The sequence below is a fragment of the Streptomyces hokutonensis genome (assembly GCF_042751305.1).
Lineage (GTDB): Bacteria > Actinomycetota > Actinomycetes > Streptomycetales > Streptomycetaceae > Streptomyces > Streptomyces hokutonensis_A.
In genome coordinates this window covers 383908-440809 of sequence record NZ_JBHYWD010000004.1, presented here as the reverse complement: position 1 = coordinate 440809, position 56902 = coordinate 383908, and the positions used below count along the sequence as shown (strand labels likewise).

At 69.5% G+C, this 56902-nt stretch carries 54 protein-coding genes (2 of these 54 running past the window's edge); 22 read left to right on the top strand and 32 right to left on the bottom strand.

Going from position 1 to position 56902, the window contains the following annotated elements; genetic code table 11:
• The 5 genes from ACFXC1_RS14405 to thpD form a co-directional block, all read left to right on the top strand.
• Positions 1-421, top strand: partial view of a pyridoxal-phosphate-dependent aminotransferase family protein gene (locus ACFXC1_RS14405; protein WP_381242554.1) — the final stretch only. The gene continues 680 nt to the left of window position 1, outside the view; 421 of the gene's 1101 nt are visible here — the last part of the coding sequence; its start codon lies beyond the left edge, outside the window; the stop codon is at positions 419-421.
• A gap of 460 nt (positions 422-881) precedes the next feature.
• Complete coding sequence (ectA, locus tag ACFXC1_RS14400; protein WP_381242552.1) at positions 882-1388, top strand: diaminobutyrate acetyltransferase; 507 nt, start codon at positions 882-884, stop codon at positions 1386-1388.
• A 47-nt stretch (positions 1389-1435) separates the two neighbouring features.
• Positions 1436-2707: a diaminobutyrate--2-oxoglutarate transaminase gene (gene ectB / locus ACFXC1_RS14395; RefSeq protein ID WP_381242550.1), complete on the top strand. Its 1272-nt coding sequence runs from the start codon at positions 1436-1438 to the stop codon at positions 2705-2707.
• A 47-nt stretch (positions 2708-2754) separates the two neighbouring features.
• Complete coding sequence (locus ACFXC1_RS14390) at positions 2755-3159, top strand: ectoine synthase (RefSeq protein ID WP_381242548.1); 405 nt, start codon at positions 2755-2757, stop codon at positions 3157-3159.
• A gap of 5 nt (positions 3160-3164) precedes the next feature.
• The gene (gene thpD, locus ACFXC1_RS14385; RefSeq protein ID WP_381242546.1) at positions 3165-4055 is read left to right on the top strand and encodes an ectoine hydroxylase; all 891 of its coding nucleotides are present in this window, start codon (positions 3165-3167) and stop codon (positions 4053-4055) included.
• On the opposite strand, the gene ACFXC1_RS14380 is transcribed toward thpD, so the two are convergent.
• The 5 genes from ACFXC1_RS14380 to ACFXC1_RS14360 form a co-directional block, all read right to left on the bottom strand.
• Positions 4039-4314: an RNA polymerase sigma factor gene (locus ACFXC1_RS14380; RefSeq protein ID WP_381242544.1), complete on the bottom strand. Its 276-nt coding sequence runs from the start codon at positions 4312-4314 to the stop codon at positions 4039-4041. The genes thpD and ACFXC1_RS14380 overlap by 17 nt on opposite strands.
• Before the next feature lie 30 nt (positions 4315-4344).
• Positions 4345-5394 (bottom strand): aminotransferase class V-fold PLP-dependent enzyme, encoded by a 1050-nt coding sequence (locus ACFXC1_RS14375; protein WP_381242542.1) that lies wholly within the window; start codon positions 5392-5394, stop codon positions 4345-4347.
• Between the two features lie 96 nt (positions 5395-5490).
• Complete coding sequence (locus tag ACFXC1_RS14370) at positions 5491-6204, bottom strand: DsbA family oxidoreductase (RefSeq protein WP_381242540.1); 714 nt, start codon at positions 6202-6204, stop codon at positions 5491-5493.
• A 79-nt stretch (positions 6205-6283) separates the two neighbouring features.
• Entirely contained in the window at positions 6284-6775 is a 492-nt protein-coding gene (locus tag ACFXC1_RS14365; protein WP_381242538.1) for a GNAT family N-acetyltransferase, read from the bottom strand.
• Positions 6772-7710: a GlxA family transcriptional regulator gene (locus tag ACFXC1_RS14360; RefSeq protein WP_381242710.1), complete on the bottom strand. Its 939-nt coding sequence runs from the start codon at positions 7708-7710 to the stop codon at positions 6772-6774. The genes ACFXC1_RS14365 and ACFXC1_RS14360 overlap by 4 nt, the downstream gene beginning before the upstream one ends.
• 151 nt (positions 7711-7861) lie before the next feature.
• Here ACFXC1_RS14360 and ACFXC1_RS14355 point away from each other — a divergent pair, with 151 nt between their 5' ends.
• Positions 7862-9232 (top strand): MFS transporter, encoded by a 1371-nt coding sequence (locus ACFXC1_RS14355; RefSeq protein WP_381242536.1) that lies wholly within the window; start codon positions 7862-7864, stop codon positions 9230-9232.
• On the opposite strand, the gene ACFXC1_RS14350 is transcribed toward ACFXC1_RS14355, so the two are convergent.
• Positions 9192-9800: a DUF1349 domain-containing protein gene (locus ACFXC1_RS14350; RefSeq protein ID WP_381242535.1), complete on the bottom strand. Its 609-nt coding sequence runs from the start codon at positions 9798-9800 to the stop codon at positions 9192-9194. The genes ACFXC1_RS14355 and ACFXC1_RS14350 overlap by 41 nt on opposite strands.
• Before the next feature lie 107 nt (positions 9801-9907).
• Positions 9908-11437 (bottom strand): aldehyde dehydrogenase (NADP(+)), encoded by a 1530-nt coding sequence (locus ACFXC1_RS14345; RefSeq protein ID WP_381242533.1) that lies wholly within the window; start codon positions 11435-11437, stop codon positions 9908-9910.
• A gap of 140 nt (positions 11438-11577) precedes the next feature.
• Between ACFXC1_RS14345 and ACFXC1_RS14340 the strand changes: the two genes are divergently transcribed.
• The 3 genes from ACFXC1_RS14340 (at position 11578) to ACFXC1_RS14330 (ending at position 14416) form a co-directional block, all read left to right on the top strand.
• Positions 11578-12351 carry an IclR family transcriptional regulator gene (locus tag ACFXC1_RS14340; protein WP_019060609.1) on the top strand — a complete coding sequence of 258 codons (774 nt, stop codon included), beginning with the start codon at positions 11578-11580 and terminating at the stop codon, positions 12349-12351.
• Between the two features lie 56 nt (positions 12352-12407).
• Positions 12408-12878 carry a GNAT family N-acetyltransferase gene (locus ACFXC1_RS14335; RefSeq protein ID WP_381242708.1) on the top strand — a complete coding sequence of 157 codons (471 nt, stop codon included), beginning with the start codon at positions 12408-12410 and terminating at the stop codon, positions 12876-12878.
• 80 nt (positions 12879-12958) lie between these two features.
• Positions 12959-14416, top strand: a complete 1458-nt coding sequence (locus ACFXC1_RS14330) for a peptidoglycan D,D-transpeptidase FtsI family protein (protein ID WP_381242531.1) — start codon at positions 12959-12961, stop codon at positions 14414-14416.
• Between the two features lie 81 nt (positions 14417-14497).
• Here the strand turns inward: ACFXC1_RS14330 and ACFXC1_RS14325 are convergent, their stop codons facing one another.
• Positions 14498-15949 carry an NCS2 family permease gene (locus ACFXC1_RS14325; protein ID WP_381242529.1) on the bottom strand — a complete coding sequence of 484 codons (1452 nt, stop codon included), beginning with the start codon at positions 15947-15949 and terminating at the stop codon, positions 14498-14500.
• A gap of 244 nt (positions 15950-16193) precedes the next feature.
• On the opposite strand from ACFXC1_RS14325, the gene ACFXC1_RS14320 reads away from it, so the two are divergent.
• The 3 genes from ACFXC1_RS14320 (at position 16194) to ACFXC1_RS14310 (ending at position 19402) form a co-directional block, all read left to right on the top strand.
• Positions 16194-16760: a SigE family RNA polymerase sigma factor gene (locus tag ACFXC1_RS14320; protein WP_381242527.1), complete on the top strand. Its 567-nt coding sequence runs from the start codon at positions 16194-16196 to the stop codon at positions 16758-16760.
• Entirely contained in the window at positions 16757-17611 is an 855-nt protein-coding gene (locus ACFXC1_RS14315) for a hypothetical protein (RefSeq protein ID WP_381242525.1), read from the top strand. Before ACFXC1_RS14320 ends, ACFXC1_RS14315 begins: the two co-directional genes overlap by 4 nt.
• A gap of 108 nt (positions 17612-17719) precedes the next feature.
• Entirely contained in the window at positions 17720-19402 is a 1683-nt protein-coding gene (locus ACFXC1_RS14310; RefSeq protein ID WP_381242523.1) for a rhamnogalacturonan lyase B N-terminal domain-containing protein, read from the top strand.
• Positions 19403-19479: 77 nt separating this feature from the next.
• Here the strand turns inward: ACFXC1_RS14310 and ACFXC1_RS14305 are convergent, their stop codons facing one another.
• Complete coding sequence (locus ACFXC1_RS14305) at positions 19480-20046, bottom strand: GNAT family N-acetyltransferase (protein WP_381242521.1); 567 nt, start codon at positions 20044-20046, stop codon at positions 19480-19482.
• A gap of 54 nt (positions 20047-20100) precedes the next feature.
• Entirely contained in the window at positions 20101-21042 is a 942-nt protein-coding gene (locus tag ACFXC1_RS14300; RefSeq protein WP_381242519.1) for a MerR family transcriptional regulator, read from the bottom strand.
• 160 nt (positions 21043-21202) lie between these two features.
• Here ACFXC1_RS14300 and ACFXC1_RS14295 point away from each other — a divergent pair, with 160 nt between their 5' ends.
• Positions 21203-21565, top strand: coding sequence for a hypothetical protein (locus tag ACFXC1_RS14295; protein ID WP_381242517.1), 363 nt, complete (start codon positions 21203-21205; stop codon positions 21563-21565).
• 60 nt (positions 21566-21625) lie between these two features.
• Here ACFXC1_RS14295 and ACFXC1_RS14290 read toward each other — a convergent pair whose 3' ends face one another.
• Positions 21626-22780, bottom strand: coding sequence for a right-handed parallel beta-helix repeat-containing protein (locus ACFXC1_RS14290; RefSeq protein ID WP_381242515.1), 1155 nt, complete (start codon positions 22778-22780; stop codon positions 21626-21628).
• Positions 22781-23016: 236 nt separating this feature from the next.
• Here ACFXC1_RS14290 and ACFXC1_RS14285 point away from each other — a divergent pair, with 236 nt between their 5' ends.
• Entirely contained in the window at positions 23017-25233 is a 2217-nt protein-coding gene (locus ACFXC1_RS14285; protein ID WP_381242513.1) for a glycoside hydrolase family 43 protein, read from the top strand.
• Here the strand turns inward: ACFXC1_RS14285 and ACFXC1_RS14280 are convergent.
• Complete coding sequence (locus ACFXC1_RS14280) at positions 25230-26021, bottom strand: HAD family acid phosphatase (RefSeq protein ID WP_381242511.1); 792 nt, start codon at positions 26019-26021, stop codon at positions 25230-25232. The two genes, ACFXC1_RS14285 and ACFXC1_RS14280, sit on opposite strands and share 4 nt — an antisense overlap.
• Positions 26022-26222: 201 nt before the next feature.
• Here ACFXC1_RS14280 and ACFXC1_RS14275 point away from each other — a divergent pair, with 201 nt between their 5' ends.
• Genes ACFXC1_RS14275 through ACFXC1_RS14265 form a run of 3 tightly spaced genes read left to right on the top strand, consistent with a single transcriptional unit; the run spans position 26223 to position 31095 of the window.
• Positions 26223-26585, top strand: coding sequence for a hypothetical protein (locus ACFXC1_RS14275; protein ID WP_381242509.1), 363 nt, complete (start codon positions 26223-26225; stop codon positions 26583-26585).
• Positions 26569-30849 (top strand): polymorphic toxin type 17 domain-containing protein, encoded by a 4281-nt coding sequence (locus ACFXC1_RS14270; protein ID WP_381242508.1) that lies wholly within the window; start codon positions 26569-26571, stop codon positions 30847-30849. Before ACFXC1_RS14275 ends, ACFXC1_RS14270 begins: the two co-directional genes overlap by 17 nt.
• A gap of 18 nt (positions 30850-30867) precedes the next feature.
• Entirely contained in the window at positions 30868-31095 is a 228-nt protein-coding gene (locus ACFXC1_RS14265) for a hypothetical protein (protein WP_381242506.1), read from the top strand.
• 93 nt (positions 31096-31188) lie between these two features.
• Here ACFXC1_RS14265 and ACFXC1_RS14260 read toward each other — a convergent pair whose 3' ends face one another.
• The 17 genes from ACFXC1_RS14260 to ACFXC1_RS14180 form a co-directional block, all read right to left on the bottom strand.
• Positions 31189-32301: a right-handed parallel beta-helix repeat-containing protein gene (locus ACFXC1_RS14260; protein ID WP_381242504.1), complete on the bottom strand. Its 1113-nt coding sequence runs from the start codon at positions 32299-32301 to the stop codon at positions 31189-31191.
• 43 nt (positions 32302-32344) lie between these two features.
• Positions 32345-33367 (bottom strand): pectinesterase family protein, encoded by a 1023-nt coding sequence (locus tag ACFXC1_RS14255; RefSeq protein ID WP_381242706.1) that lies wholly within the window; start codon positions 33365-33367, stop codon positions 32345-32347.
• Between the two features lie 2 nt (positions 33368-33369).
• Positions 33370-34524, bottom strand: a complete 1155-nt coding sequence (locus ACFXC1_RS14250; RefSeq protein WP_381242502.1) for a pectinesterase family protein — start codon at positions 34522-34524, stop codon at positions 33370-33372.
• Between the two features lie 32 nt (positions 34525-34556).
• A complete protein-coding gene (locus ACFXC1_RS14245; protein ID WP_463293498.1) occupies positions 34557-35867 on the bottom strand; it encodes a pectate lyase family protein in 1311 nt (436 codons plus the stop codon).
• A gap of 17 nt (positions 35868-35884) precedes the next feature.
• A complete protein-coding gene (locus ACFXC1_RS14240; RefSeq protein ID WP_381242498.1) occupies positions 35885-36673 on the bottom strand; it encodes a rhamnogalacturonan acetylesterase in 789 nt (262 codons plus the stop codon).
• Between the two features lie 127 nt (positions 36674-36800).
• Positions 36801-38138: an ABC transporter substrate-binding protein gene (locus tag ACFXC1_RS14235; protein WP_381242496.1), complete on the bottom strand. Its 1338-nt coding sequence runs from the start codon at positions 38136-38138 to the stop codon at positions 36801-36803.
• Between the two features lie 129 nt (positions 38139-38267).
• Complete coding sequence (locus tag ACFXC1_RS14230; protein WP_381242494.1) at positions 38268-39812, bottom strand: glycoside hydrolase family 43 protein; 1545 nt, start codon at positions 39810-39812, stop codon at positions 38268-38270.
• A complete protein-coding gene (locus tag ACFXC1_RS14225) occupies positions 39809-40654 on the bottom strand; it encodes a DUF6807 domain-containing protein (protein ID WP_381242492.1) in 846 nt (281 codons plus the stop codon). The genes ACFXC1_RS14230 and ACFXC1_RS14225 overlap by 4 nt, the downstream gene beginning before the upstream one ends.
• The gene (locus ACFXC1_RS14220; RefSeq protein ID WP_381242490.1) at positions 40654-41823 is read right to left on the bottom strand and encodes a Gfo/Idh/MocA family protein; all 1170 of its coding nucleotides are present in this window, start codon (positions 41821-41823) and stop codon (positions 40654-40656) included. The genes ACFXC1_RS14225 and ACFXC1_RS14220 overlap by 1 nt, the downstream gene beginning before the upstream one ends.
• A 49-nt stretch (positions 41824-41872) precedes the next feature.
• Complete coding sequence (locus ACFXC1_RS14215) at positions 41873-42757, bottom strand: carbohydrate ABC transporter permease (RefSeq protein WP_381242488.1); 885 nt, start codon at positions 42755-42757, stop codon at positions 41873-41875.
• Positions 42754-43689, bottom strand: coding sequence for a carbohydrate ABC transporter permease (locus ACFXC1_RS14210; protein WP_381242486.1), 936 nt, complete (start codon positions 43687-43689; stop codon positions 42754-42756). Before ACFXC1_RS14210 ends, ACFXC1_RS14215 begins: the two co-directional genes overlap by 4 nt.
• Positions 43690-43757: 68 nt before the next feature.
• Positions 43758-45488 carry an L-arabinonate dehydratase gene (gene araD / locus ACFXC1_RS14205; RefSeq protein ID WP_381242484.1) on the bottom strand — a complete coding sequence of 577 codons (1731 nt, stop codon included), beginning with the start codon at positions 45486-45488 and terminating at the stop codon, positions 43758-43760.
• Positions 45476-46384, bottom strand: a complete 909-nt coding sequence (locus ACFXC1_RS14200; protein WP_381242482.1) for a dihydrodipicolinate synthase family protein — start codon at positions 46382-46384, stop codon at positions 45476-45478. The genes araD and ACFXC1_RS14200 overlap by 13 nt, the downstream gene beginning before the upstream one ends.
• Positions 46381-47049, bottom strand: coding sequence for a GntR family transcriptional regulator (locus ACFXC1_RS14195; protein ID WP_381242480.1), 669 nt, complete (start codon positions 47047-47049; stop codon positions 46381-46383). The genes ACFXC1_RS14200 and ACFXC1_RS14195 overlap by 4 nt, the downstream gene beginning before the upstream one ends.
• A 134-nt stretch (positions 47050-47183) precedes the next feature.
• Entirely contained in the window at positions 47184-47933 is a 750-nt protein-coding gene (locus tag ACFXC1_RS14190; protein WP_381242478.1) for an MBL fold metallo-hydrolase, read from the bottom strand.
• A gap of 248 nt (positions 47934-48181) precedes the next feature.
• The gene (locus ACFXC1_RS14185) at positions 48182-48502 is read right to left on the bottom strand and encodes a Rossmann-fold NAD(P)-binding domain-containing protein (RefSeq protein WP_381242476.1); all 321 of its coding nucleotides are present in this window, start codon (positions 48500-48502) and stop codon (positions 48182-48184) included.
• 260 nt (positions 48503-48762) lie between these two features.
• On the bottom strand, positions 48763-49389 hold the full coding sequence (locus tag ACFXC1_RS14180; protein WP_381242474.1) for a TetR/AcrR family transcriptional regulator: 627 nt from the start codon (positions 49387-49389) through the stop codon (positions 48763-48765).
• A 144-nt stretch (positions 49390-49533) separates the two neighbouring features.
• Between ACFXC1_RS14180 and ACFXC1_RS14175 the strand changes: the two genes are divergently transcribed.
• On the top strand, positions 49534-50268 hold the full coding sequence (locus tag ACFXC1_RS14175; RefSeq protein WP_381242472.1) for an SDR family NAD(P)-dependent oxidoreductase: 735 nt from the start codon (positions 49534-49536) through the stop codon (positions 50266-50268).
• 33 nt (positions 50269-50301) lie between these two features.
• Entirely contained in the window at positions 50302-50925 is a 624-nt protein-coding gene (locus ACFXC1_RS14170; RefSeq protein ID WP_381242470.1) for an NADPH-dependent F420 reductase, read from the top strand.
• Positions 50926-51020: 95 nt separating this feature from the next.
• Here the strand turns inward: ACFXC1_RS14170 and ACFXC1_RS14165 are convergent, their stop codons facing one another.
• The gene (locus ACFXC1_RS14165) at positions 51021-51608 is read right to left on the bottom strand and encodes a TIGR03086 family metal-binding protein (RefSeq protein WP_381242469.1); all 588 of its coding nucleotides are present in this window, start codon (positions 51606-51608) and stop codon (positions 51021-51023) included.
• Positions 51609-51762: 154 nt separating this feature from the next.
• Here ACFXC1_RS14165 and ACFXC1_RS14160 point away from each other — a divergent pair, with 154 nt between their 5' ends.
• Complete coding sequence (locus ACFXC1_RS14160) at positions 51763-53052, top strand: MFS transporter (protein ID WP_381242467.1); 1290 nt, start codon at positions 51763-51765, stop codon at positions 53050-53052.
• On the opposite strand, the gene ACFXC1_RS14155 is transcribed toward ACFXC1_RS14160, so the two are convergent.
• Both ACFXC1_RS14155 and ACFXC1_RS14150 read right to left on the bottom strand, forming a co-directional pair.
• Entirely contained in the window at positions 52989-54152 is a 1164-nt protein-coding gene (locus ACFXC1_RS14155; RefSeq protein WP_381242465.1) for a hypothetical protein, read from the bottom strand. The genes ACFXC1_RS14160 and ACFXC1_RS14155 overlap by 64 nt on opposite strands.
• Positions 54149-55114, bottom strand: coding sequence for a 5-dehydro-4-deoxyglucarate dehydratase (locus ACFXC1_RS14150; RefSeq protein WP_381242463.1), 966 nt, complete (start codon positions 55112-55114; stop codon positions 54149-54151). Before ACFXC1_RS14150 ends, ACFXC1_RS14155 begins: the two co-directional genes overlap by 4 nt.
• A gap of 229 nt (positions 55115-55343) precedes the next feature.
• Here ACFXC1_RS14150 and ACFXC1_RS14145 point away from each other — a divergent pair, with 229 nt between their 5' ends.
• Both ACFXC1_RS14145 and ACFXC1_RS14140 read left to right on the top strand, forming a co-directional pair.
• On the top strand, positions 55344-56153 hold the full coding sequence (locus ACFXC1_RS14145) for an NAD-dependent epimerase/dehydratase family protein (protein ID WP_381242461.1): 810 nt from the start codon (positions 55344-55346) through the stop codon (positions 56151-56153).
• Positions 56154-56422: 269 nt separating this feature from the next.
• Positions 56423-56902, top strand: the 5' portion of a protein-coding gene (locus ACFXC1_RS14140; RefSeq protein WP_381242459.1) for a DeoR/GlpR family DNA-binding transcription regulator. It continues 291 nt past the right edge of the window; 480 of the gene's 771 nt are visible here — the first part of the coding sequence; it begins with the start codon at positions 56423-56425; its stop codon lies off the right edge, out of view.

The window sequence follows — 56902 nt, the reverse complement described above, 5'->3', positions numbered from 1 at the left end:
GCTGGCGCTGGAGGCATGCGTCGAGCGGATCGAGGCGGCGGGCCTCGACACGGTGATGCGCCGCCACGCCGTCGCGGCCGCGGCGACACGGGCGGGCGCCCTGGCCCTGGGCGGCGGCCTGGAGCCGTACGTCCACGACGCGACCGAGGCCGCACCGGTCGCCACGACGCTCAGGACACCGCCGGGCGTCATCGCGTCGGACCTGGTGGCAAGCGCCCTGGCGACGAACCCGGCCCTGCCCCTGGCAGCGGGCGGCGGCGCCCTGTCGAAGGAGATGATCCGGGTCAACCACTACGGAATCGACGCGACGGCGGACGCGGTACAGAACTCTCTGGCAGCACTGGGCGCTGCGCTGGCCGAGCAGGGGGTGCAGGTGGACCTGGAGGGGGCTCGGGCCGCCGTGGACGGGGCGTGGCGGTAACCCTCGGCCGAGGTATCCCGGGGGCGCCGCCCCCGGACCCCCGATCGGTCTGAACGGCCTCGTCCTCAAACGCCGGACGGGCTGGAAGTGGCGGAGGTCCGCAGCCACAGGCGCCGAGGCCGAACGGAACTGATTCCAGCGGGGTGTTCGTGCTCAACGTGCCACAGGGCACGCCGATATCTTGCGGGAAAGCATCGGCGGTATGACCGGCGCCTAATTCCGATGTAATTCCAGAATTCTCCTGCCCGATTTCCGCGCACCTAAACGCAAATAATTCGCGCAGATCTCGTGAGGGTTACACCCCTGTGACCCGTTACACAAGCGGACCGTTTCGCCCCTTATCTGTGGGTCAAAACGCCACAAACCCCCGGCGCTTGCACGCGTGATAACACAGCACAGCCCCATACGTAACCCCATCCCTCCATGCAATTTCGAATTTCCCTCGGTAAATTCAATTTGCATGACCGCCACCCGAGCAGACCTGCAAATAGACCGCCCCACGGTGGCCGACGGCGCCGTGCTCTGGCGTATTGCCAAGGAGTCGAACGCCCTCGACCTGAACTCGTCGTACAGCTATCTGCTGTGGTGCCGGGACTTCGCCGGCACCTCCGCCGTCGTGCGGGACGAGCGCGGGGAACCGGTCGGTTTCGTCACCGGCTACATCCCGCCGGAGCGGCCCGGCACCCTGCTCGTGTGGCAGGTCGCCGTCGAGGCCGCGCAGCGTGGCCGCGGGCTGGCCGCGCGGATGCTCGACGGGCTCACCGAGCGGGTCGCCGCCGAGTACGGCGTGACCGGCATCGAGACCACGATCTCGCCCGGCAACACCGCGTCCGAGCGCCTCTTCACCTCGTACGCCGAACGCCACGGCGCGACCGTCGAGCGCACGGTCCTCTTCGAGGCCGGTGACTTCCCGGACGGACCGCACGACCCCGAAGTGCTGTACCAGATCGGCCCGTTGAGCCTCTGAGACCCCGGCCTCCGAGAACCCCCCACACCCCTTCAGGAGCGATTCGCGTGACCATCACCCAGCCCGATCTCAGCGTCTTCGAGACCTTGGAGTCCGAGGTCCGCAGCTACTGCCGCGGCTGGCCCACCGTCTTCGACCGGGCCCGGGGCAGCCGTATGTACGACGAGGACGGCCACGCCTACCTCGACTTCTTCGCGGGCGCCGGCTCGCTCAACTACGGGCACAACAACCCTGTCCTGAAAAGGGCGTTGATCGACTACCTGGAGCGCGACGGCGTCACCCACGGGCTCGACATGTCGACCAGTGCCAAGCGTGCCTTCCTCCAGACCTTCCAGGACCTGGTGCTGCGGCCCCGCGACCTGCCGTACAAGGTGATGTTCCCGGGCCCGACCGGCACCAACGCCGTCGAGTCCGCGCTGAAGCTGGCGCGGAAGGTGAAGGGGCGGGAAGCGATCGTCTCCTTCACCAACGCCTTCCACGGGATGTCACTCGGCTCGCTCGCCGTGACCGGCAACGCCTTCAAGCGGGCCGGTGCCGGTATCCCGCTGGTGCACGGCACGCCGATGCCGTTCGACAACTACTTCGACGGGCAGGTCCCCGACTTCCTGTGGTTCGAGCGGCTGTTGGAGGACCAGGGCTCCGGCCTCAACAAGCCCGCCGCCGTGATCGTCGAGTCCGTGCAGGGCGAGGGCGGCATCAACGTCGCCCGCCCCGAATGGCTGCGCGCGCTCGCCGAGTTGTGCGAGCGCCAGGACATGCTGCTGATCGTCGACGACATCCAGATGGGCTGCGGCCGCACCGGCGCGTTCTTCTCCTTCGAGGAGTCGGGGATCGTCCCCGACATCGTCACCGTCTCCAAGTCCATCAGCGGCTACGGCCTTCCGATGTCGCTGTGCCTGTTCAAGCCCGAGCTGGACATCTGGGAGCCCGGCGAGCACAACGGCACGTTCCGCGGCAACAACCCGGCGTTCGTCACCGCCACCGCCGCCCTGGAGACGTACTGGGCGGACGGCTCCGCGATGGAGAAGCAGACCAGGACCCGCGGCGAACAGGTCGAGCAGGGGCTGATCTCCATCACCGAGGAGAACCTCGCCGACATCAAGGAGTACCGGGGCCGCGGACTGGTCTGGGGCATCGAGTTCAAGGACCCCGAGCGCGCCGGCCGGATCTGCGCCCGCGCCTTCGAACTCGGCCTGCTCGTCGAGACGTCGGGCCCGCAGGGCGAGGTCGTGAAACTCCTCCCCGCGCTGACCATCACCCCGGAAGAGCTGGACGAGGGCCTCAGCATCCTCGCCCGCGCGGTACGCGAAACCGCATAAGAACAGCCCGACCATCTGACACCACGTCAAGGAGGCGTCACAGCACCGTGATTGTCCGTTCGTTCAAGGAACTCGAAGGCACCGACCGGCACATCAAGGCCGCGTCCGGCACCTGGGAGAGCAAGCGCATCGTCCTCGCCAAGGAGCGGGTCGGCTTCTCGCTCCACGAGACCGTCCTCTACGCGGGGACCGAGACGTCGATGTGGTACGCGAACCACGTCGAGGCCGTCGTCTGTGTCGAGGGCGAGGCCGAACTCACCGACAACGAGACCGGGCAGACGTACACGATCACGCCCGGGACCATGTACCTCCTCGACGGACACGAGCGGCACACGATGCGGATCAAGGAGGACTTCCGCTGCGTCTGTGTCTTCAACCCGCCCGTCACCGGACGGGAGGACCACGACGAGAACGGCGTCTACCCGGTGCTGACCGAACCCGAGGAGGTCTGACGAGCATGACGACCACAGTCACCGACCTGTACCCCAGCCGCGGCACCACCGAGGTGTCCGTCCCGCGCAAGGACCCCGTCGTCTGGGGCTCACCCGACACCCCGGGACCGATCCCGACGGCCGACCTCCAGTCCTTCGAGCGCGACGGCTTCCTCGCCATGCCGGAACTCCTCCGCGACGACGAAGTCGACGTCTACCGGCGGGAGTTGGAGCGACTGGTCGTCGACCCTGCGATCAGGGCCGACGAACGGTCGATCGTCGAGCCGAAGTCGAAGGAGATCCGGTCGGTCTTCGAGGTGCACCGGATCAGCGAGGTGTTCGCGCGGCTCGTGCGGGACGAGCGGGTCGTCGGGCGGGCGCGGCAGATCCTCGGTTCGGACGTGTACGTCCACCAGTCCCGGATCAATGTGAAGCCGGGCTTCGGTGCGAGCGGCTTCTACTGGCACTCGGACTTCGAGACCTGGCACGCCGAGGACGGCCTGCCGAACATGCGCACCGTGTCCGTGTCGATCGCGCTCACCGAGAACCACGACACCAACGGCGGCCTCATGATCATGCCGGGCTCGCACCGCACGTTCCTGGGCTGCGCGGGCGCGACCCCCGAGGACAACTACCGCCAGTCGCTCCAGATGCAGGACGCGGGCACGCCGTCCGACGAGGCGCTGACCGGCATGGCCTCCCAGTACGGCATCAAGTTGTTCACGGGCAGGGCGGGTTCGGCGACCTGGTTCGACTGCAACTGCATGCACGGCTCCGGCGACAACATCACCCCGTTCCCGCGCAGCAACGTCTTCATCGTCTTCAACAGCGTGGAGAACAAGGCAGTTGAGCCGTTCGCGGCACCGGTGCGCCGACCGGAGTTCATCGGGGCGCGGGACTTCACGCCGGTCGGATGAGGAACGGCGTCAGAGCCAGGCCAGGGCCGCGGCCCGCGTCGAAGGCATAGGGCCTGCTCCACAGTTGGGCGAAGACCTCCTGTGCCACGCCCTCGGCGGCGACCGGGCTGCGGGTGACCCGTGCGGCGACTCCCCGCACCAGGCCGCCGTGGATCCGGTACGCCTCGGTCAGCGCGGACTCGTCGCCGTACACGAGCCGTCGGTGCAGCTCGGGATCGGCGGCGAATGGTACGGACGTGCTGCTGCCCGTCGGCCGCACCGGCACCACCCCCTGGTGCCCTTCCTGGCGTCAGCCGGACAGGACGTCCAGCAGGCGGTCGACGTCCTCGGGGGTGTTGTAGAGGTGGAGGGCGGCGCGCAAATTCCCGGCGCGGTCGGAGACTTCGACTCCGGCCGCGCTCAACTCGCCCTGCCTGCGCCCGAGTCCGGGCACCGACACGATCGGGGATCCCGGGGACGGGATCGGTTCGTGGCCGAGGGTGGCCAGGCCCGCGCGGAAGCGGTCGGCCAGGGCGAGGTCGTGGGTGCGTACGGCGGCCACGCCCAACTCCTCCAGCAGGGCGAGGGAGTGGCGGGCGCCGGCGTAGGAGAAGAGGGCCGGGCTCTCGTCGAACCGGCGGGCGGAGTGGGCGAGTTCGGCGACCGGGCCGTAGCAGCTGTCCCACGGGGCCTCCCCCGCGACCCAGCCCGCGAAGACCGGGTTGAGGTCGCCGAGGTCCTCCGGGGTGACCAGGAAGGCGACCCCGCGCGGGCAGAAGAGCCACTTGAAGCCGACGGCGGCGACATAGTCGTGGGCGTCCGCGTCGAGGTCCAGCCAGCCGGCGGCCTGCGAGGCGTCGACGTACGTACGCGCCCCGTGTTCGCGTGCCGCCGCCCGGAGCGCGGGCAGGTCGGCGATCCGGCCGTCGGCGGACTGGGCGGCGCTGACCGCGACGAGCGCGGTGCCTGGGCGTACCGACTCGGCGATCCGCTCCAGCGGCACGGCGCGCACCTTGAGGTCGGCGCGCATGTGGAAGGGGTTCACCACCGAGCTGAAGTCGGCCTCGGCGGTGAGGACTTCGGCCCCGGACGGGAGCGAGGAGGCGATCAGTCCGCTGTAGACCGCCACCGAGGCGCCCGCCGCCACCCGGCCGACAGGCACCCGCGACAGGCGGGCGAAGGCGGCGCGGGACGCCTCGACGTCGTCGAACATGTCGGTCGGTGTGCCGACCGAGGCCGCCTCGACGGCGGTGTGCATGGCGGTGACGGTGCGCCTCGGGAGGAGGCCGGTGCTCGCCGTGTTGAGGTAGGTGTTCTTCGGGGCGAACTCGGCGCGGACGAGGCTCTCGAAGGTCTCCATGGCTCCACTCTGCGGTGCCGTGCGCCCCTCGTCCATTGCGCGTTTTTGCGTGAATCCTCTAAGCGATGCTTATGCGTCGCCCCTGACCTGCGGCTTTCAGGCCTGCGGCACCGCACAGCCGTCGGGGCCGCAGGCCTCCGCGTCACCGTTGTCGATCAGCTTGAGGGGTGAGTGCTCGCCCCACGCCTGGGTCAGTGCCTGGGCGAAGACCTCGGCGGGCTGGGCGCCGGAGACGCCGTACTTGCGGTCGAGGACGAAGAAGGGCACGCCGTTCGCGCCCAGTTCGGCGGCCTCGCGCTCGTCGGCGCGGACGTCGTCGGCGTAGGCGCTCGGGTCGGCCAGCACCTTGCGGGCGGCGTCCGCGTCGAGGCCTGCGCCGACGGCCAGTTCGACGAGGCGCTCGTCGTCGCCGAAGACGGACCGCTCCTCGGCGAAGTTCGCCTTGTACAGCGCCTGGATCAGCTCGTCCTGGCGGCCCTGCTCCTTGGCGAAGTGGAGGAGGCGGTGCATGTCGAAGGTGTTGCCGTGGTCGCGGTCGTGGGTGCGGTAGTCGAGACCCTCGGCCGCGGCCTGCGCGCCGAGGTTGTTCTCGCCGGCCTGCGCCTGCGCCTCGCTCATGCCGTACTTCTTGGTGAGCATCTTCAGCACGGGCTGGATGTCGCCCTTGGCGCGGCCCGGGTCGAGTTCGAAGGACCGGTGGACGACCTCGACGCCGTCGCGGTGCGGGAAGGCGTCGAGGGCCTTCTCGAAGCGGGCCTTTCCGACATAACACCAGGGGCACGCTATGTCGGACCAGATTTCGACGCGCATCTTCTTCGGCTCTTTCCAGGACGTGTGCGGTTCACGGAGACTCCCTCCGTTTCCCCCGTGAACGTTCCGCCCGTCCGCTTCATTCCCCGCTGAGGGCCAGCCGCATCCCCAGGTGGTGACCGCCGTCGGACGGATCGGCGACCCAGCCCTGACGGACGTAGAAGGCCTGCGCCCGTTCGTTGTCGACATGCACGTCGAGTACGGCGGTCCGCCGGGCGTCGGCCCGCCACTGCTCGACGCAGGCCGTGTGCAGGGCCGTGCCGAGGCCGGAGCGCCAGCGGTCGGGGTCGACGTGGAACTGGAACAGCTTGACCGTTTCCGCCGGGCCGCCGTCCGGGGTGCGGAAGGAGGCGACGGCGACGACACGGCCGTCCTCGACCGCGCACAGCACATGGGCGTCGGGGCGTTCGATGGAGCCCAGCCAGGCGGCGCGCCAGTCGAAGTCGGACGGCGGGAGGCCGTCGGGGTAGTAGGTCGAGCGGGCACGGAAGTGCAGATCGGCGACGGCCCCGGCCTCGGCGGGCAGGGCCGTGCGGATCATCGGGGTGTCGGTGGCGCGATCACTCGTCATGCGGCCGATGACGTGACCTCCGCCGCTCCGGTTCCCAGGCGGCTGAACTGCGTCCGGTAGGCGCTCGGGGTCAGCCCGGTGCGGCGGGCCAGGTGGCCGCGCAGGGAGTCCGCCGTACCCAGGCCGCAGGCGCGGGCCACCTGGTCCATGGGGAGGGTGGTGGTCTCCAGGAGTTCCTTGGCGCGCTCGACGCGCTGGTGGAGCAGCCACTGCAGGGGGCTCACCCCGCTCTCCGCGTGGAAGCGGCGGGTGAGGGTGCGGACGCTCACGCCCGCGTGCCGGGCCAGGTCGGTGAGGGTGAGCGGCTTGTCGAGGTTGCGCATGGCCCAGCCCCGGGTGTCGGCGCAGGCGGTGCCGCGTTCGGGCGGCAGCGGGGTCTGGGTGAACTGCGTCTGCCCGCCCGGCCGTACGGGTGCGACGAGGGCGAGGCGGGCGACCTCGTTGGCGACGGCGGCGCCGTAGTCGGTGCGGATGATGTGCAGACAGAGGTCGATGCCGGCGGCGTAACCGGAGGCGGTCAGGATCTGGCCGTCCTGGACGTAGAGGACGTCGCCCCTGAGGTCGAGGGCCGGATAGCGCTCGCGCAGCTCGTCCGCCATTCCCCAGTATGTGGTGGCGCTGCGGCCGTCGAGCAGCCCGGCCTCGGCGAGCAGGAAGGCGCCGCTGCAGATGGAGGCGACGCGCTTGCCCGCGGCGGCGGCCTCGCGGACGGCGGCGACCGCGACCGGATCAGGTTCGTAGCGCTCGCCGGTACCCGCGAGCACCACGGTGTCGGCGGTGCGCAGGACGTCGAGGCCCCGGCCCACCTGGAGGGGCAGCCCTCCGGTCGTCATCACCGGCCCGCCGTCCGAGCTGCAGATGGTCACCTCGTAGCCGGGGGCGCCGTCGACCTCGACCTTGGCGAAGAGCAGCTCCGGGATGGCCAGGTTGAACATGGAGACGGGGGACGGCGCGACGATCGCGACGCGGTGCGGGGGCCGTTCCCTCGGCACGTTCGTCGGCATGTTCCTGGGCATGGCCAGAACCTCCGGTTGTATGGCGTTCCGGCCACTACTCTATGCCGTCGCGGTTCCGCAGCATGGGTGCATGCCGACGACCACCACCCAACTCACGCCCCGCACCCGCGACTTGACCCCACCCTCCCCCGCTCTCACGCTCACCGCCGCCCTCCTCGGCTTCGCGCTCATCACCCTCGACGCGTCCGTGGTGAACGTGGCGCTGCCGTCGATCGGCCAGGCGCTCGGCGGCGGGATGGCGGGCCTGCAGTGGGTGGTGGACGCCTACACCCTCTCCTTCGCCGCCCTGATGCTGTCCACCGGCGCCTTCGCGGACCGGGCCGGGGCGAGCCGGGCGTACGCGATCGGCATCGCCGTGTTCACCCTCGCCTCGGCGGCCTGCGGCCTGGCCCCGAACCTGCCCACGCTGATCGCCGCGCGCGTGGCGCAGGGCGTGGCGGCGGCAGTCGTCCTGCCGGCCTCGCTGTCCCTCGTACGACAGGCCTACCCCGAGCCGGCCAAGAGGGCGCGGGCGGTGGCCACTTGGGCGGCCGGGGGTGCGATCGCGATGGCCCTCGGCCCGGTGGCCGGGGGTGCGCTGACCACGGTCTGGGACTGGCGCGGCAGCTTCTTCATCAACCTGCCCCTGGGCACGGTGGCACTGGTCCTGCTGATCCGCTCACCACGCTCGGAACGCCGGCCCGCACCGCTCGACCTCCCGGGCCAGCTGACGGCGGTGGTGGCGCTCACCGCCGTGACCTTCGCGGTGATCGAGGGCGGGACAACGGGAGTTGTGGCCTCGCTGGTCGCCCTCGTCGCGGGCGCGGTCTTCGTCCGGGTCGAACTCCGACAGGCACATCCAGCGGTGCCGCTCGGCCTGTTCCGCAGCCGTACGGTGTCCGTCGCGGTCGCGGCAGGTGCGGTGTGCAGCATCGCCTTCTACGGCGTGGTCTTCCTCTTCTCCCTCTTCTTCCAGCAGGTGCAGGGCCGTTCGGCGCTGTACACCGGCCTGATGTTCCTGCCAATGGCCGCCCTCATCGCGGTGACCAACATCGTGTCGGGCAAACTGGCGGGCCGCTACGGTGCCCGACTGCCCATGCTGGTCGGCCAGTTGCTGGCCACGGCGGGCACCCTGGGCCTGCTCTGCGTCGACGAGCGCACACCCCCGCTTCTGGTGGCCGTACTGCTCGTACCGATGGCCGTCGGCTGCGCCCTGACGGTCCCGCCGCTGACCATCGTGATGATGGACGCGGTACCGGCAGAGCGGGCAGGCCTGGCGGCCGGGGTCCTCAACTCGGCGCGTCAGGTGGCCGGTGGGCTGGGCATCGCCGTGTTCGGAGCACTGGTCTCCGACGGGTTCACGACGGGCCTGCGGGAGAGCCTCGCGATCAGCGCGGCCCTCTTCGCGGTGACGGCCTTCCTCAGCTTCCGTCTCTCAGGTCGTCCGGCCAACTCGGCCTGAACTCAAGGTGGTCGTACGTCACGACACACCCCTCCCCCATCGGCGACTGCGCCATGAAGCCGACCAGGGCGGCGTCCGTCTCCTTCTCGTCACCGAGGGTGAAGAGTCGGACAAAGGTCCAGCGCTCGCCGTCGCGGGAGGCGTGGAAGGCGAAGGCCCGCCCGGTACGACTGACCCGCAGCCACACCGAACTCCCGTCCACGGTAAATGAGTTGGCGTCGTCGGAATGCCCCCGGGTTACGACCGTGCAGACGGTGGGCACGTCCGGCGAGTACTCCAGACACAACTTCGCCCAGGCCCGCTCCCCGACGTGGACATAGAGCACCCCGGCATCGAACGACCCCGCGAACCCGACGGTGACGCGAGCGATCAGCTGAAAGTCACCGTGCGGCGCCCCGAGCAACCGGGGCGCGTCGGAGGCGGGGTCGAGCCCTTCCCCGGTGGGCGGCACAAACCGGTCCTGCCGGGGCCCGGCCCATCCTGTGAGCACACCGTCCTCGTAGGACCAATGCCCGTCGGGACCATAAGTACGGAGGAGGAAAGGTAGTTGGGGAAGTTCCAAGTCCATCCACTAACTATCTCAGGCCCAGACGATCGTTTCTTTGGGGGCGCGGGGAACTGCGCGACCAGCCACAACGGAACGCCAGTCCGAAGACCACCGCACCCCCAACGGCGCTACCGCTCCAACCGCCCGTCATACCGCCGAGGCAGCCCCAGCGGATTGTCGTCCCGCAACTCCAACGGCAGCAAAGCCTCAGGAGTGTTCTGGTAGGCAACAGGCCGCAGCCACCGCTCAATAGCCGTACCACCAACAGACGTTGACGTAGAAGTCGTAGCCGGGTACGGACCGCCGTGGTGCTGGGCAGGCGCGACAGCGACCCCGGTGGGCCACGCGTTCACCAACACCCGCCCGGCCAACGGTGTGAGTTCGGCCAGGATCTCCGCCCCCCGCCCCTCCCCCGCCGCTTCCTCCGCCGACAGATGAACAGTCGCCGTAAGATTCCCCGGCAGCCTCGACAGCACGGCATTGGCCTGCACGTCGTCGTCATAGCGGGCCACCACAGTGACCGGCCCGAAGCACTCTTCGAGCAGCAGGTCGTACGCCCCTTCAGCCGCGAGCTTCTCCGCCGGAACCGTCAGGAACCCCGGGCTCACGGTGTGCTCGCTGCCCGCGCCGGGCGTCACCGGCGAGTCCACATCGGGGAGCCCGGCCCGCTCGGCGACACCGGCGAGGAAGTTGTCCCGCATCCGGTGGTCCAGGAGAACACCGGAGTCCGTGTCGCTGACGGCGTCGGTGAGGGACTTGACCAGCCCGTCCCCGGCGGAGCCGGCCGGCACCAGGACAAGGCCCGGCTTCACACAGAACTGGCCGACGCCCAGGGTCATGGACCCGGCGAGCCCCGCGCCGATCGCCTCGGCCCGTTCGGCCGCGGCGGCCTCGGTGATCACGACGGGGTTGAGGGAGCCCAGTTCGCCGTGGAAGGGGATCGGGACGGGACGGGAGGCCGCCGCGTCGAAGAGGGCACGGCCGCCGCGTACGGAACCGGTGAAACCGGCCGCCGAGACCAGCGGGTGCTTGACGAGTTCGACGCCCGCCTCGAAGCCGTGCACCAGGCCGAGGACACCGGCCGGGATGCCCTGCTCGGCTGCGGCCCGGCGCAGCACGCTCGCGACCAGCTCGGACAGGCCGGGGTGGTCGGGGTGGGCCTTGACGACGACCGGGCAGCCGGCCGCCAGCGCGCTCGCGGTGTCGCCGCCGGGAACGGAGAAGGCGAAGGGGAAGTTGGAGGCCGAGTAGACGGCGACGACGCCGAGCGGCACCTTGTAGCGGCGCAGGTCGGGGATCGGCGGGGTGGCCGTGTCGTCGGGGTGGTTGATGACGACGTCGAGGAAGGCGCCCTCGTCGACGATGTCCGCGAAGGCGCGCAACTGGTAGCAGGTGCGGGCGAGTTCGCCGTTGAGCCGGACCGGGCCGAGCGCGGTCTCCGCGTCGGCGACCTCGACCAACTGGTTCTTGGCCGCTTCGAGCTGGTCGGCCGCGCCGCGCAGGAAGGCCGCGCGGACCGTACGGTCGGCGAGGGAACCCCGGGCGGCGTACGCGGCGCGGACGGCGGCGTCCACCTCCTGGGCTGTGGCCTCCACCGCAACCTGTTCCCGCTGCTTCCCGGTTCGGGGGTCGACACTCCAGACTGGTGCTGCTGCCACCGCGGGTCCCTCCACATGTAATGCCGCAGTTCTGGGTCATTCACCAGGCTCGTTCGATATGCTGAACGCTGTCTCTGATGATGAATATGCTCGTGGAGACGATAACTCAAGGTTCTCGTCGAACGAAGGGGTCAAGGGCGATGTCGGCAGGCGAGACAGGCGGCGGGGCACAGGTCAAGTCCGCGGTGCGGACGGTGGAGCTGCTCGAATACTTCGCGGGCCGGCCCGGTATGCACTCCCTCGCGGCGGTCCAGGAGGCCGTCGGTTACCCCAAGTCAAGCCTCTACATGCTGCTGCGCACGCTGGTGGAGCTGGGCTGGGTGGAGACGGACGCCACGGGCACGCGGTACGGCATCGGCGTACGGGCGCTGCTCGTCGGCACGTCGTACATCGACGGCGACGAGGTGGTCGCGGCGGCCCGCCCCACCCTGGACCGCCTCTCGGACGACACCACCGAGACCATCCACCTCGCCCGCCTCGACGGCACGAACGTGGTCTACCTGGCCACCCGCCAGTCCCAGCACTATCTACGGCCCTTCACCCGCGTCGGCCGCCGCCTCCCGGCGCACTCGACCTCGCTGGGCAAGGCGCTGCTGAGCACCTACTCGGACGAGCAGGTCCGCAAGATGCTCCCGGAGACGCTGCCCGCGCTCACCGAGCACACGATCACCGACCGCGAGAAGCTCATCGAGGAGCTCCACCAGGTCCGCGACCAGGGCTTCGCCGTGGACCGCGAGGAGAACACGCTCGGGCTGCGCTGCTTCGGCGTCGCGATCCCGTACCGCACCCCCGCGCGGGACGCGATCAGCTGCTCGGTGCCGGTGGCGCGGCTGACGCCCGCGCACGAACAGATGGTGAAGGACGCCCTGTTCGACGCCCGCGACCGGCTCACCCTCGCCACCCGGAGGCTCTGACGCATGGAGCTCCGCATGATGAGGTACTCATGGAGCTCCGCATGATGGAGGTATTCATGGAGGTCGCGCTCCGCCCGGTCCACGACAGCGACCTGCCGGTCTTCTTCCGGCAGGTCAATGACCCCGAGTCGCTCCGGATGGCCGCCTTCGCGCCCAAGGACCCGGCCGACCGGGACGCCTTCGACGCCCACTGGAAACGCATCCGCGCATCGTCCGACGTGCTGCGCACAGTCCTGGTCGACGGTGACGTGGTGGGCAGCGCCGCGGTGTACGGCGAGCCCGGCGAGCGCGAGGTGACGTACTGGATCGACCGCGCCTACTGGGGCAAGGGCATCGCCACGGCCGCGCTGCGCGACCTGCTGGCCGAGGTGCCCGAACGCCCGCTGCACGCGCGCGTGGCGGCCGACAACGCGGGCTCCCGGCGCGTGCTGGAGAAGTGCGGGTTCGTCGTCACCGGGCACGACCGGGGGTTCGCGAACGCGCGGGGCGAGGAGATCGACGAGCTGGTGCTGAAGCTGGGTTCATGAGCGCTCGGTTTCATGAGCACTCGATGAGAAACGCGGCGTAAGGGAACGATCCCCTCCCGTCCGCTCGTCCTCCATGCGGGATGAACAAGACGATCAGGCGCGCCTCCGTCTTCGCACTGCTCCTGGTGCTCGCCCTCCTGGTGAGGGCGACCTGGGTGCAGTTCTACGACGGCCAGGCGCTCGCGGACGACAAGGACAACCGGCGCAACGCGATCGCGACGTACGCGGACCCGCTCGGGAACATCATCGTGGCCGGGAACGCGATCACCGGCTCGACGCGGACAGGGGACAGCAGCGACCTCGCGTACAAACGCACCTACACGGACGGCAAGCTGTACGCGGCGGTGACGGGCTACGCCTCGCAGAGCTACGCGCCGACGCAGCTGGAGGGGATCTACGCCAACCTCCTCGACGGCACGGACAGCGGCCTGAAGACCGTCATGGACACGATCACCGGCGAGCGGGCCGCCCCGGGCAACGTGGTCACGACGATCGACCCGGCTGTGCAGAAGGCCGCGTACGAGGCGCTCGGCGACAAGAAGGGTGCCGCGGTCGCGATCGATCCGACGACCGGCAAGATCCTCGCCGTCGTCTCGACGCCGTCCTACAACCCCTCGTCGCTGACCGACGCGAACACCGCCGCCGCTGCCTGGAAGCAGCTCAACGCCGACGCCGACAAGCCGCTGACCAACCGCGCTCTGCGCCAGCCGCTGCCGCCGGGCTCCACGTTCAAGCTGGTCGTGGCCGCGGCCGCCCTGGAGGACGGGCTCTACTCCTCGGTGGACGAGAAGACGACCAGCCCCTCGCCGTACACCCTGCCGGGCACGGTCACCCCGCTGAGGAACGAGAGTTCCTCCGCGCCCTGCACCAACGCCTCGATCCGGGTCGCGCTCCAGTACTCGTGCAACACCGTGTTCGCGAAGATGGCCGTGGACCTCGGGCAGGACAAGGTCAAGGCGATGGCCGAGAAGTTCGGCTTCAACGACGACAAGCTGGACGTCCCGGTGCGCGCGTACCCGAGCGTCTACCCGTCGAACATGAACAAGTCGTCCACGGCCCTCACGGGCATCGGCCAGTACGACGTGACCGCCACCCCGCTCCAGATGGCCATGGTGTCGGCCGCCATAGCCAACGACGGCAAGCTGGTCTCCCCGCACATGGTGTCGGAGACCACCGACAGCGGCGGCGATGTGGTCCACAACTACGACGACAGCACGACGACGAAGGAGATCGTCAGCTCGCACACCGCCCAGCAGCTCCAGTCGGCGATGCAGACGGTCGTCACCGACGGCACCGGCACGAACGCCCGGATCGCCGGCGTGACCGTGGGCGGCAAGACGGGCACGGCCCAGCACGGCGAGAACAACGACCAGTCCCCGTACGCCTGGTTCACGTCCTACGGCAAGTCCGACTCGACCGGCAAGGAGGTCGCGGTGGCGGTGGTGGTCGAGCAGTCGGACGCGGCGAGGTCGGAGATCAGCGGCAACGGCCTGGCGGCACCGGTGGCCAAGGCGATGATGAAGGCGGCGGTGGGGTGACGCCCTGCTTGTCGGCTTTTAGGAGCGCGGGGAACTGCGCGACCAGCCACGACGAACCGTCGGCCGATCGCGCAGCGTCAGTCACTTCACCCCGAGAATCTGCTCAACGGGGTCAATGGCGAAGTACACCAGGAACAGCGCGGAAACCCCCCACAGCAGCCAGTTGACCTCCTTCGCCTTCCCGAGCACCGCCTTGATCACGACGTAGGAGATGAACCCCGCCCCGATCCCGTCGGTGATCGAGTACGTGAACGGCATCGCGGCGATGGTGAGGAACGCCGGAATCGCGATCTCGTACTTGTCCCAGTCGATGTGCTTGACATGGGTCATCATCAGGAACCCGACGGCGATCAGCGCGGGCGCGGCGGCCTGCAACGGCACGATCGTCAACAGCGGGGTGAGGAACAGCGCGAGCCCGAACAGCCCACCGGTGATCAGGTTCGAGAACCCGGTACGCGACCCCTCGCCGACCCCCGAAGCCGACTCGATGTACGCGGTGTTGGAGGAAGCGGACCCGATCCCGCCGGCGACGGCCGCGGCACCGTCGATGAACAGGACGCGGCCGATGTTCGGCACCTTTCCGTCGTCGTCCAGGAGACCGGCCTCCGCGCTGATACCCACGATCGTGCCCATGGCGTCGAAGAAGTCCGACAGGATCAGCGTGAAGATCAGCAGGATGACGGTGATCGCGCTGGTCTCGCCGAAGGCCCCGAACAGGCTGAAGTGGCCGATGAGTCCGAAGTCGGGCGTGTCCACGATCTTGTCCGGCACCTTGGGGGTCATCAGGCCCCAACTCTTGATGTCCGCGGCAGAGTTGATGATGATCGCGAGGACGGTCATCGTGACGATGCTGATCAGGATCGCGCCCTTCACCCTGCGGGCGACCAGCGCGATGGTCAGCAGTACGCCGAGACAGAAGACCAGGACGGGCCAGCCGGTCAGTCTGCCGACGGCGCCGAGCTGCACGGGAACCGTGGTCTGCGCGGCGTCCGGTATACGACTGACGAAGCCCGCGTCGACGAAGCCGATGAACGCGATGAACAGACCGATGCCGACGCCGATGGCCTGCTTGAGCTGTTGCGGGATCGCGTTCATGATCGCCTCACGCAGTCCGGTGAGGACCAGGACGCAGATCAGGACGCCCTCGATGACGACGAGGCCCATCGCGTCGGGCCAGCTCATCAGCGGCGCCAACTGGAAGGCGACGACGGCGTTGAGGCCGAGGCCGGCCGCGATCGCGAGCGGAAGATTGCCGCCGACGCCCATGATGACCGTCATCACACAGGCCACCAGGGCGGTGGCGGTGACCAGTTGGCCGGTGTCGAGCGTGTGCCCGAACTTGTCCTTGGCGCTGCCCAGGATGATCGGGTTCAGGACGAGGATGTAGGCCATCGTGAAGAACGTGGCGAAGCCGCCGCGTATCTCACGGCCGAAGGTGGATCCCCGTTCGGAGATCTTGAAGAACCGGTCGACGCTGTTCGCCGCCGGTGGTTCGGCACTCGGCCGGTCAGCCACCTTCTGTGACTCGGACATGCGGGTACTCCTCGTCGCCTCAGTGATCGGTGCGCGGATGCTGGCTGGATTGTTCCCGCGTTGAACCTGTTTCAGGTTTTCCCCGCGTTACGGAATCAGGGTCGGCCTGCCAGACGATGTTCGAAGGCCTGTACCAATCCACCCAGTTGACCACTGCTACGCTCCCGATCTGGTCGGGGTCCTCCCCGAATGATCACGTGTCATCTACATGACACGCACACACCACAGCGAGGAGAGGTCCGCCGTGGGCACAGTCGTCGACGACGCCGCCTCCGTGGAGTTCCACGCCTTCTTCGAACGCCACTACGCCGAACTGTCGCGCCTCGCCCACCTGTTGACGGGTGAGGCGGACGCCGCCGACGATCTCGCGGCCGACGCGCTGCTCGCGCTCTGGCACCGCTGGGACCGGGTGCGCGCCGCCGACCATCCCGCGGCCTACGCCCGCGGGGTCGTCGCCAACCTGGCCCGCACCCGGATCCGCAGCGCGGTGCGCGAGCGGCGGCGGGTCGCCCTTTTCTGGTCGCAGCGCGAGGAGAAGACCGAGAACCCGGACGTGGCCGGCGTGGTCGACGTCCAGGAGGCCCTGCGCAGACTGCCGTTCCGCAAGCGGGCCTGTGTGGTGCTGCGGCACGCGTTCGATCTGTCGGAGAAGGACACCGCGCTCGCCCTCGGTGTTTCCGTCGGTACGGTTAAGAGCCAGACGTCGAAGGGCATGGCCGAGTTGCAGCGCATCCTCGGCCCGCAGAGCCCTCCGCTGCGGATGCACGCGGCGATGGCGCGCGGCGGCGAGACCGGAAGGAGGAACCGATGAGGCACCAGGACGTCCACGACGACGAGCTGAGCGCCCGGCTGCACGAGGCGGCCGAGACCCACGAGCCCGACCGGGCGCGCATCCTGGCGCGGCTCGAACGCGGCATGGCCGCGCAGTCGCGTCCCGACCACCGGGCCACCCGGCCGCCCGTGTTCGGCTGGGTGCGGGTCGTCAGCGCGACGGCGGCGGTGGCGAGCGTCCTCGCGATCGGCGGCTACGCGGTGGCCTCCGCGGTGAAGGGCGGCTCCCCCGCCGAGCAGACGGTGTCCGTCTCGCCGACCCCGACGCCCACGCCGTCGCCGGACGCGAAGAGCCGTACCCCGATCAAGCCGGTTGCCCCGAAGCCGAGTTCGGGTTCCGGCACCTCGCACAGCTCGTCCAGGGCGAGCGCCTCCCCGACGACGTCCGCGACCGCCTCGCCGTCCGCGCCCGTGCTGCCGCCGGCCTCCGGTACCCAGGACGGCCCGCTCTGGTCGGACGGTTCGATCGATCCCGGCAGCAACGACTTCTGGGCACAGAGCGACGTCACCCTCAAGACGACCAAGCAACTCACCTCACTCACCGTCCAGTTGAAGGTCAAGCTGACCGGCGGGGTCAGCTCCACGGGCGCCTGGCGCTCGCTGCCCGAGCAGGACTTCACGCAGACGGTGACGGAGCAGGACGGGTTCCTGGTCTACACCTGGGTGCTCAAGGAGGGTCGCACGGTACCGGTCGGGGACTGGGTCTTCGCCGGGCAGTACAACCATGAGCGCGGCGGCCGGGACGCCAAGGACGACAGCTACTCGGCGGCGGGCACGGCGGCCGGCCAACAGCTGTCCGTGAAGGGCGACTTCGCGGCGCAGAAGTCGTAGCCCTCCGCTCGCGAAAAAAATCTTCGGGCGGGCGGCAACCCTTCCTCCTCCGGCGGCGACAAGGAAGCGCAAGGTTCCTCTCGCACGGAGTCACACGGAGCAAGTCGCTTGAGCACGCACAAGAAGCACCTCACCCGCAGACGGGTGCTCGGGGCCTCCGCGATCGGTGTCGCCGCCACCGGCGCGGCCGTCGCGGGCGGCACGGGCCTCCTCTCGTCCGCCTCCGCCGCCGCCTTCGGCTACACCGACGACGGCTCCAACTATGTGATCACCACGGGCGCTTCGCTCGTGTTCAAGGTGTCGAAGTCGACGGGCGACCTCACGTCCCTCGCCTACAAGGGCAAGGAGTACGAGGGCTACGGCGGCAAGCACTCGCACGTCGAGTCCGGGCTCGGCGCCTCCACGGTCACCATCAAGCAGTCGGGGCCGACGATCCTGGTGAAGGTCGTGCACGGACCGATCACCCAGTGGTACGCGGCCCGCAGCGGCGAGAACAACGTCTACCTGTGGACGAACAAGGCCGACGCCTCCTTCACCGCGACCCGCTACATCGTGCGGGTGAAGCCGGGAGTGTTCCCCAACTCCGGCTCCGACGCCTGGGATTCGACCACCGACACGATCATCGAGGCCGGTGACGTCTGGAAGCGCCCCGACGGCACGACCCGCTCCAAGCACTACTCGGGCAAGCGGACCATCGACTACGACCACGTCGGCTTCACCACCGGCTCGGTCGGCCTGTACCTGGTCCGCTCCAACCACGAGAAGGCGTCCGGCGGCCCCTTCTACCGCTCCCTGCTGCGCCACTCGAACGAGGGCGGCGCGGGTCTCTACGAGATCCTGCACTACAACGAGGCCCAGACGGAGCCCGAACGCTTCGGCCTCCAGGGCCCGTTCGTGGTGGCGTTCACGGACGGCGGAACGCCCTCGTCCTCGCTCTTCGCCGCGAACCTCAACACCTCCTGGGTGGACCCGCTCGGCATCACCGGCTGGGTCGGCAAGGCGGGCCGCGGGAAGGTGGCGGGGGTCGGCCTGAAGGGCATGGACGCCAAGTACCCCTACACGGTGGGCTTTTCCAACACGGACGCGCAGTACTGGACGAAGGCCGCGCCCGGCACCGGCGCCTTCTCCTGCAAGGGGATGCTGCCCGGGACGTACACACTGACCGTCTTCAAGGGCGAACTCGCGGTGCACACGGGGTCGGTGACGGTGACGGCGGGCGGTACGACGTCGCTGCACACCCTGACGATCACGGGTGACCCGTCCACCGCGGCGACGGTGTGGCGCCTGGGCAACTGGGACGGCACACCAGGGGAGTTCAAGAACGCGGAGCTGATGACGTACGCGCATCCGTCCGACGCGCGGGCGGCGAAGTGGACGGGGAACGTCACGATCGGCAGCGGAAGCGAGGCCGCGTCCTTCCCGGCGTACATCTGGAAGGACGTGAACGACGGCGTCCTGGTCTACTTCAAACTCACGGCGGCACAGGCAGCGGCAGCGCACACACTGCGGGTGGGTGTGACAACGGCGTACATCAACGCCCGACCCCAAGTCACCGTGAACGACTGGGTTTCGACCGTCCCCACCCCACCCGCACAACCCTCGACGCGCGATCTCACCACTGGTTCCTACCGTGGAAACAACCACACGTTCGTTTTCAACGTCCCTTCCAGTGCGTGGAGTTCGGACACGACGAAGTACAACGTCCTGAAGATCAACGTGGTCAGTGGTTCGACGGGCTCGGCGTTCCTCAGCCCGGGCACGTCGTTCGACTGCATCGACCTGCTGACCTGAGCCCCCCTCGGTCAGCAGAGCGACGCCCCCGCCGGTGACGACCGGCGGGGGCGTTGTCCATCCGGATCGGGAGGTTCTCAGACGTTCATGCGCCGTATGTGCAGGTGGCCGTCACGGGGAAACCCGGGCGGCACCGCGGGCCGAACGCTGTCGAACTCGTACCCGCCCTTCTCCGCAACCCGGCACGAGGCCAAGTTGTCCACCTGGTGCAGGAGTTCGAGCCGCTCCAGCCCGTCGGCGGCCAAGGCGTCGAAGGCCCAGTCGCTGACTGCGTTGAGGGCGCGGGGGGCAACTCCCATCCCGCGAGCGTGCGCGGCGGTCCAATAGCCCACTTCGGCGGCCGGCTTGCCAGGGGTGACCTCCTTGAGAACCATATTGCCCACCAACTGCTCCTGCCCTGAACCGGCTTGGGCCCCAAGAACAGCGAACGCGAACCGCTCCCCCGCCGCCCAACCCCGCTCCTGCTCCCGCACCCACCGCGCCCCGTCAACCTCGTTGTCGACGATGGAGGTTATCCACTGACGCAAGAGGGGATCCCGGCCCGCGTCGACCAGCGCGGGAACGTCCGCGAGGCGCCAGGGGCGGAGAACGAGAGCGGGGGCGGTCGGGGTCGCGGCTATGCGAAGTACGACGGGAGCAGTCATGAACTGATTATCTGCGGCGGCGATTTCACCCTGCCGCACCTCGCGTCTGCCATGTCATAGCGGTATCCGGACGCGCAGAGCCTGCACGGACCAGTCGAGCACCGGAGCCAGACTCTCCGGAGCGGGCCAGCCGTTGACCACGGCGAGCAGTTGGAGATACCGCTCCCTGCGGGGGTCGTTGACGCGCTCCAGCCGAGCGGTCAGCCGACGGCGAAGCTCGACGTCGTCGGGGCGGTCGAAGAGATGCGCGTAGCTCGCCGTGAAGGCCGCAACGAACGGATCGGCCTGAGGCGAGCCCGGGTCGACACCGGCGGCGAGGGCCGGCCCGACCTGGTCACGCACGACTCCGGCGATATCGCGACGCGGGCCCGCCACATCGCTCCGAACCTGCTCGGCGGCCTGCTCCTCGGCCAACTGCCGCACGGAGGCGCGGAATTCAGGGTCCAGGGACAGTTCGGCCAACTCCACCCACGCCTGGACCTGTTCCGCATCGGGGTTGTCGGGCAGCTCGGGGGTCATCGAGCGCATGACCCCGGCGAAAGCGGGGGTGGCGGCGCCAAGGCCACCGAAGACTGCGTCGAGAAACTCGCCGACCAGACGTCGGCGTTCGTCCTCGGAGAGCTGTGCCAGCCGGTGCATGAGTTCCGTCTCCTCAGGTGTCGCCCCGCGCTCGGCCACGGCCGTCAACACCGCGTGCCGCAGACCCAGGACGCGAATCTGCACGGCCAACGCTTCGGCATGCGCCGCGGCGACCTCGGGCAGCGAGAGCTCCCGGTCCACGACCTTCCGGATCGTGGAGAGGCCAAGTCCCAGTTCGCGCAGGGTCCTTACGAGGTCCAGGCGTGCGACGGCATCGACGCCGTACAGGCGGTAGCCGGCCGGGGTGCGGTCCTTCGGCGCCACGATTCCCCGATCGGAGTAGAACCGGATGGTCTTGACCGTGAGCCCGGTCCGCCGGGCCAGCTCGCCGATCGAGTAGAGGGTGTCGCCGTCCATGCCCCCCACCTTTACGTCTCCCCTTGCTGGAGACTCAAGTGAACGGGGTGAGAGTCGTCGATCATCGTTGGCCGCGGTACTGGTGCTGATGGGCGTGCGCGCGGACGGCACCGGGGAACGCATCGTCGCAGCCGCTTGAACCGATCACTGAAACGGAGCCATGAACGACATCGCTGAGAACGGCGCCTACATCACCGCATCCATCAACGGTCAGGAATGGCGCGTTGATTGGTACCCGCCTTCTGATGCGGCGCCGGGTAGGCCACACGGCGCGGAGGTGATGGACTGCCGACTCCTCGGGTTCAGCCGGGGCGTCTGTGTGCGCGGCCCGGAAGAAGGGCTGGTGCTGGTCCGGTCGATGTGGCGAGCAGAGGTGCGTCTGGCTCCGTGGGACCCACGGTTCGAGATGGCTCACCGCCGTCTTCTGCCGGCGGAGGAGGTGTTCCGGTCCGTGGCCATCCCCGGCGGCCTCGGCCCCTTCTATCGCCGGCTGTTGGCCGAAGCTGCCATCCACAACCACTGACCGCCACATCGCTCACGCTCCGGTCAACTCACAGCGGCCGCAACTCCAGTCCGGGGCACCTCAATCCATCGTCGCCCCAATCGCCGTAGACCCCGTCGTCAGAAACGTCGTCACCGGCAGCGTGCCGCTCGCCGAGCGCGCCCCATTCGCCGTCGTCGCGTCCACCGACTTGAAGGACGGCGTGGCGACCCCGCCGTCCCAGTTGTTCGCCGCGGACACCGTCCTCGAACCCAGCTTGTCCAGGCCCCCCTTGTTGGCGACAGCCAGATTGCGGGCAAGGCGGGACTTGCTGGTCTCGAAGAAGAAGCCAGCCGCCGCGTTCGCGTACGCGGTGTTGCGGTTGAGGATGATCGCGCCGGTGTTGGAGTTCTCGGTGAAGCCATTGAGGCTGTTGTCCCAGGCCGCGTTGTCGTTGACGACGTGGGCGACCGCGACGCCTCCGCCGCCGAGTTTGAAGCCGTTGCCGTTGCCCTCGAAGGCGGAGTCGTTCCAGCGGTTCTTGCCGTTGCCGAAGGCCCAGGAGTGGTCGATGGTGACCGGTGAGGAGAACTGCCACAGGTCGAGGCCGTCGTCCGAGTTGTTGTAGAGGCGGGCGCCGGTGACCTTGTTGCCGGTTCCGGAGCCGAACTTGATGGCTATGCCGTCGGCGTTCTGGCCGTGCCCGGCGGCGTCGTAGTTGCCGTAACTGTCCAGGTTCTGCACGAGGTTGTTCGTCGTGCCGTCGCCGCGCAGGGTGAAGCCGGAGTCGCCGTTGTTCGCCGTGACCAGGTTCTTGAAGATGCCGCCGACCGAGGACGTGGCTACGAAACCCTGAGCTGGGGAGTTCTGGAAGGTGAGGTTCTGGACCGTCCAGTAGTCGCCGTAGATCCCGGCCAGCCACTGGCCGGCCGGCAGCTTGGAGCCGTCGATCTTCACCTTCTCCGTGCCGTACGGCTCCAGCGTGATCCGGGCCGAACTAGTGCCGTTCGCCGTGGACTTGAGGGTCGCGGCCGGGGTGTAGGTGCCGGCGCGGACCTGGATGACCGTACCGGCGACGGCGTTCGCCACCGCCGACTCCAGCTGGGCGGTGGTGGATACGGTGACCGCCGACGAAGCGGCTTGCGCGCCACCGCTGTTGAGGCCGAGGTAGACGCCGCCCGCCCCTGCGGCGAGGGCCACCGCGGCGGCGATCGAGAGGGTGCGGGTCCTGCGGTGGCGTCCGGTGCTCGTACGCACGGCGTTGGTTCCTTTCCTGGATGACGAGGACGAAACGGGCCGGAGGGGCCGCCCCGGCCCGTTTCTGGTTCCTGGTCGCCGCCGTGGCCGGAAAGGTTGCCCCGGCCACGGGAGGAGAACCGAAACTTTCGATCCGCCCGGCCCCACCCGCACCGATTGACGCACCGCACCCCGCTGGTGACACTCCGAAGGCACAGCCATTCAACAGAATCCCCCACACCCCCACAGGATGTGCCATGCGCCCCCGCACCGCCCGCACCCTCCTGCTCCCCTTCCTGGCCCTCCTTCTCAGCCTGCTCGCCGCCCCGCCCAGTACCGCGCACTCAGGAGCACCGCCCGTGACCCACCCCAAGTACGCCGGCTATCTCTTCGCCTACTTCACCGGCGAGGGCACCGCCGACGGCGAGCAGATCCGCTACGCCCTCAGCCGTGGCAACGAACCGCTGCACTGGCGGGAGTTGAACCAGGGCAAGCCGGTCCTGACGTCGACGATCGGCGAGAAGGGGCTGCGCGATCCGTTCGTGATCCGCTCGCCGAAGGGCGACAGGTTCTATCTGATCGCCACCGACCTGCGGATGTACCGGAACAGCAGCGGGAGTTGGGACGACGTCCAGCGGCACGGCAGCAGGTCCGTGATGATCTGGGAGTCGACCGACCTGGTCCACTGGACCGACCAGCGGCTGGTGAAAGTGGCCCCGGACAACGCGGGCAACACCTGGGCGCCGGAGGCCTATTGGGACGACTCGCTCAGTGAGTACGTCGTCTTCTGGGCGTCGAAGCTGTACGCCGACGACGACCCGGACCACACCGGCTCGACGTACAACCGCATGATGTACGCGACGACGAAGGACTTCCGCACCTTCAGCGCGCCGAAGGTCTGGGACGACCCCGGCTACTCGGTGATCGACTCGACCGTCGTGAAGTACAAGGACACTTACTACCGCTACACCAAGGACGAGCGCGACCCGTCCTCCAGCTCCCCCTGCTCGAAGTTCATCACCGGCGAGAAGTCGACCTCGCTGACCTCCACTTCGTACGACTTCGTCTCCGATTGCATCGGCAGCGGTGCGATCGAGCGGGGCGAGGGCCCGACGGTGTTCAAGTCCAACACCGAGAAGAAGTGGTACCTGTTCGTCGACGAGTACGGGCTGCGCGGCTACGTCCCCTTCGAGACCACCGACCTGGACTCCGGCCGGTGGACCCCGTCCACGGACTACCAACTCCCGGCAAGTCCCCGGCACGGCACGGTACTTCCGGTGACGCAGGCCGAGTACGACCGGCTGCTGGCCGCGTATCCGGCGACCCCGACGTCGGTCGTCGACGCGACGGCACACGGGCAGAAGGGGTACGCGATCGTCACGGAGGCCTCGTCGAAGGTCGTACTGCCCATGCAACCCGGCGCGGATCTGCGGCACTTGGCGCCGACGCTGACCGTGGGGGCGGGGGCGAAAGTCAACCCGCCGTCCGGTGGCCGGCGTGACTTCCGTACACCGCAGACGTACACGGTCACGGCCGCGGACGGGACGAGCCGGACCTGGACGGTGGAGGCGGTGCCGACGCGAAGTCCCGTACTGCCGGGGCTGACCGCCGACCCCGACGTGCACTATCTCGACGGCCAGTACTGGATCTACCCGACGAGCGACGGCTACGCGAACTGGGGCGGGACGAGCTTCAAGGCGTACTCCTCAAGGGACTTGGTCCACTGGCAGGACCATGGAGTCGTCCTCGACCTGGGCCCCGACGTCTCCTGGGCCGACAAGAACGCGTGGGCGCCGGCGGTCGCGGAGCGCGACGGGAAGTACTACTTCTACTTCTGCGCCGAGCAGCAGATCGGGGTCGCGGTGGCGGACTCGCCCGCAGGCCCGTTCAAGGACGCGCTGGGTCAACCCCTCGTGCGGAAGGGCCGGTTCGCGGGGCAGATGATCGACCCGGCCGTCTTCACGGACGACGACGGGCAGTCGTATCTCTACTGGGGCAACGGGCACGCGTACGTGGTGCCGTTGAACGCCGACATGACGTCGTACGACGCGACGAAGGTCAAGGACATCACGACGGACAACTTCCGCGAGGGGTCCTTCGTGGTGAAGCGCAGGGGCACGTACTACTTCATGTGGTCCGAGGACGACACCCGCAGCGAGAACTACCACGTGGCCTACGCGACGGGACCGTCCCCGCTCGGTCCGTGGACCAAGCGGGGCACGATCCTGTCCAAGAACCCCGAGTACGGCATCCTGGGCACCGGCCACCACTCCGTGGTGAACACCCCGGGGACCGACGACTGGTACGTCGTCTATCACCGGTTCGCCCTGAACGGGCCAGGTAGGCCTGGTGGGGACGGCACGCACCGGGAGACCACGATCGACCGCCTGCGGTTCGCGGCGGACGGAACGATCCTGCCGGTGGTGCCCACCCTCGGGTCGATCAGCCCCCGACCGACGACACGTACGGACTAGCTGACGAAGTACGTCGGGTTCGGGATCTTGTACGTCTTGTCGGCGTAGCCCCCGTCGAGGTCCGAGTACTGGTCGCCGAAGTTGGCGATGATGTTGTACCCGAGATCCTCGATGTGCTTCCGGGTGCCGGACTTGTACTGCACGGTGGTGCAGGTCCAGGCCGTCACGGTGGCGCAGTCGCTCAGGTACGCCGGCGGGTTGGCCGTGTCCTTGAGGAACATGTGGTCGGCGTCGAGGTTGACGTCGGCGCCGACCTTCTTCAGGTTGTCGACCGCGTAGGTGCGCTGCGACTCCTTCAGGCCCGAGTTGTAGAAGACCGTGACGCCCTTGGACGCGGCGTACTTGACCAGCTCGGGGGTGCCGAAGACCTCCGGGCGGTTGGCCTGGGCGACGTACGCGGCCCAAGTGGCCGAGCTGTAGCCGTAGTTGTTCTTCTTCTCGTAGTCGAGGCTGAGCAGCAGCGTGTCGTCGATGTCGAAGACGACCGCGGGCTTGGCGCCCTTGTGGTGCTTGCGGACGGCCTTGTCGATGTACTTCTTGGCGGACGCGTCGATGCGCGCCAGGTCCTTGGCGTAGGGGCTGGTAGCCGAGGCCTGGTAGACGCCGTTGGCGTCGAGCGTGGTGCCGTAGTAGGTGTCGATGTCCTTCGTCAACAGCCCGATGTTGTAGGGCTCGTGAGTCGAGTTGGCCGTCGACTGGCCGGCGGTGGCGACGCCCGTGCCGTACAGGGTGGCACCGGCGACGACACAGGCGGCGCCGACGGCGGCCGCTCTGAGGGACTTCCGCATGGGATCTCCGGATCTGGTTGATGGGTGATGCACCAGGTCGGAGACTGTCTACGCGCATCACACCCCCGGGCGCGAGGACCTTTATCCGATCGATACACAACACACAGGCCGGGGAATTACCCCTGCATGGGACGCACTTGACCTTCTCTTGGCCGACTTCTCCTAGGGTCGTGGACGCGACTGCGAACGGGGGAACGCGCGATGGGTGACGGCAAGGATCCGACCAGGGTTCTCGACATCAAGACCGCCGACATCAAGCGGGCGGCACCGGACTTCCAGACGGCGGCAGTTGACCTGGGCAAGGCACTGACCGCGCTGGTGAAGTCCCTCGACGGGCTGGGCGAGCCTTGGGGAAACGACAAACAGGGCAAGGAGTTCGGCGACTCCTACAAGCCGCTGCAGAAGAAGATCGAGAGCGCGGCGGGCACGCTGGTGCTCGGTCTGACGAGCATTCACGAGGCGATGGCCGACATGGCGGACGGTCATGTCGACAACGACGAGTTGATCGCCGGGATGTTCACCGAAGTGAAGGTCACCAAGTCGGACGGTGCCGGTGAGCGTTGAGGACGAGGCCCGGAAAATCCTGCTCGATCTGGGCATGTGGTGGCCGGAGGCCGACTCCGAGAAGCTGCGGTCGGCGGCGACTGCCTGGCGTACGTTCGCGGGCGCCGTGGACGACGTGCGCGGCCCGGTCAACCAGAGCGCGTCGTCGATCATCCACAACAACACGGGCGAGTCGATCGAGGCGTTCGGGAAGTTCTGGGGCCGCTACGCCAAGGACAAGGACAGCGGCTGGCTGAAGGACCTCGCCGACTCCGGGCGTGAAATGGCCACCGCGCTCGAGAAGTTCGCCGACGCGATCGACGACGCCATCAACAAGCTCTGGACGCAGATCGGCATCGACGCGGCCGTGATCGCGGGCGGGGTGGCGCTGGCCTTCTTCACCGCGGGCCTGGCCTCCGGCGCGGCGGTCGCCGCGGCCGACCTGGTCATCGAGTTCGGTGCCGGGCTGGGGGTCGCGGTCTCCACGACGATCGCCGAGATCGCCGGCGGCACGCTGGTCGCCGCCGCGTTCGGCGGGATCGAGTCGGTGACCGTCGACCTGGCCGTGGCCCAGCCGCTGAAGATGGCGACGGGCCTGCAACAGGGCTTCAGCCTCGACGAGGTCAACCAGGCCGCCGAGGACGGCATGCTCTTCGGCGGCGCGCTGGGCGCGGGCGGCGGGGTCGTCAAGGCGGGCATCGAGGGCGCGTTCAGCGATACGACACCGCTGCTGCTCCGACCGCCCTCGCTCCGCCCCGACCTGGTCGAACTCGGCCCGGCGGCCCGCAACGCCGACCGCACCCCCTGTGTGGGCGAGCCGATCGACGTGGCGACCGGCGCGATGCTGATGACGGCGACGGACCTGGCGTTGCCGGGGAGCCTGCCGCTGGAGTTCACCCGCACCCACCTGTCTTCGTATCGCGGTGGCGTCTGCTTCGGCCCGACCTGGATCTCCACTCTCGACGAGTGCCTTCAAATCGACGGTGAGGGCGTGGTGTTCGCCGCGGCGGACGGTATGCGCCTGGTCTATCCGGTCCCGGAACCGGGCGTGCCGACCATGCCGGTGAAGGGCGTGCGCTGGCCGCTGGAATGGGACGGCAAGCCGGACAGCGCCATGACGATCACCGACCCGGCGACAGGAGTCGTCCGCACCTTCGCCGCCCCGGTCCCCTCCTCCACCTTCGGCGTCTTCCACCTCGCGCTGGACTCCTGGAGCGACCGCAACGGCCACCGCGTCGACGTCGAACGCGACGACGAGGGCGTCCCGTTCGGGCTCCGCCACTCCGGCGGCTACTACGTCGCCGTCGACACGACCGGCCCCCGCATCACGGCGTTGCGCCTGCTCGACGAACCCCCGTCGCGCTACGGCCCGGACGGTCCGGTGGGCGAGGGCACGGTCGTGATGCGCTACGGCTACGACGGCGCCGGCAATCTCACGGAGGTCGTCAACTCCAGTGGGGAGCCACTGCGGTTCGCGTACGACGAGCAGGGCCGGGTCACCAAGTGGACGGACCGGAACGGGACTTGGTTCGCCTACGTCTACGACGAGCGGGGCCGGGTCGTCCGTACCGAGGGCGTGGACGGCATCCTGTCCGGCGCCCTCACCTACGACGACACGTCACGCACGACGACGTACACCGACTCGCAGGGCCGCGTCTCCACGCACCGCCACAACGCGGAGGGCCTGGTCGAGGAGGAGACGGACCCGCTGGGCAACGTCACGCGCACGCGCTGGGACGGGTACGGCGCGCGGCCCGTCGCGGTCACGGATCCGCTGGGCCGCACGACCCGGTACGCCTACGACGACGCGGGCAACCTCACCGAACTCACCCTGCCCGACGGCTCGTTGGCGCGAGCCGAGTACAACGCGCTCGGTCTGCCGACGGAGGTCGTGGAGCCGGGCGGGGTCGTGTGGCGGCACACGTACGACGAACGGGGCAACCTGCTGGCGACGGTCGACCCGACCGGCGCGGAGACCCGTTACGCATACGACGCGCCGGGCCACCCGACCTCGATCACCAACGCGTTGGGCCACACGCGGACGGTCGCGTACGACGCGGCCGGTCTCCCGGTGTCCCTGACCGACGAGTTGGGCCACACGACGTCGATCCGCCGGGACTCCTTCGGCCGGATCACCGCGATCACCGATCCGCTGGGCCACACCACCCGGATGGGCTGGACCCCGGAGGGCAAGCCGTCCTGGCGCGAACCGGCCGACGGGGCACGGGAGTCGTGGACGTGGGACGCGGAGGGCAACCTCCTCGCCCACACGGACCCTGCGGGCAACGTCACTCGGCACTCCTCAACCCACTTCGACGTGCCCGCCTCACGGACCGACCCTGACGGGGCACGGTACGAGTTCGCGTACGACACGGAGCTGCGGCTCACGGAAGTGACTAGTCCGCGGGGACTGACGTGGTCGTACACCTACGACGAGGCCGGGCGGCTGACCGCGGAGACCGACTTCGACGGGCGGACGCTGACGTACGCGCACGACGGGGCGGGGCAGTTGACCAGCCGTACGAACGGGGCCGGAGAGACGCTGCGCTTCACCCGGGACGTACGCGGGCGGATCGTGGAGCAGCACAACGGCACCGACGAGGTCGTGACGTACGCGTACGGCGCGGGCGGTGGCCTCTCGCACGCGGCCAACCCGGACAGCGGCGTTGTGTGGGAACGCGACGCGCTGGGCCGGATTCTGTCCGAGACGGTCGACGGCCGCACGACCCGGTTCGCGTACGACGCCATCGGGCGTCGCACGCGGCGCGTCACACCGTCCGGGCTGGTCTCCGAGTGGTGCTACGACCCGGCGGACCGTGCGACCGAATTCCGCAACGGGGCGGGGACGCTGACGTTCTCCTACGATGCGGCCGGCCGTGAGACGGGGCGCCGGCTGGGCGAGCGGGTGACCCTCGCGCAGCGTTGGGACCTGGGCGACCGCCTCATCACCCAGACTCTGCAGTCGGCGTCCGACACCAGGACGACGGACCACGTCCTCCAGCATCGCTCCTATGCCTACCGGGCCGACGGCGCTCTCTCCGAGATCCGCGAACTGACCTCCGGCACCCGCCGCTTCGACGTGGACGGGATGGGCCGCGTCACGGGGGTACGCGCGCACGGCTGGACCGAGACGTACGCGTACGACAGCGCGGGCACCATCGTTCAGGCCGCCGCGCCCGCGCATGAAGCGACCGGCGAGCGTGAGTACGAGGGCACGCTGATCCACCGCGCGGGCCGCACCGCGTACGCGTACGACGCCCAGGGCCGGCTCGTCCGCAGGACCCGCAAGCTGCTCAACGGGCAGAAGCTGACGTGGACCTACACCTGGGACGCGGCGGACAGACTGACCGAGGCGGTCACCCCGGAGGGAGAGCGCTGGCGCTACGCCTACGACCCCCTCGGCCGCCGGCTCTCCAAACAGCGCGTCGCCGAGGACGGCACCGCGGCCGGCACCATCGAGTTCACCTGGGACGACACCCGCCTCGCCGAACAGACCGGCCCGGACGGCGAGGTCACCACCTGGGACCACGCGCCGGACACCCACCGGGCGATCGCCCAGACCGAGCACACGCCCGCGCCGGGCTCCGCCTCCGGCTCCTTCCTGGCCCGGCTCGCAGCGGAGACGACCGCGGAGGGCGGCGCCCGCCTGTACGCCGTCGTGACCGACACCGCCGGAACCCCCACCGAGCTGGTGACGGCCGACGGCGACGTGGTGTGGCAGCGGCGGACGACTCTGTGGGGCACCCGTTTTCCCGCCGTGACGGACGACGCCGAATCCGTCCAGTGCGTGCTCCGTTTCCCCGGCCAGTACGCGGACTCGGAAACGGGCCTGAACTACAACTACTTCCGCTACTACGATCCGGAGACCGCCCGGTACGCGAGTCCCGATCCCCTGGGACTGGACCCCGCTCCCGACCACTACGCCTACGTCGATTCACCACTCCTGCTGGTGGACCCACTGGGTCTGAAGTGCGAAGAGGTCGCCCCGACGCCGCGGACCGGCGTGAAGGGGCTCCTCAAGGACGCCCAACTGCCGCACAGCGGACGGATCCGGTTCGTGCCGCCGAAGGACGTGTCGGTGAACGCGGGACTGCCGCGGGGCACCCGGAAGGGCTATGTCGACAGATTCGGTAATGAGTGGATCAAGGGCCCGTCCCGGACGGCCGGGCAGCCCTTCGAGTGGGATGTCCAGTTGAGCAAGCTGGGCAGGGCCAAACTCGGCTGGCTCAGCAGAGACGGCAGCCATCTGAACGTGTCCCTCGACGGGGAGATCACGCACAAGTGAGAAAGGACCCACAGCACCATGGAAGACGCCCTTGAGTTCTACGCGGAGGTACGCGTGGTGGACTCGCCCGACAGGCCCGAGTCACTGGGCAAGGTGGGCGCGATCCTGGGAATCTCGGAGCCGGCGGACGACGGGACCGCACCCGCCTACGCGGTGCTGCTCGACGGTGACGACGCCCTGATCCAGTTCCGCCGGGAGCAGCTCGAACCGACAGGACAGCTGCGCACACGCGAGGACTACTACTGAGGGCAGCAAGGGATTCGCACCCAGTCGAACGCGACGGTCCGCCGAGGACGTGGGCCCAGCCCCGGGACACCCGAACCGGGCCCACCTCACAGGTCAGTTCATCGTCGCGCCGATCGTCGTGCTCCCCGTCGTCAGGAACGTCGTCGCCGGCAAAGTGCCGCTCGACGAACGGGCGTTGTACGTCGTCGACGCGTCCGTGGAGACGAAGGACGGGGTGGAGACGCCGGAGTCCCAGTTGTTGCCGGCCGAGGTGACCGCGGAGCCCTTGGTGACCGAGCCGCCGCCGTTGCTCACCGCGAGGTTCTTGCCGAGCTTGGCGGAGCTGGTGGCGAAGTAGTAGCCCCACTTGCTGTTGGCGTACGCGGTGGTGCGGTTGATGACGATCGAGCCGGTGTTGGAGTTCTCGGTGAAGCCGTTGCCCGCGTTGCCCCAGGCGGCCGAGTTGTTGACGACGTGGGCCACGGTGACGCCGTTGCCGCCCAGCTTGTAACCGTTGCCGTTGCCCTCGAAGGCGGAGTCGCCCCAGCGGTTGACCCCGTTGCCGAAGGACCAGCTGTGCTCGATGGTGACCGGCGACGAGAAGGACCAGAGGTCGATGCCGTCGTCCGAGTTGTTGTACAGGCGGGCGCCGGTGACGAGGTTGCCGGTGCCGGAACCGAACTTGATGGCGACCCCGTCCGCGTTCTGCCCGTGCGTGGCGGCGTCGTAATTGCCGTACGAGTCGAGGTTCTTGACCGTGTTGTTGACGGTGCCGTCGCCGGTGAGCGTGAAGCCGGAGTCGCCGCCGTTGATGGTCTTGACGTTGTTCCAGTTGGTGCCGGTGCAGGACTGGCAGACGACCGCGCTGTCCGGGGAGTTCTGGAAGGTGATGTTGGAGACGTTCCAGTAGTCGGCGGTGAGCTTGAAGATCCAGGAGCCGGACGGCAGCGACGAGCCGTCGATCTTGACCGTCTCCGAGCCGTACGCGGTGAGCGTGACGGGCGAGGACGACGTGCCGTTGGTCGTGGACTGGAGGGTGGCCGTCGGGTAGTACGTGCCGCCGCGCACCTGAATGACCGTGCCCGCGGTGGCGGTTGAGATCGCGCTGGTCAGTTCGGCGGTCGTGTCGACGACGACCGTGGCGGCCTGGGCCTGGGTGGGGAGTACGGCGAGGCCGGCGCCGAGCGCCAGGGCCGTGGCCAGGGTGAGAGCGGTACGACGAGACATAGGAGTGCGGTCCTTTCGTCGTTCTCCTGCGGATGGGGGGACTTCAGGGACGCCAGTCGCCGAGATAGGTCGCGGGGGTGTGCAACGCGGCATCGGCGGCCGTGAGTTGGGGCCGGTTCTCCGGGACGGTGGCCACGGAACCCGGGCCCGTGTTGCGGTACTCGTGGAAGCGCATCGACTGCCAGGGGTAGGTGTCGCGCATGTTCGTGTAGGGCGCGACCGGGTCGATGCCGGGCCCGATCCGGGTGTCCCGCACGACGAGGGACGGCCAGGCCGTCGTCTCGTACGACGGGACCCACGGCCGGGCCAGCTTGTACGCGGCGTCCTCGGCGCCGGAGGTGATCCGCGAGCGGACCGCGAGGATGCCGTACGGGTTGGCGCGGGCGGTGGAGGGGGCGAAGACCATGCCCTTCGGCGTGAACGTCACGTCCCGCTGGAGGGTGTGGAAGTGGCAGTCCGCGAAGACGGCGGTGGCCCGCCCGAAGACGAAGTCGACGTCCCCCTCGACGTAACAGCGGGAAAAGTACTGCCGGTTGAACGCCTCCAGCGCCGTCGTGTCCACGAACAGCGTGTCCTGGTGGGCCAGCAGCCGGACGTGCGAGAACCGCGAACGGTCGCCCGTCACATACGCGGCCACCGCCTGCGTGCCCGTGACCTCCGGATGGTCGGCGCGCAGCCAGTCGTTGGCGAGCGTGAGGTCGCGGACGGTCAGCCCGGGCGCCGTCGAGGTGAAGGTCGCGGAGCCCGCCGTGCCGTACGTCCCCGAACCGTCCGGCTTCTGCGTCCCGTTGGCGTTGTCGTAGACGATGACGACGTCACGCGGATCACGGGTGGCACCGCGCAAGGTCAACTCACCTGCCCCCGCAGGCACGTTGACGACCTCCCGGTATGTCCCCGGGTGTACGACGATCGTCCAGCCGCTGCCCTCCACCGCGTCCACGGCCGCCTGCACCGAGCCGCCGGGCCGGACGTGCAGCACGCGGCGCCGGTCGAGGGCTACGGCGGGCGCGGCACCGGCGGCCACCAGTCCCCCGGCGATCCCCGTCAGGAGTGTGCGTCTGCGCAGGGTCATCGCCGCCCCGGCTTCCAGTCGCCGAGGTAGACCTCTCGTGTCGCCGACTCGGCCTGCTCGGCGGTGAGTTGAGGACGGTTCTCCGGGACGCCGATCAGCGCGCCCGGGCCCGTGTTGCGGTACTCGGCAAACCGCTGGCTCTGCCAGGGATAGGCGTCCGACATGTTGGTGTACGGCGCCACCGCGTCGATCCCCGCACCGAGTGCCGTCTCCCGCACGGTGAGCATCGGACGGGCGGTGGTGTCCGAGCCGGGCACCCAGGGGCGGGCCAACTTGTAGTAGCGGTCCGGGGCTTGGCTGCTCACGCGGCTGTGTGTCACCAGGTATCCGCGCGGGTTGGCGACCGCTGTGGAGGGCGCGAAGACGAAGCCGTACGGTGCCGTCGCCAGGTCGGTGCGGTTCAGGGTACGGAAGTGGCAGTGGTCGTAGACGGCGGTCGCGCGCCCGAAGACGAAGTCGACGTCTCCCTCGACGTAGCAGCGCGCGTAGTACTGCCGGGCGAAGACGCCGAGGGCCGACGAGTCGGCGTACAGGGTGTCTTGATGCCCGAGGAAGTGGCAGTCGAAGAACGCCGAACGGTCGCCCTGCACCTTGATCGCGACCGCCTGCGTGCCCGTGATGTCGGGGTGCTCGGCGCGCAGCCAGTCGTTGGCGAAGGTGATCCGGCGGGCGGTGAAGCCGTCGGTGCGGATGAGGGTGGTGGCCGAGCCGGAGGTGCCGTAGGTGCCCGAACCGTCGGGTTTCCGCGTCCCGTTGGCGTTGTCGTAGACGATGACGACGGCACGGGGGTCCGCGCCGGCGCCGAGCCAGGTCATCTCGCTTGCCGCGTCGGTGAGTTGGCCGGTGGCCGGGTCGGTGACACCGACGGTGACCGTCTCGCGGTAGACACCGGGCGCGATGACCAGGGTGTACCTGGCGCCGGTCGCGGCGGTGACGGCGGCCCGGACGGTCGTGAAGTCGCCCCGGCCGCGCGGGTCGACGTAGAGGGTGAGCGGGGTGAGGCGCGCGGCCGGTGAGCCGTAGCGGCCGAACGGTCGGGGCCCAGCGGGGGCCGGGGCGAGGCCGAGCAGGGCGCCGGCGGTGGCGACCGCGCCCGCCGCTAGGAACCCCCGTCTGGTCAGGGGTCGTTGGAGGTGCTCGTGCAAGGGCATGCGGGTGCTCCTTATGACGAGATGACGAGGGGTCAGCGCAGGCGGCCCGCACCGGCGTTGTGGTCGACGAGGAACGGCACGGCACGCACGGGGTCGACCTTGGTGCGCAGGGTCGGTGTCCAACCCGCGCCGGACTGGAGGATCTCACTGGGCACACCGGCGTTGTGGACGGCGATCAGGTCGGTGAGCTCGCCGTTGACGTAGTTGTCGTCTGCGGTGAGCGGCGCCTCGGACCACTTCTTGAGCATGGTGGCCTCGGAGATGCCGGCCGGGACCGTGAACGCGTTGTGTTCCGCGACGAGTTGGGACTCCTTGCCGATGCCGTAGCTGTAGCCGTATCCGGGCTCGGCGACGAAGTGGTTGTTGTAGGAGTCGACTTGGCCGAAGCGGACGCGGGGCGCGCGCTCGACGAGGTTGGAGAACAGGTTGTGGTGGAGCGTGACCTTCAGATGTCCCCGGTCGACCGCGGCGGTTGAAGCGCCGTCGCTGTTGCCGATGAGGATCGTCTTGTCGTGGTCGGAGAAGACGTTCCAGGAGGCGGTGACGTAGTCGGCGCCCTTGACGATGTCGAGTTCGCCGTCGTGCTGCTCGAAGATGCGCCCGTAGTAGGTGGGCAGTGAGCTGTCGGGGTGGTCGCCGTCCGTGAACGTGTTGTGGTCCAGCCACACATGGGTGGACCCGTAGATCACGGCGCTGTCGTACTCGGAGTTCCAGTTGCCGGTGTCACCGTCGGTCGGGTCCCACTGCGGGAAGCAGTCGAGGGGGCTCTCGAAGGCGAGGTTGCGGACGATGACGTTGTCGACGGCCGTGACCTGCAGGCTGGCGCCCTTGAATCCGGCGTTCTTGCCGATACCGATGATGGTGGTGTTGGAGGGCACGAACGCCTTGATGGCGGTGTTCTGGTTGGCGGCGGAGACCCGGCGCAGGCCCTCGGGGCTGTCGGCGGGCTCGTTGTCGAGGTTCTGGTCGTAGCCCCAGACGGCGGGGTCGTAGGTGGCGAGGTACTGCGCGAAGTCGTAGCCGGGCGCGGCGAAGGAGTCGCAGCCCTCGGCGTTGGCGTCGATGATCCCCTTGACCCTGATGACCTTCGGCGCGGTGCCGCCGGCGGCCAACGCGGCCTTGAAATCGGTCCAGTTGGAGACGGTGTAGACGTGGTCGGGGGTGGCGGCGGCACCGCCGCTGGTGCCGGTGCCGTAGGAGGCCCAGCCATCACCGGCGCCGAGGGTCTCACGGGCGAGGCTGCGCGGATGGGCCTGGGCGGTGGTGCCGGTGAGGGCGAGGGCGAGCGCCGTGCACCCCACCAGCGAAGCTATGACGCGTCCATGACATATAAATGAATGCACTGTGCGGGTCTCCTTGCTCAGAGGACGTCCGAGGCGTCCGCCGCCTCGGGCCAGGTGATCCAGGACGTGGGAATCTCGTCGCGCAGCCGGACGACATCACGTGGTGCGAGCACCCGGGTACGCGCCAACTCCCGCGCCACGAGCCGCGCCACGGCGATCGCGCCGGGCGGATTGAAGTGCGTGTTGTCCTGCTCGGTGTCGGTCCAGTTGAAGTAGACCTTCGTCTCCTCGACCCCGAGCCGCTGCCACAACGCCAGCGACAGCGCCTCGATGTCGAGCAGCGCGACCCGCTCTTCCTGGGCGAGCGCACGCATCGCCGCCGGGTAATCGCCGTGCGTGGGAAGGGCGTTGCCATCGGCGTCGAACCTGCGGCGCTCGACGGGGGTGGCGAGGACGGGCCGGGCGCCATGAGCCCTGGCCCCTTCGATGTAGAGCCGCAGATAGTCCTGGTACGTCGTCCAGGGCTCGGTGTAGCGGGTCGGATCGGCGATCTTCTCGTCGTTGTGCGCGAACTGGACGAGGAGAAGATCACCGGGCCGAATGGCGGCGAGGATTGCGTCCAGCCGCCCTTCGTCGACGAAACTCTTCGAACTCCGCCCGTTCACGGCTTGGTTGGCGACTTTCACTCCGCGTCGCAGAAAGAAGGGAAGGGCCATTCCCCACCCGGTCTCGGGCGCTTCGGTGGAGTACTTCTGGGCGGCGGTGGAATCACCGGCGATGTAGAGGGTGTGATCACGTCGACCACCGCCTCGCAATGGAACGGCGGCAAGAGCACCTAACGCGATTTGGCGCCGGGTAAGAGACACTACTGGCTCACCTTCCGGTCTTTTGTCCTTCAGGGGCGCGGGCCTGTTTCGAATATGCGGCTCCGCCGCTTCGGCGCGACCAGCCCCCACCGGCCCGCAGCCCCCCACAACCCGAAACCACCCGAGCTCAGTGGTTCTGCTTCCAGTCCGCCTGAGCCTTGTTCAACTGGTCGGCCAACGTGTCCAGAAACTCCTTCGCCGTCATCTTCCCCAGCAACAGCTTCTGGAAGTTCGGCTCGTTGTCCGCCTTGGAGATCGTGTTCCAGTCCGGCAGGTAATACGGCAGCTGCACAATCTTCGTGGACGCCCCGTTCAGCGCCTCCGCCGCCAACCGCGTGGGCTCTGACTTCTGAATCCACGCGGAGCGAGCCGCCTCCGTGTTCGCCGGCACCTGCCCCGCCGACTCGTTGAACTTGGAGTTCTCCGCCGCGGAAACGGCGAACTCGATGAACTTCCAGGCCGCCTCTTTGTTCTTGCTGGACTTGAACAGACTCAGCCCGTCAACAGGGTTGGAGATCTGCACGCGGGTGCCGTCGTCCAGCGTCGGATTCGGAATTCCCTTGAACTTTTCCGCGCCCAGCGCCTTCAGATGGTCCTGATACGACCCGAGGTTGTGACTCAGCATCCCGATCGTGCCGCTGTCCCACTGCGCGACCATCTTGGTGAAGTCGTTGTTGAGGTCGGCGGACGGAGTGTCCTTCTTGAACAGGCTCACGTACTTCGCCAACGCGGCAACGTTCTTCGGGTCGTTGACCGTCGTCTTGTCGCCGTTCCAGAACGAGGTGATCCCGGTCTGCCCGTACACCGCGTCGAGGGCCGGCGCGATGGACCCCTCACCGCCCCGAATGGTGAAGCCGAACTTGTTCTTGGCCTTGTCGGTGAGCTTGTCGGCGGCGGCGTAGAACTTGGACCAGGTGGTCGGCGCGTCCAGACCGGCCGCCTTGAACAGGTCGGTGCGGTACCACAGCGTGCCGTTGTTGGCGGAGGTCGGGATCTGGTACAGCGTGTCCCCACCGCCCGCGGACTTGCTCACGTCGAGCAGGTTCTGGCTCAACTTGCCGTTCAGCGCGCTGGACTTGAGCCGGCTGTCCAACGGCTCGAGCGCCCCCTGCACCGCGACCTCGGCGAGCACCGCGGTCCCCACACCGCCGACATCGGGCAGTCCGCCGCCCTGGATGGCGGTGTCGTACTTGGACTGGGCGCTCGCGGCCGGTATCCCGACGTACTTGACCTTGATGTCGGGGTTCTTCTTCTCGAAGTCCGCGATGATCTGCTTCCAGATGTCGGTACGGACACCGCCGTTGTTGTCCCAGAAGGTGATCGTGCCCTTGCCTGAGCCCTCGTCGCCCTTGTCCCCCGCGCCGCCGCTGCCGTCGTCGCCGCAGGCAGTGGCGGTCAGCGCGAGCACAGAGCCCAGGGCGACGGCCATCGCGGCCCGCCGGCTTCTGCGGATGCTGGTCTTCATAGGTCGGCTCATTGGTCGGCTCTCTTCTTGTGGATCCAACGGGGTGACGAGGTCACTGGCAGCGACTGGCAAGCGCTTGCTACGGAGGTGCGTCATTGCGACTCCCAACAGGCGTACGGGCAGGGCGAGTTAGTGGAGAGAACTGATCCGGAACCGCGTGAACACGGCCGCGCCGGCATGTCCCGTGCCGACGGGCGCGAGCGCGAAGAGCCCGAGCAGGGCGCCGACCCAGCGCCAGGGGGTGGCGGCGAAGACCTGGCCACTGGGCCGCGGCCCGTCCCCGACGTCGTAGAAGAAGCGGCACCGCGCCCCGGCACCGATCTCGATCCGCAGCCGGACCCGGCCGTCGGGTGCGAGACAGGACTCCCCCGCGTCCCGTTCGCTCCCCCACTGCCCGAAAGGCGTGGGAGGTGCCCCCATGGCGACCGGCTCGGCGAAGCGGTGGACGAATCGCACCAGCCCGTCCGCGCCCCGCTGGAGTCCGATCCAGCTGTAGGCGTCGCCGAGCACGGCAAGTCCGGCGCGCGCCCACAACTCCTCGCTGTGCAGCCGGAGTTCCACCTCCACCGCAACAGGCGTGCCCGGCAGCCGCTGGGTGAGGAGGTTCGGCAGCCTGCGCAGGTCGTGTGCGTCGGCGGAGCGTGCGCAGGTCAGTCGCAGTCCGTCGCCCGAGTGGTGGGTGGCCCAGCCGTCCTGCGGGTTCGCCGTCCACTGCCACTGGCGGCCGTACCGTCCGCCGGGGAAGTCGTCGTCGGTGGCGGGCGCCGCGGGCGGCTGCGGCGGGAGGTCCGGTTTCCGGTGTACGGCTACGGGGGCGCCCGCGTCGCCGATGACCGGCCAGCCGTCGTCACCCCAGCTCATCGGCTGGAGGTGGACAACTCGGCCGTAGGCGCCGCGCTGTTGGAAGTGCAGGAACCAGTCCTCGCCGGACGAGGTGCGCACCCAAGCGCCCTGGTGGGGGCCGTTGACGTCGGTGTCCTTCTGTTCCAGGACGACCTTCTCCTCGTACGGTCCGAAGAAGCCGCGGGAGCGGAACGCGCCCTGCCAGCCGGTCTCGACTCCCCCTGCGGGCGCGAGGATCCAGAACCAGCCGTCGTGGCGGTGGACCTTGGGGCCCTCCAGCGTGAACCAGCCGGGGAGGTGGTCCGCGTCGACGATCACCTTGCCGTCGTCGAGCAGGGTCGTGCCGTCGGGGTGCATACGGTGGCCGGTGAGGCGGTTGTTGATGCCCGCGCGGGACTTGGCCCAGGCGTGGACGAGGTAGGCCTCGTCGTTGTCCTCGTCCCACAAGGGGCACGGGTCGATCAGGCCCTTGCCTTCCTTGAGGAGGTGGGGGCGGGTCCAAGGGCCGCGTATCTCGGGGGCGTTGATCTGGAAGATGCCCTGGTCCGGGTCGCCCCAGAAGATCCAGAAGCGTTCGTCGTGGTGTCTCAACGCGGGGGCCCAGACGCCGCAGTCGTGGCGGGGGGACCTGAACTCCCGCGCCGGTTCGAGGCGTTGGAGGGCGTGGCCGATCAGGGTCCAGTTCACCAGGTCGCGGGAGTGCAGCAGCGGCAGGCCCGGTACGCGGCCGAAGCTGGACGCGGTGAGGTAGAAGTCGTCGCCGACGCGGATGACGTCCGGGTCGGACCAGTCGGCGTTCAGAACGGGGTTGGTGTACGTATCGGGGGTCACTGGCCGACCGCCTTCCGCACCAGTACCGCCGCCTCGCCCCGGTCCAGGCTGCCGTCCGCGACGACGGTGACGATCCGTCGTACGACCGTGTCGCCGGGCGGGATCGGCAGCCGCTCGTCCGAGGCCAACGACGAGCCCACACCCGGGTATTCGGCGGTGCGGACGAACCACGGATCCTGGCGGGAGCGGTCCGTGGCGCCGGCGAAGACCAGGGTCCAGCCGGTGCCGGTGAGGGCGAGCCAGTCGGCGCGGGCGCCGTGGACGGCCGGTTCACCCTCGCGGTCGGCGGTGAAGACGTGCGGGGTCTCCGCCTCCTTGCGGCCCCGCCAGAAGAAGCCGCCGTACGCGGCTCCGGGGCGGCCGTTGGTGGCGGGGCTGCCGATCGACAGGGGGTCGGGCGTCACGTTCGTGAGCGAGAAGGTGAAGTCCAACGCCCAGGCGGTGTCGGTGAGTTCGGTGGCGGCGACCGTACGGCGTTCGTGCAGCAGCTCGGCACCGGAGGCCACCCAGCGGAGTTCCTCGACGAAGCCGTCGGGGTCGCGGAGCTGGAAGGCGGAGTGGCGTTGGGCGCCGTGGTTGTCCCGTTCCAGCGGCCCCTCGTCGCGGACGTACGTCCGCCCGCCCCAGAAGTTGTGCCCCTCGACGTCGGGAACGGCGACACCGACGCCGAGGTGGTGGGTGTGGTCGACGGGGCTCAGCTCGGTGACCGCCGTACCGGACAAGGTGGTTACGGGGTGCAGATACGGGCGCGGGGAGAGCCGGACGGGCAGCTCGGGCCGGGTGACGTACCGGGCGACCGGGCGGCCCGCGACGCGCAGCACCGGTGTGTCATGGGTGATCATCAGGTGCTCACCTCTTTCGGTGGGGCCCAGGAGGCGCCCAGCTCGGAGTAGAGGGCGAGGGTGTCGGCCGCCGCCGTGACCAGTGCGTCGATGCCGGGGACGACCCGGCGGTTCTCGGCGGTCAGCAAGTGCCAGGCATCGGTGGGGAGTTGGGCCGGGTCGGGGGCCAGGCGGATCGCTTCGACGACCTTCATGAAGGCGCCCGTCGAGTCCGGTTCCACCAACAGGGCTTCGCCGTCGACGAGATGGGCGACCAGGTTCTCCAGCAGGTCCGTGCTGCCGTACTCGAACTCCTCCGGGCCGTGGCCCGCCCGCTGGAGCAGGACTCGGTCCTGCTTGTACCAGTAGGTGATCCGGCCCTCGCTGCCGTGCACCAGCACATAGGGCTCGCCGGGGTGTTCGGCGCACAGGGTCACGGCGACGGTGACCGGGCGGCCCTGGGCGGTGGTGACGCGGACGCAGGAGGTGTCGTCGGACTCGATGTCGTTGGCGCGCACGAGTTCGGTCTCGATGCGGGCGACGTCCTCGGCGCGGGTCGTGCCGTTGAGAGCGAGGGCGGTGGCGACGGCGTGCGCGAGGGGGTTGGTCAGCGCGCCGTCGATCACGTCGACGCCGTTGAGGCGCCGCTTGCCCGCCCATGGGGCGCGCCGGTAGTACGCCTCGTCGCGCGCCCAGGCACCGGCCCCGCCGACCCCGGTGAGGGTGCCGATGGTGCCCTTGGCGATCAGTTCGCGGATCGCGGGGACGGCGTGCGAGCCGAGCGACTGGAAGCCGATCTGGCAGACCACTCCGGCCGCGGCGACCCCGTCGGCCATCCTGCGGAACTCGGCGTACGAGGGCGCGGGCGGCTTCTCCAGCAGCAGGTGCACGCCCCGCTTCGCGGCGGCCAGGGCGAGGTCCGTGTGGGTCGGGATCGGGGTGCAGACCACGGCCACCCGGGCGCCGGTGGAGTCGAGGAGTTCGCCGAAGTCCGGGGTCTGGGCCGGGAGTTCGCCGCCGAACTCCTCCTCGGTCAGCGGGGTCAGCTCGCAGATGCCGACGAGGCGTACGAGCCCCTTGTCCTGGAGCCGGCGGATGTTCTCGACGTGCCAGCGGCCGTGGCCGCGGGCGCCGGCGAGGACGACGGGGACGGGTGTGGAAACGGTGGTGGCACCGTTCGGGCGGGTCATGGGATTCTCCCTGCTTCGACGATCTTCGCCAGCAGGGTAAGCGGTTGCCTCATCCCTTCACCGCCCCCGCGCTGAACCCGGTGATCAGCCACTTCTGGATGAAGGCGAAGACGATCACCACGGGCACGGCCGCGACGATGCCGCCGGCGGCGAGCGCGCCGAGGTCGACGCTGTCCGCGCTCATCAGGGTGTTGAGGCCGACCGGGATGGTCTGCTTGCTCTGGTCGGAGAGGAACATCAGGGCGAAGAGGAAGTGGTTCCAGGCGTGCACGAAGGCGAAGGAGCCGACCGCGATCAACCCGGGCCGCAGCAGGGGGAGGACGACGATACGGAACGCGGCGAAGCGGTTGCAGCCGTCGACCCAGGCCGCCTCCTCCAGGGACTGCGGGACGTTCCGGATGAAGCCGCTGATCAGGATCATCGACAGCGGGAGCTGGAAGACGGTCTCCGCGATGATGACGCTGCCCAGCGAGTTGATCATCTGGAGCTTGGCGAAGATCTGGAACAGCGGGACCAACAGCAGGGCGCCCGGCACGAATTGGGAGCAGAGCAGGGCCAGCATGAAGGTGCGCTTGATCCTGAACTCGAAGCGGGCCAGCGCGTAGCCGCCGGCCAGGGCGACGACCGTGGTGAGGACCAGGGTGGCGACGCCGACGTAGACGCTGTTCTGGAAGTAGACGCCGAAGCTGCGTTCGGTCCACACCTTCTGGAAGTGGTCGAGGGTCATCGGCCAGGGCACCAGGGAGGTCGAGCCGGCCGGGCGGAACGCGAAGAGCAGGATCCAGTAGAAGGGGATCAGGGTGAAGACGAGGTAGATCCCCAGGGGGACGTAGATCTGCCAGCGCGGGACCTCGTCCCAGGCGCGGCGGACCTTGCGCGGCTGCTGCGGTGCGGCGGACTCCCGCTCACGGGCCGGGGCGATCTCGGTGATCACTTGTCGCCGCCTCCGAACTTGCTCAGGCGCAGATAGACGATCGAGAAGAAGAGAAGGATCACGAACGCGACCGTGGTGAGGGCCGACGCGTAGCCGAAGTTGTGTGCTTCCACGCTGGTGTTGGCGACGTAGAGCGGGAGCGTGGTCGTCTCGCCGGCCGGGCCGCCGCCGGTCAGGGTGTAGAGGAGGTCGACGTTGTTGAACTCCCAGACCGCGCGCAGCAGCGTGGACAGCACGATCGCGTCCTTGAGGTGCGGCAGGGTGATGTGGACGAACTGCTTGAAGCGGCTCGCGCCGTCCACCTCGGCGGCCTCGTAGAGGTCCTTCGACACGGACTGGAGGTCGGCGAGGATGAGGATCGCGAAGAAGGGGACGCCCCGCCAGAGGTCCGCAACGACCGCTGCGGAGAAGACGGTTGAGGGGTCGGAGAGCCAACTCGTGCCGTACTGGCCGATTCCCATGTCCGCGAGATAACGGGTCACGCCCGTCTGCGAGTTGTAGAGCAGCACCCAGATCGCGGAGGTCAGGACGCCCGACACGGCCCAGGGGGAGAACACCAGCGCGCGGCCGATGGACCGGCCCACGAAGGTCTGGTTGACGATCAGTGCGAGGGCGAGCCCGAAGAGGAGCTGGAGGCCCACCTCTACGACGACCCACTTGGCGCTGAAGGTCAACGTGTCCCAGAACTGGGGGTCGTTGGTGAAGGCGTGGGTGAAGTTGTCGAGGCCCGCGAAGCCGTTGCGCCATGGCTTGGTGGGGTTGTAGTTCTGCAGGCTGTAGTAGAAGACGCTGATGACCGGGTAGGCGATGAAGCCCAGCATGAGCAGCGCGGCCGGGGCGATCAGCAGATACGGGAGCCTGCGCGGGGTCGCGGAGGCAGGGCGCCGCCGGGGTGGCGCGGGCGGTTTCGCCACGGCTGCGGCTTGGGCCATGACTGTTCTCCGTTCAGTACAGGACGCTCAATACAGGAAGCGCTTGCCTTACGGGCGTGGGAAAGTGCTCAACCGGCGTACGGGTCCGGCACCTTGCCGGGCCGGGCCAGGAACTCGAAGTCGCAGCCGGTGTCCGCCTGGGTGATCTGGTCGTTGTAGAGCGCGCCGTAGCCGCGCTCGTACCGTGCGGGCGGCGGGGTCCACTCCGCCCGGCGTCGCTCCAACTCCTCGTCGTCCACGTTGAGTTGGAGGGTGCGTGCCTCGACGTCCAGGGTGATGGTGTCCCCGGTCCGGACGAGCGCGAGCGGTCCGCCGACGTACGACTCGGGCGCGATGTGCAGCACGCACGCGCCGTAACTCGTCCCACTCATCCGGGCGTCGGAGATCCGGACCATGTCCCGGACACCCTGCTTGAGGAGGTGGTCCGGGAGCGGGAGCATGCCGTACTCGGGCATACCGGGGCCGCCCTTGGGGCCCGCGTTGCGCAGCACCAGCACGCTGTCGGCGGTGATGTCCAACTCCGGGTCGTTGATGGTGCGTTGCATGGTCCGGTAGTCGTCGAAGACGACCGCGGGGCCGGTGTGCTTGAGCAGGTGCGGCTCGGCGGCGATGTGCTTGATGACGGCGCCGTCCGGGCAGAGGTTGCCGCGCAGGACGGCGACCCCGCCTTCGCTCGCCACCGGGTTGTCGCGGGGTCGTATGACGTCGTCGTTGTGCACCCGCGCGCCTGCGAGCTGTTCGCGCAGGGTGTCGTGGGAGACGGTCGGGCGGTCGAGGTGGAGCAGGTCCGTGATCCGGGAGAGGAAGCCGGGCAGGCCGCCGGCGAAGTGGAAGTCCTCCATGAGGTACGTCCGTCCGCCGGGCCGCACGTTCGCCAGGACCGGGACCGTGCGGGCGATGCGGTCGAAGTCGTCGAGCGTGAGGCGGACGCCCGCGCGGCCGGCCATGGCGATCAGGTGGATCACGGCGTTGGTGGAGCCGCCGAGGCCGAGGACGGTGGTGACCGCGTCCTCGAAGGCTTCCTGGGTGAGGATCGACGAGAGAACCCGCCCCTTGTGGACTTGTTCAACAATCCTCATGCCTGATTGCGCGGCCATCCGATCGTGCCCCGAGTCCACGGCCGGAATGCTCGACGCCCCCGGCACGGTCACGCCCAGCGCCTCCGCAGCCGCCGTCAGCGTGGACGCCGTCCCCATGGTCATGCAGTGCCCGGGCGACCGTGCCAGGCCGCTCTCCAGCTCCGTCAGCTCGCAGTCGCCGATGAGGCCGGCGCGCTTGTCGTCCCAGTACTTCCACATGTCGGTGCCGGAGCCGAGGACCTCGTTGCGCCAGTGGCCCGGCAGCATCGGCCCGGCGGGGACGAAGACGGTGGGCAGGTCGACGCTGGCGGCGCCCATGAGCAGCGCGGGGGTCGACTTGTCGCAGCCGCCCATGAGCACGGCGCCGTCGACGGGATACGACCGCAGCAGTTCCTCGGTCTCCATCGCGAGGAGGTTGCGGTAGAGCATCGGGGTCGGCTTCTGGAAGGTCTCGCTGAGCGTGGAGACCGGGAACTCCAGCGGGAATCCGCCCGCCTGCCACACGCCCCGCTTGACCGCCTGGGCGCGGTCACGGAGGTGCACATGACAGGGATTGATGTCCGACCAGGTGTTGAGGATCGCGATGACCGGCTTGCCGAGGTGTTCCTCGGGGAGGTAGCCGAGCTGGCGGGTGCGGGCCCGGTGGCTGAAGGAGCGCAGCCCGTCGGCGCCGTACCACTGGTGGCTTCTGAGCTCTTCCGGTGCCTTCATGTGGACCATCCGGCGGCTATCGCGGCGACCTCGGCGCGCTCGCTCTCGGGCAGGGGCTTGCTGGGGGGCCGTACGTCACGGCGGCACAGACCGAGTGACGCAAGCGCTTCCTTGACGATCGTGACGTTGTTCGCGGAGCCGTTTGCCGCCCTTAGTTCCTCGAATCGGCGGATCTGTTCCCACACCTTCATCGCGCCCGGGTAGTCGCCAGATCGAAGCGCTTCGATCATGTTCAGCGAGACGGACGGGGCGACGTTCACGAGCCCCGAGGTGAAGCCGGTGGCGCCCGCCGAGAAGTAGGAGGGGGCGTACGGTTCGGCCAACCCGGCCACCCATACGAAGCGTTCGAGGCCCGCGTCCCTGGCGAAGGCGGCGAAGCGGGCCGCGTCGGGGACGGCGTACTTGACGCCGATGACGTTCGGGCAGTCGTCGGCGAGTTCGGCGAGGCGGGCGCCGAGGAGTTGGGCGTTGCGGATGTACGGGACGACGCCCAGGTCGGGCACGGCCTCGGCGATGGCGCGGTGGTAGTCGACCCAGCCGCCCTGCGAGACGTAGGGGTGGACGGGCTGATGGACCATCACCATCTGGGCGCCGTGGTCGCGGGCGTGCAGGGCGGAGGCGATGGCGGTGGGCACGTCGTGGCCGATGCCGACGAGGACCGCGGCGCGTGTGCCCGCCTCGTCGATGGTCAACTCCGTCACCAGCTGGCGTTCTCGAGGGGTGAGGGCGTAGAACTCGCCGGTGTTGCCGTTCGGCGTGAGGATGCCGATCCCGCCGTCGAGCAGGCGGCGCAGCAGGGTCCGGTGGGTGTCCTGGTCGACAGTGCCGTCCGCGGCGAACGGGGTCACCGGGATCGCCACCACGTCGGCCAGGGCGGCCCGTTGGGCCTCGAACGCCGCTGTCATGCCTGACCGTCCTCTCCCTGGGTGCCCAACTCGGTTCCGGGGAAGGCCCGTTGGACGAACGACGCGATGTGGGCGTGCAGCGCGGTCGCCGCGGCGTCCGCGTCGCCGTCGAGGGCGAGCCGCAGGATCTCGCGGTGTTCGCCTGCTTCCCGCTCCCAGGAGGGCGAGGCGGCCCAGGCGACGGCGGAGACCAGGGCGGCCTGGTCGCGGACCTCGTCGAGCATCCGGCCGAGCAGCGGGTTGCCGCACGGCAGATACAGGGCGCGGTGGAACTCCCGGTTGGCGAGGGAGCGTTCGGCGGTGTCGGTCGCCTCGTCGGCGCGGGTCAGCGCCTCGCGTGCGGCCTCCAGGGAGGCGCCCAGTCGCACGGCCCGCCGTAGCGCCTCGGGTTCGAGGAGCAGCCGTACGTCGTACACCTCGCGCGCCATGTCCGCGTCCACCATGCGCACCGTGACGCCCTTGTACTGGTTCATCACGACGAGCCCGGTGCCGGCCAGGGTCTTGAGCGCCTCGCGCACCGGGGTCTTGGACACCCCGAACTGTGCGGCGAGTTCGGTCTCGACCAGTGGCTGACCCGGCGTCAACTGCCCGGTGAGGATGCGGCGTTTGATCTCCTCCTGCACGTACTGCGTGCGGGAGGGGATCGGCGTGGGCACAGAGGTCATGCGCGCCTCTCGGATCTCACATATCGCGTCTCATATATGACGTACGAAGTACGACGCGTTGAAGGTAGGAGCGGCCCAGTGTTTCGTCAATGCTTCTGACAGAAGAACCAGAAAGCGCTTCACATGGTCGCGCTTCAGATGGTCTTGGTGACGCCTTCGAGCGCGGCGGAGGTCCGGCCGGGGAAGATCGCGGCGGCGCGCTCCAGCGCCGCTTCCCTCGTGAGGGTGGGTCCCACGTGGGTGATGAGGAGTTCGCGGGCGCCCTTGGCGCAGGCGCCGGCGTCCTCGGGCGTGAGGTGGAACTGCCGTTCGCCTTCGCGATGCCGGTCGATGTCGGCCTCGCAGAGGAACACGTCGGCGCCGCTCGCGAGTTCGGACAGCGCCTCGCAGGGTCCACTGTCCCCGGAGTAGCCGAGGACACTCCCCTGGCACTCGGCGCGCAGCCCGTACGCCTCGGTGTCGTGGGCGACGGCGCGTGCGGTGAGGCGGAGGTTCCAGTGCCGGACGGCGTGGCCGTCGTAGAGCGGGCGGAAGTCGAAGACGCCGCTCAGGAACCGTACGTCCGGCTGTCCGAAGAAGCCGGCGAGCCGGCGGGCGCAGTCCTGCGGGGCGTAGAGCGGGATCGGGGCGGCCGGGGTCATCCCGCCGAAGGCGAACGCGTAGGCCGCGGCGAGGAGATCGGCGCTGTGGTCGGCGTGCAGATGCGAGATCCAGATCGCGGTGAGCCGCGCTGGATCGGTGTGCCGCTGCAACTCCGCGAATGTTCCGGTGCCCGCGTCCACCCACACCTCGGCACCGCCACCGCGCAGCAGGTACCCGGAGCAGGGGCGGCCGGGGCGTGGATGCGGGGAGGCGGTGCCGAGGATCGTGAGACTGAGAGGCATGTCGGGGAAGAGTACGGCTCCGGGGCCCGCAGCACTCACAATTGCGGTGTTCTGCGGACATGCGCCGTGTTGCCTCATGTCGTGTCGCGGCTGACGAAGTCAAGTGGCGTACGAGTGGCGGCTGTTCCGGGTCGGGGGTGGCGGCGAGCCGGCGCCGGCGTTCTCGGCCGGGGCGCAGGGCACTGGGGTCGACGGCGGAACGTGGGCGTACGGACAGGTCCGGCTGATGGTCAAAGGTCGTCCTGCCGTCAACTGGCGGAGAAGTAGTGGCCGTTGTCCATGTCGGCGAGGAGGTCGGGCGGGGCGGGTTCCCAGCCGAGGGTCCGGCGGGCGATGAGGTTGGACACCGGGTAGCTCTGCGTGGCGATGTTCGTGAGGAACCCGAAGTACCCCGGCGTCATCAGGGCATCGCGGGGAACGCTCACGGCGGGCAGGCCCAGGCGGCCGGCGATGGCCTCGGCGATGTCGCGGAACGGGATGCCCCCGTCCTCGACCGCGTGCCAGTACGAGCCGGCCGGCCCCTTCTCCAGCGCCAGGCGGAACAAGGTGGCGTCATCGCGGGCGTGCACGGCGTTCCACAGGTTCGCGCCGTCTCCCGGGGTAACCGACGAAACCCTTCTCCTTCGTGAGCGCGATCAGCGTGGGGAGGAAGCCGACACGATCGGTCGTGCTGTGCGCGACGATGGCGATCCGCACGACCGAAGACCGTACTCCCTGCTCGGCGAGGTCGCGATGCCAGGTGCCGGGCGGCCGGTATCGCGTGCCCGCCGGGGCAGCCAGGGCAGCCGCGTGACCGGTAGCACGTCCGGCCCGGCCGCGACGCGCCACGTCAGCTCGACACTTCCTCCCGTCCTCGGTCGTCGCCGGCTGTGGCGGGGATGGCGGGGATGGCGTTGTCGATGAGGACGGCGGCGATGGCGGCGGCGGTGGGGAAGGCGTCGGCATTGAGAACCCGGGTGCGGGCCGCCGCGCCGTCGATGAGCAGCGCGAGCTGCTCGCCGAGCTGCTCGGGGTCGGCGGCGCCGGCTTCGCGGGCGGCGTCGGCCAGCCGCGCGGCGACGGCTTTCTTGTAGTCGCGTGCGTACTGGGATGCCGGGTGCTCGGGGTCGTGGAGTTCGACTGAGGTGGCGATATAGGGGCACAGGGGTGTGGTGGGCGGCACGTCGAAGGCCGCGAGGAGCCGTTCGCGGGGCGTGAGGTCGGTGCGGTCGAACACGCCCGACAGAACGGAGGGGTCGAACCGGCGCAGGTACTCGGCGACGAGTTCGTCCTTGCCTGCGAAGTGCTGGTAGGCCGTGCGCTTGGACACCTCGGCCGCCGCGCAGAGCTGGTCCATGCCGGTGCGGGCGATGCCCTGCTCGCGGAACAGTTGCTGGGCCGCGCCCAGGATGCGCTCGCGAGCGCCCCGGCCGCGACGCCGGCCCGTGGGGCCCTTCTCCAACTCCGTCTCCGTCATGCCCCCATGGTACCCCGGCCGGGTAACGACCGGTGTACATAGTTTGCGCCCAGCCCCTTCACCCCGTACGTTAAGAACACAGGACGGTGTACTTAACTCCGTCGCCCCAGCTACACACGGCACCACCGACCCAAGGGAACGACCATGGGAAAGCTCGACGGCAAGGTCGCGGTCATCACCGGCGGCACCACCGGCATGGCGCTGGCAGGCGCGAAGCTGTTCGTCGAAGAGGGAGCGCACGTCTTCATCACCGGCCGCCGCCAGGACGCCCTGGACGAGGCCGTGAAGGAGATCGGGCGCAACGTCACCGGAGTCCAGGGCGACGCCGCCGACCTGGACGACCTGGACCGCCTGTACGACACCGTCAAGCGGGAGAAGGGCAGCCTCGACGTGCTGTGGGCCAGCGCAGGCGGGGGTGAGCCCGCCCCGCTCGGTGAGATCACCGAGACCCAGTTCGACACCTGGTTCGGGCTCAACGCCCGCGGCACCCTGTTCACCGTCCAGAAGGCGCTCCCGCTCTTCAACGACGGCGGCTCCATCCTCATGACCGGCTCCAACGCCTCCCTCGGCGCCTTCCCCGGCTGGAGCGTCTACGCCGGCAGCAAAGCCGTCCAGCAGGCCTGGGCCCGTGTCTGGCTCAACGAGCTCAAGGACCGCCGTATCCGCGTCAACGTCCTGACCCCCGGCCAGGTCGCCACCGCCAAGCAGGCGGAACTCTTCGACGAGGCCACCAGGCGCCAGTTCGAGTCCCTCATCCCCCGCGGCCTGATGGGCAGCCCCGACGAGATCGCCACCGCCGCCCTCTTCCTCGCCTCAGACGACTCCAGCTATGTCAACGGCATGGAACTGGTCGCCGACGGCGGCACCACCGCCATCTGAACCGGACAACCCACCACCAGGACAGGACATCTCATGAGCAGCATCAGCATCATCGGCACCGGGAACATGGCCCGCACCATCGGCGCGCGGGCGGTGGCGGGCGGCAACACCGTCGAGGTCATGGGCCGCGACCAGTCCAAGGCCGACGACCTGGCCAAGGCTCTCGGCGGCGGCGCGACGACGGGAGAATGGGGCACCGCCCCTGCCGGGGACATCGTCGTCGTGGCCCTGTTGTACGACGGTGTCGTGCCGGTCGTCACCCAGTACGGAGACGCTCTCGCGGGCAAGGTCCTCGTCGACATCAGCAATCCCTTCAACTCCACGTTCGACGGGCTGGCCCACCGCGAGGAGACCTCCATCGCGCAGGAAGTCGCCAAGGCGGCCCCGGCAAGCGCCAACGTGGTGAAGGCTTTCAACACCGTCTTCCGTCACGTCCTGGAGAAGGGACGGCCCGACGTCTTCATCGCCGGCGACGACGCGCAGGCCAAGGCAAGCGTGGAGGCGTTCGTCGAGAGCCTCGGAATGCGCCCGCTGGACGTCGGCGGCCTGAAAATGGCGCACTGGCTGGAAGGAGCGGGCCTGGTCACGGTGGGCCTCGCCAACAACGGGGTGGGGAACTTGGACTTCTCCCTCGGCATCACGGAACTTCCCGTCTGAGCCGACGGTCGGAAGATCACTCCGTCAGGCCGACGGTGGACCGGCCGCTCGCACCGGTGAAGGGGTCCGGGGTGAAGTGAAGTCCTCGGCAAGACCTACGGCTTCCACCCCGGATCCCGCCCGCTCAACCCCACCGCCCGGTCCAGCAGCGGCGCGTGCGCCGGTACCGGCACCACCGGGCCGAAGATGCCCCCGCCCCCGGTCGGGTCCTCGGCCGCCGCCAGCAGGAAGGTGTGCGACGCCCGGAGTGCGGCCGGGTCGGGCTCGTAGGGCTGGCCGGTGGCGGCGGCCAAGTCCCAGCCGTGGATGACCAGTTCGTCGGCCACGACGGCGGCGGCGACCGCGCCAGGGAGGTCGACGCCGCCCGCTCGGGTCATGCCGCTCCAGGCGGCCGGGTCGCGCCAGGCCTCGGCGAGTCCGTCGAGGACCTTGGGGAAGTCCTCGCGCCAGCCGGGGCCGATGTCGGAGGCGGCGGTGTCGGGCGCGGTGTCCGTCATGACGCCCAGGTCCTTGCGCGCGGCGTCACGGAAGGCCACGGACAGGCCGAGCAGGTGTCCCAGCATGTTGCGCACGGCGGTGCCGGGGCACGGGGTCGCGTCCCTGAGCTGCTCGTCGGTGACGCCTTCCACGAGGCGGGCGACGACACGGGTCTGCGGGCCGAGGTCGAAGATGCTGTCGGTCATGCGCTTCCCTTCCGGGGTTCGGTCTCCACTCATGAGGTGGACCGACCGCGGCCCCGAAACTCATCGCGCACCCGTGTCCCGCCCCCACCGACCCACCTTTCTACGGCACCTGCCCGATGCCGCCTCCCTCGCCTTAGACCCACGATGACCAGGCATGACGACAAACTGGACGGTGACGCGCATCCTGCGGGACCACAACGCGGGGCTGTATTTCACGGGCCTGGTGGTGTCCGCCTTCGGCACGTCCGCCCTGGGGCTGGCGGCCGGCGTGTGGGTGAAGGACCTCAGCGGCTCGAACGGTCTGGCCGCGCTCTGCGTGTTCGCGGTCTGGGCACCGACCCTGTTCGGCCCGGGCCTCGGCACGATCGCCGACCGCGTCCGCCGCAAGCCCCTGCTGATCCGCACGAACCTCGCCCTGGCCGCCCTCCTCCTCACCCTCTTCGCCGTCGACTCCCGCGCCGACCTGTGGCTCCTGTTCACGGTCCTGCTCGTCTACGGCACGGTCGTCGTCGTCCAGGACCCCGCCGAGTCGGCTCTTGTCGCCGCCGTGGTGGACCGGGATCTCCTCGGCGACTTCAACGGGCTGCGGATGACGGCCGTGGAGGGCATGAAGCTGGTCGCGCCGCTGACGGGCGCGGGCCTGTACGCCGCGTTCGGCGGGCCGGCGGTGGCCTGTCTGGACGCGGCGACGTTCGTGCTGGCGGCGGGACTGTGGCTGTTCGTGCGCGCGCACGAGGAGCGGCCGCAGCGCCCCGCCGTCGACTGGCGGGCCCAAACCGCCGAGGGCGTCAGCGAGTTGTGGGCGCGTCCCGGGTTGCGCCGACTGGTCGTGGCGGGCGGGACCATGATGTTCCTGGCCTCCCTGAGCAGTTCGACGAACTACGCGATCGTCGAGTCCCTGGGGCACGCGCCCGCCTACACGGGGGTGTTGTACGTCGCCCAGGGCACCGGCTCGGTCGCGGTCGGACTCGTCTCCGGTCCCGCGCTACGACGGCTCGGCGAGCGGCGGTTCGGGGCGGCCGGGATCGCCCTCGCGGCGGTCGGGGTGGCCGCGCGGGCGGTGCCGTCCGACCCCGTGGTCCTGGCGGGCGGCACGGCGGTCGGCCTGGGGCTCCCGTGCGTACTGATCGCCGCGTTCACCGCCGTGCAGCGGGAGTTGCCGGGTCCGCTGCTGGGCCGGGCGACCGCCACCGCCAACACCCTGCTCTTCACACCGAACGTGATCGGGCTGGCGGCGGGGGCGGCACTGATCGAACTGGCCGACTTCCGGGTGGTGTTGATGGTGGTCGGGCTGGGGCTGATCTCGACGGGGGTGTGGCTGGGGCTGGTTGGGACGGACACACTCCGAGCACTTTCGGGGAGGAGAGGGCCTGGCCCCGATCAGAGCCCGGCGAGCGCCGACCGTACCTCCGCCAAGTCCCCGTCCGACGCCAACCCCGCGTGATACAGCCGCAGTTCCGTCGCGCCGAGGCCGCGCGCCCGTGCCGCGTCCGCCGCGAGTGCCCCCGGGCGGCCGCCCATCCCGGAGACCACCGTGAAGTTGGCCGCCAACACCCCGCCGTCCAGGCCCTGTTCGGCGAACGGGGTGAGCAGGCCCGCGCCGCCCGTGCAGGGGACGACCACACCGTCGGCCACGGAGAGAATGTGCGCGGGGTCCACGCCCGCGTTGGCGCCGCAGTGGTACGACTCCGGGTCGGCGTGCAGCAGGACCTGGAAGCCGGCCGGTGCGGCGGACCGGACCGCGGTGACCGCCGTCTCCTGGAGTGTGCGGGCCCTGTCGTCGCGCCACGCGCGCGTGGCGGTCGCGTTCGCCTCGCCGAGGAGTTTCTCGACCCCGGCCCAGCCGCCGTCGGAGGGCGCCCCCTGCCACACCGGTTCCAGCGCGGCGCGCACCACCGCCGCCAACTCATCGGCGTCGAGGCCCTGTTCGCCGTAGCCCTCCCGGCAGGTCGGACAGAAGCACAGGGACATCAGGTACTGGCCCGCGTCCCCGAGGGGGACTCCCCCGGTCTTGTCGTGGGCGTGCAGATGGGCGAGGCCGTACCAGCCCAGGGACTCCAGCTCGGTGCCGTGCGCGCCGGGTCGTACGGCCGCTTCGGCGGCGAGGTCGACGAGGTACGCGCGCGTGGCCGGCTGGGCGATGCAGGGTGCCCAGGGGTAGCGGTCGCCGTAGGCGTTGACCACCGAGGTGCCCGGATGTTCCGCGCCCAGGCGGGAGTTGTGGGCGAGTACCACCCAGGTGTGCACCTCCAGGCCCGCGTCCGCGAGGGCGGTGGCGGCCTCACCGTAGGCGTCGCCCGGCGCCCAGTCGCCGGCCGCGTACGGCCTCAACTCCCGCCCCTGCCAACGGGAGTCCGGCGGGTACAGGACGGCCGCGTGCTCAGCGGTGACGATGCGGTGGTGCGGGTGACGGGGGGTCAGCGCGCGCGTGGAGTGGTACGCGGAGGCGAGGGTCGCCTGCCGGACCCCGAGCCCGGCGATCCTCTCGCCCGCCTCGGGGTCGCCGTTGACGTCCCAGGGATAGACGAACGCCGATGCCTTCACGCGCCCTCCTCCGTCCGCGAATCGAGCTGCGGCTCGATCAACGTGTAGCCGCGCTCGATGAGTTGGGCCAGCCGCTTGACATGATCCTCGGTCGGTTCCGTCAGCGGCGGGCGGACCTCGCCGACGTCCAGGCCGCGCATCCGTACGCCCGCCTTGACCAGCGACACCGCGTAACCGCGTCCCTGGGCGCGCAGTTCGACGAACGGCCGGTAGAAGCCGTCCAGGAGGCGGTTCGCGGTGGTGTCGTCGCCGGTCGCGAGGGCGCGGTGGAAGGCGAGCGCGAGCTCGGGGACGAAGCAGAACACGGCGGAGGAGTAGAGGGTGATGCCGATGCCCCGGTAGGCGAGTTGGGTCTGTTCGGCGGTGGGCAGTCCGTTGAAGTACAGGAAGTCGCCCGGGACTTCGGCGCGTACGGTGCTCACGATCCGCTGCATCAGGTCGAGGTCGCCGAGGCCGTCCTTGAAGCCGATGATCCCCTCGGTGCGGGCGAGTTCGACGACCGTGGCCGGGGTGAACACGGCGTTGTCGCGCTGGTAGACGATGACGGGCAGCGCGGTCGAGGCGGCCACCTCCCGGTAGTGCCGCAGCAATCCCTCCTGCCCGGCGACCACCAGGTAGGGCGGCATGGCGAGCAGCCCGTCCGCGCCGGCGGCCTCCGCGAGCCGTGCGTACCGTACGGCGAGCGCGGTGCCGTAGCCCGCGCCCGCGACCACCGGCACCCGACCACCGGTCGCCTCCACGGCGGCCCGCACGCACGCCTCGAACTCCTCGGGCAGCAGCGCGTGGAACTCCCCGGTGCCGCAGCACGCGAACACGGCGGCGGCACCGGCCTCGACGCCCTGGCGGACATGCGCGCGGTACACGTCGAGATCTACGGCGCCGTCGGCGCCGTACGCGGTGACGGGGAAGAAGAGCGGCCCGCTGGGGATACTGAGCCGGTCGGCGAGAGGGGCTGGCGTCACGGGCTCTCCCTTGAAACAGGCGCGTGCGTTCTTCTGATCAACGTCTACATTTCTGAACAGCCCCACCCTAAGGATCTGCCTCAGCGCGGGTCAAGCAGGCAAATGTGCGAGAAGGACGCGGATTTCCCAGGTCCGCGCCACACTTGACGGGCATGGTGACCGATCCTTAGCGTGTCCATGCATGTGAATAACGTTCACACATGAGGCCGATGATCCTAGGAGACCGAGGATGCCCGCTCCCCGCACCGTTCTGCTCACCGGCGCCGCAGGCGGGCTAGGCACCCTGATGCGGGAGCTGCTCCCCTCCTACGGCTACGACCTGCGGCTGCTGGATCTGCGCCCGATCGGGGGCGAGCCGGACGCGATCACCGCCGACCTCTCCGACCGGGCCGCGCTCCGCGAGGCCGTGCGGGGCGTCGACGCGATCATCCATCTCGCCGGCATCTCCCTGGAATCCACCTTCGACAAGATTCTCGCGTCGAACATCGAGGGCACGTACAACCTCTACGAGGCCGCCCGCGAGGAGGGCGTCCCCCGCGTCGTCTTCGCCTCCTCCAACCACGCGGTGGGCTACACCCCGAGGCCGCAAGGGGACGACCCCCTCATCCCGATCGACACCCCGCACCGCCCCGACACCTTCTACGGCCTGTCCAAGTCCTTCGGCGAGGACCTCGCGCAGCTCTACTGGGACAAGCACGGCCTGGAGACCGTCTCCGTCCGTATCGGCTCCTGCTTCCCGGAGCCCAGCAGCGTGCGCATGCTGTCGATCTGGATGAGCCCCGCCGACGGCGCCCGCCTCTTCCACGCGGCCCTGACCGCCGAGGACGTAGGGCACACGGTCGTCTACGGCTCCTCCGCCAACACCCGTCTGTGGTGGGACCTGTCGACCGCGCGGGCGCTCGGTTACGAACCGCGGGACGACTCGGAGCCGTACGCCGAGAAGCTGATCGCCGAGCAGGGCGAGCTGGAGCCGGGCGTCGAGGCGCACGCCTATCTCGGCGGCCACTTCGTGAACGACCCGCCGATCTGGCCGTACTGACCGGAAGAGGAACTCCAGGGCGGCGGGCGGGCACCGAACGGGCCCGCCCGCCGGCGTGTTCGGGCACGGACGCTGCCCGATCTCCCGCCCCGGCGCACAGCCGTGCAGGTCCGCGACGGGCACGGCGCGCGGTAAACGGTCACACACGGGCAGCATCGGGCCTGCAACAGGCCTGGTCAGTGCCGCGCACCCGCTGTAGAACTTCCCCCAAGGGTCCCACCGGGCCCGAACGGGCAGTACTCCGGGTGAGCGGGAAGGCGGTGTCGGCCATGGGGACGAGTTCGGCGGAAGAACGTCAGCGGGAGATCGTGCGCACCGCGCGCCGCACCGGCTCGGTCGACGTCACCGCGCTCGCCGCCGAGCTGGGCGTGGCCAAGGAGACCGTACGGCGGGATCTGCGCGCCCTGGAGGACCACGGGCTGGTCCGCAGGACCCATGGCGGGGCCTACCCCGTGGAGAGCGCCGGTTTCGAGACGACGCTCGCCTTCCGCGCCACCAGCCATGTCCCGGAGAAGCGCCGGATCGCGGTCGCCGCGGCCGAGCTGCTCGGGGACGCCGAGACGGTCTTCGTCGACGAGGGCTTCACCCCCCAGCTCATCGCCGAGGCGCTGCCCAGGGACCGGCCGCTGACCGTGGTCACCGCGTCCCTGCCGGTCGCGGGCGTGCTCGCCGAGTCCGAGAACACCTCGGTACTGCTGCTCGGCGGCCGGGTCCGGCACGGCACCCTCGCCACCGTCGACCACTGGACG

Coding starts and splice junctions, on each gene's coding strand:
- ACFXC1_RS14170 (WP_381242470.1), top strand. CDS start 50,302: ATGAGCAGCATCAGCATCATCGGCACCGGGAACATGGCCCGCACCATC.
- ACFXC1_RS14370 (WP_381242540.1), bottom strand. CDS start 6,204: ATGCGCGTCGAAATCTGGTCCGACATAGCGTGCCCCTGGTGTTATGTC.
- ACFXC1_RS14165 (WP_381242469.1), bottom strand. CDS start 51,608: ATGACCGACAGCATCTTCGACCTCGGCCCGCAGACCCGTGTCGTCGCC.
- ACFXC1_RS14340 (WP_019060609.1), top strand. CDS start 11,578: ATGTCGGCAGGCGAGACAGGCGGCGGGGCACAGGTCAAGTCCGCGGTG.
- ACFXC1_RS14200 (WP_381242482.1), bottom strand. CDS start 46,384: ATGACAGCGGCGTTCGAGGCCCAACGGGCCGCCCTGGCCGACGTGGTG.
- ACFXC1_RS14295 (WP_381242517.1), top strand. CDS start 21,203: ATGAACGACATCGCTGAGAACGGCGCCTACATCACCGCATCCATCAAC.
- ACFXC1_RS14275 (WP_381242509.1), top strand. CDS start 26,223: ATGGGTGACGGCAAGGATCCGACCAGGGTTCTCGACATCAAGACCGCC.
- ACFXC1_RS14260 (WP_381242504.1), bottom strand. CDS start 32,301: ATGTCTCGTCGTACCGCTCTCACCCTGGCCACGGCCCTGGCGCTCGGC.
- ACFXC1_RS14330 (WP_381242531.1), top strand. CDS start 12,959: ATGAACAAGACGATCAGGCGCGCCTCCGTCTTCGCACTGCTCCTGGTG.
- araD (WP_381242484.1), bottom strand. CDS start 45,488: ATGGTCCACATGAAGGCACCGGAAGAGCTCAGAAGCCACCAGTGGTAC.
- ACFXC1_RS14315 (WP_381242525.1), top strand. CDS start 16,757: ATGAGGCACCAGGACGTCCACGACGACGAGCTGAGCGCCCGGCTGCAC.
- ACFXC1_RS14365 (WP_381242538.1), bottom strand. CDS start 6,775: ATGACGAGTGATCGCGCCACCGACACCCCGATGATCCGCACGGCCCTG.
- ACFXC1_RS14335 (WP_381242708.1), top strand. CDS start 12,408: ATGGAGGTCGCGCTCCGCCCGGTCCACGACAGCGACCTGCCGGTCTTC.
- ACFXC1_RS14220 (WP_381242490.1), bottom strand. CDS start 41,823: ATGACCCGCCCGAACGGTGCCACCACCGTTTCCACACCCGTCCCCGTC.
- ACFXC1_RS14350 (WP_381242535.1), bottom strand. CDS start 9,800: ATGGACTTGGAACTTCCCCAACTACCTTTCCTCCTCCGTACTTATGGT.
- ACFXC1_RS14305 (WP_381242521.1), bottom strand. CDS start 20,046: ATGACTGCTCCCGTCGTACTTCGCATAGCCGCGACCCCGACCGCCCCC.
- ACFXC1_RS14175 (WP_381242472.1), top strand. CDS start 49,534: ATGGGAAAGCTCGACGGCAAGGTCGCGGTCATCACCGGCGGCACCACC.
- ACFXC1_RS14190 (WP_381242478.1), bottom strand. CDS start 47,933: ATGCCTCTCAGTCTCACGATCCTCGGCACCGCCTCCCCGCATCCACGC.
- ACFXC1_RS14355 (WP_381242536.1), top strand. CDS start 7,862: ATGCCGACGACCACCACCCAACTCACGCCCCGCACCCGCGACTTGACC.
- ACFXC1_RS14285 (WP_381242513.1), top strand. CDS start 23,017: ATGCGCCCCCGCACCGCCCGCACCCTCCTGCTCCCCTTCCTGGCCCTC.
- ectA (WP_381242552.1), top strand. CDS start 882: ATGACCGCCACCCGAGCAGACCTGCAAATAGACCGCCCCACGGTGGCC.
- ACFXC1_RS14160 (WP_381242467.1), top strand. CDS start 51,763: ATGACGACAAACTGGACGGTGACGCGCATCCTGCGGGACCACAACGCG.
- ACFXC1_RS14235 (WP_381242496.1), bottom strand. CDS start 38,138: ATGAAGACCAGCATCCGCAGAAGCCGGCGGGCCGCGATGGCCGTCGCC.
- ACFXC1_RS14145 (WP_381242461.1), top strand. CDS start 55,344: ATGCCCGCTCCCCGCACCGTTCTGCTCACCGGCGCCGCAGGCGGGCTA.
- ACFXC1_RS14280 (WP_381242511.1), bottom strand. CDS start 26,021: ATGCGGAAGTCCCTCAGAGCGGCCGCCGTCGGCGCCGCCTGTGTCGTC.
- ACFXC1_RS14225 (WP_381242492.1), bottom strand. CDS start 40,654: ATGATCACCCATGACACACCGGTGCTGCGCGTCGCGGGCCGCCCGGTC.
- ACFXC1_RS14300 (WP_381242519.1), bottom strand. CDS start 21,042: ATGGACGGCGACACCCTCTACTCGATCGGCGAGCTGGCCCGGCGGACC.
- ACFXC1_RS14195 (WP_381242480.1), bottom strand. CDS start 47,049: ATGACCTCTGTGCCCACGCCGATCCCCTCCCGCACGCAGTACGTGCAG.
- ACFXC1_RS14250 (WP_381242502.1), bottom strand. CDS start 34,524: ATGCCCTTGCACGAGCACCTCCAACGACCCCTGACCAGACGGGGGTTC.
- ACFXC1_RS14375 (WP_381242542.1), bottom strand. CDS start 5,394: ATGGAGACCTTCGAGAGCCTCGTCCGCGCCGAGTTCGCCCCGAAGAAC.
- ACFXC1_RS14360 (WP_381242710.1), bottom strand. CDS start 7,710: ATGTTCAACCTGGCCATCCCGGAGCTGCTCTTCGCCAAGGTCGAGGTC.
- ACFXC1_RS14180 (WP_381242474.1), bottom strand. CDS start 49,389: ATGACGGAGACGGAGTTGGAGAAGGGCCCCACGGGCCGGCGTCGCGGC.
- ACFXC1_RS14210 (WP_381242486.1), bottom strand. CDS start 43,689: ATGGCCCAAGCCGCAGCCGTGGCGAAACCGCCCGCGCCACCCCGGCGG.
- ACFXC1_RS14265 (WP_381242506.1), top strand. CDS start 30,868: ATGGAAGACGCCCTTGAGTTCTACGCGGAGGTACGCGTGGTGGACTCG.
- ACFXC1_RS14325 (WP_381242529.1), bottom strand. CDS start 15,949: ATGTCCGAGTCACAGAAGGTGGCTGACCGGCCGAGTGCCGAACCACCG.
- thpD (WP_381242546.1), top strand. CDS start 3,165: ATGACGACCACAGTCACCGACCTGTACCCCAGCCGCGGCACCACCGAG.